Source organism: Enterocloster bolteae (genome assembly GCF_002234575.2).
Taxonomy (GTDB): domain Bacteria; phylum Bacillota; class Clostridia; order Lachnospirales; family Lachnospiraceae; genus Enterocloster; species Enterocloster bolteae.
Genome location: NZ_CP022464.2, coordinates 2,133,846 through 2,191,516, shown reverse-complemented (window position 1 = coordinate 2,191,516; position 57,671 = coordinate 2,133,846). Strand labels below are relative to the sequence as shown.

At 51.6% G+C, this 57,671-nt stretch carries 51 protein-coding genes, 1 pseudogene and 3 riboswitches (2 of these 55 cut by a window edge); of the genes and pseudogenes, 9 read left to right on the top strand and 43 right to left on the bottom strand.

What is annotated here, in order from left to right; all coding sequences use genetic code 11:
• Together CGC65_RS10285 and CGC65_RS10280 are read right to left on the bottom strand one after the other, a co-directional pair.
• Positions 1 to 587: the 5' portion of a M55 family metallopeptidase gene (locus CGC65_RS10285; RefSeq protein ID WP_002569472.1), read on the bottom strand. The gene continues 217 nt to the left of window position 1, outside the view; the window shows 587 of its 804 coding nt (coding positions 1–587); its start codon is at positions 585 to 587; the stop codon falls past the left edge of the window.
• A gap of 44 nt (positions 588 to 631) precedes the next feature.
• Positions 632 to 1,858, bottom strand: a complete 1,227-nt coding sequence (locus CGC65_RS10280) for a hypothetical protein (protein ID WP_002569473.1) — start codon at positions 1,856 to 1,858, stop codon at positions 632 to 634.
• Between the two features lie 179 nt (positions 1,859 to 2,037).
• Between CGC65_RS10280 and CGC65_RS10275 the strand changes: the two genes are divergently transcribed.
• From CGC65_RS10275 to CGC65_RS10265, 3 genes are all read left to right on the top strand, one after another.
• Positions 2,038 to 2,826 (top strand): MerR family DNA-binding transcriptional regulator, encoded by a 789-nt coding sequence (locus CGC65_RS10275; RefSeq protein WP_002571232.1) that lies wholly within the window; start codon positions 2,038 to 2,040, stop codon positions 2,824 to 2,826.
• Positions 2,823 to 4,187 carry an MATE family efflux transporter gene (locus CGC65_RS10270; RefSeq protein WP_002569475.1) on the top strand — a complete coding sequence of 455 codons (1,365 nt, stop codon included), beginning with the start codon at positions 2,823 to 2,825 and terminating at the stop codon, positions 4,185 to 4,187. Before CGC65_RS10275 ends, CGC65_RS10270 begins: the two co-directional genes overlap by 4 nt.
• 73 nt (positions 4,188 to 4,260) lie before the next feature.
• Positions 4,261 to 5,820, top strand: a complete 1,560-nt coding sequence (locus tag CGC65_RS10265) for a putative polysaccharide biosynthesis protein (protein ID WP_002569476.1) — start codon at positions 4,261 to 4,263, stop codon at positions 5,818 to 5,820.
• A gap of 52 nt (positions 5,821 to 5,872) precedes the next feature.
• Here the strand turns inward: CGC65_RS10265 and CGC65_RS10260 are convergent, their stop codons facing one another.
• From CGC65_RS10260 to CGC65_RS10245, 4 genes are all read right to left on the bottom strand, one after another.
• A complete protein-coding gene (locus tag CGC65_RS10260; RefSeq protein ID WP_002569477.1) occupies positions 5,873 to 6,598 on the bottom strand; it encodes a GntR family transcriptional regulator in 726 nt (241 codons plus the stop codon).
• 85 nt (positions 6,599 to 6,683) lie between these two features.
• Positions 6,684 to 7,370, bottom strand: coding sequence for a nicotinamide riboside transporter PnuC (gene pnuC, locus CGC65_RS10255; RefSeq protein WP_002569478.1), 687 nt, complete (start codon positions 7,368 to 7,370; stop codon positions 6,684 to 6,686).
• A gap of 5 nt (positions 7,371 to 7,375) precedes the next feature.
• Positions 7,376 to 8,329: a PfkB family carbohydrate kinase gene (locus tag CGC65_RS10250; protein ID WP_002569479.1), complete on the bottom strand. Its 954-nt coding sequence runs from the start codon at positions 8,327 to 8,329 to the stop codon at positions 7,376 to 7,378.
• Positions 8,326 to 9,321, bottom strand: a complete 996-nt coding sequence (locus tag CGC65_RS10245; protein ID WP_002569480.1) for an ADP-ribosylglycohydrolase family protein — start codon at positions 9,319 to 9,321, stop codon at positions 8,326 to 8,328. The genes CGC65_RS10250 and CGC65_RS10245 overlap by 4 nt, the downstream gene beginning before the upstream one ends.
• Positions 9,322 to 9,709: 388 nt before the next feature.
• On the opposite strand from CGC65_RS10245, the gene CGC65_RS10240 reads away from it, so the two are divergent.
• Entirely contained in the window at positions 9,710 to 11,089 is a 1,380-nt protein-coding gene (locus CGC65_RS10240) for an MATE family efflux transporter (protein ID WP_002569481.1), read from the top strand.
• An 87-nt stretch (positions 11,090 to 11,176) separates the two neighbouring features.
• Here CGC65_RS10240 and CGC65_RS10235 read toward each other — a convergent pair whose 3' ends face one another.
• The 5 genes from CGC65_RS10235 to CGC65_RS10215 all read right to left on the bottom strand — a co-directional run bounded on the left by CGC65_RS10235 (position 11,177) and on the right by CGC65_RS10215 (position 16,322).
• On the bottom strand, positions 11,177 to 12,028 hold the full coding sequence (locus CGC65_RS10235) for a sugar phosphate isomerase/epimerase family protein (RefSeq protein WP_002569482.1): 852 nt from the start codon (positions 12,026 to 12,028) through the stop codon (positions 11,177 to 11,179).
• A gap of 46 nt (positions 12,029 to 12,074) precedes the next feature.
• The gene (locus CGC65_RS10230; protein WP_002569483.1) at positions 12,075 to 13,343 is read right to left on the bottom strand and encodes an NAD(P)-dependent oxidoreductase; all 1,269 of its coding nucleotides are present in this window, start codon (positions 13,341 to 13,343) and stop codon (positions 12,075 to 12,077) included.
• 346 nt (positions 13,344 to 13,689) lie between these two features.
• Positions 13,690 to 14,262: a folate family ECF transporter S component gene (locus CGC65_RS10225; RefSeq protein ID WP_002569484.1), complete on the bottom strand. Its 573-nt coding sequence runs from the start codon at positions 14,260 to 14,262 to the stop codon at positions 13,690 to 13,692.
• Positions 14,263 to 14,496: 234 nt separating this feature from the next.
• Positions 14,497 to 14,609, bottom strand: a riboswitch (THF riboswitch).
• An 80-nt stretch (positions 14,610 to 14,689) separates the two neighbouring features.
• Positions 14,690 to 15,715, bottom strand: a complete 1,026-nt coding sequence (locus CGC65_RS10220) for an MBL fold metallo-hydrolase (protein WP_002569485.1) — start codon at positions 15,713 to 15,715, stop codon at positions 14,690 to 14,692.
• Positions 15,716 to 15,779: 64 nt separating this feature from the next.
• Positions 15,780 to 16,322, bottom strand: a complete 543-nt coding sequence (locus CGC65_RS10215) for a phosphatase PAP2 family protein (RefSeq protein WP_002569486.1) — start codon at positions 16,320 to 16,322, stop codon at positions 15,780 to 15,782.
• A 207-nt stretch (positions 16,323 to 16,529) separates the two neighbouring features.
• On the opposite strand from CGC65_RS10215, the gene CGC65_RS10210 reads away from it, so the two are divergent.
• Positions 16,530 to 17,552, top strand: a complete 1,023-nt coding sequence (locus CGC65_RS10210; protein WP_002569487.1) for a PTS sugar transporter subunit IIC — start codon at positions 16,530 to 16,532, stop codon at positions 17,550 to 17,552.
• Between the two features lie 241 nt (positions 17,553 to 17,793).
• Here CGC65_RS10210 and CGC65_RS10205 read toward each other — a convergent pair whose 3' ends face one another.
• The 22 genes and pseudogenes from CGC65_RS10205 to CGC65_RS10095 all read right to left on the bottom strand — a co-directional run bounded on the left by CGC65_RS10205 (position 17,794) and on the right by CGC65_RS10095 (position 42,718).
• Positions 17,794 to 18,546, bottom strand: a complete 753-nt coding sequence (locus CGC65_RS10205) for an EFR1 family ferrodoxin (protein ID WP_002569488.1) — start codon at positions 18,544 to 18,546, stop codon at positions 17,794 to 17,796.
• A gap of 258 nt (positions 18,547 to 18,804) precedes the next feature.
• Positions 18,805 to 22,158 (bottom strand): annotated as a pseudogene (locus tag CGC65_RS32485) (EAL domain-containing protein).
• Between the two features lie 145 nt (positions 22,159 to 22,303).
• Positions 22,304 to 23,050, bottom strand: coding sequence for an ABC transporter ATP-binding protein (locus CGC65_RS10195; RefSeq protein ID WP_002569492.1), 747 nt, complete (start codon positions 23,048 to 23,050; stop codon positions 22,304 to 22,306).
• Positions 23,051 to 23,085: 35 nt separating this feature from the next.
• Positions 23,086 to 24,111, bottom strand: coding sequence for an ABC transporter substrate-binding protein (locus CGC65_RS10190; RefSeq protein ID WP_002569493.1), 1,026 nt, complete (start codon positions 24,109 to 24,111; stop codon positions 23,086 to 23,088).
• 46 nt (positions 24,112 to 24,157) lie between these two features.
• Positions 24,158 to 24,931 carry an ABC transporter permease gene (locus tag CGC65_RS10185; protein ID WP_002569494.1) on the bottom strand — a complete coding sequence of 258 codons (774 nt, stop codon included), beginning with the start codon at positions 24,929 to 24,931 and terminating at the stop codon, positions 24,158 to 24,160.
• The gene (locus CGC65_RS10180; RefSeq protein ID WP_002569495.1) at positions 24,900 to 25,196 is read right to left on the bottom strand and encodes a thiamine-binding protein; all 297 of its coding nucleotides are present in this window, start codon (positions 25,194 to 25,196) and stop codon (positions 24,900 to 24,902) included. Before CGC65_RS10180 ends, CGC65_RS10185 begins: the two co-directional genes overlap by 32 nt.
• Positions 25,197 to 25,276: 80 nt before the next feature.
• A riboswitch (TPP riboswitch) is annotated at positions 25,277 to 25,386 on the bottom strand.
• Positions 25,387 to 25,452: 66 nt separating this feature from the next.
• Positions 25,453 to 26,268: a TIGR02452 family protein gene (locus CGC65_RS10175; RefSeq protein ID WP_002569496.1), complete on the bottom strand. Its 816-nt coding sequence runs from the start codon at positions 26,266 to 26,268 to the stop codon at positions 25,453 to 25,455.
• Between the two features lie 3 nt (positions 26,269 to 26,271).
• Positions 26,272 to 27,207 (bottom strand): NUDIX hydrolase, encoded by a 936-nt coding sequence (locus tag CGC65_RS10170; protein WP_002569497.1) that lies wholly within the window; start codon positions 27,205 to 27,207, stop codon positions 26,272 to 26,274.
• Position 27,208: 1 nt separating this feature from the next.
• Positions 27,209 to 27,775: an NADAR family protein gene (locus tag CGC65_RS10165; protein WP_002569498.1), complete on the bottom strand. Its 567-nt coding sequence runs from the start codon at positions 27,773 to 27,775 to the stop codon at positions 27,209 to 27,211.
• A gap of 508 nt (positions 27,776 to 28,283) precedes the next feature.
• Entirely contained in the window at positions 28,284 to 28,700 is a 417-nt protein-coding gene (locus CGC65_RS10155) for a pyridoxamine 5'-phosphate oxidase family protein (RefSeq protein WP_002569499.1), read from the bottom strand.
• A gap of 163 nt (positions 28,701 to 28,863) precedes the next feature.
• The gene (locus CGC65_RS10150) at positions 28,864 to 29,223 is read right to left on the bottom strand and encodes a winged helix-turn-helix transcriptional regulator (protein WP_002569500.1); all 360 of its coding nucleotides are present in this window, start codon (positions 29,221 to 29,223) and stop codon (positions 28,864 to 28,866) included.
• Positions 29,220 to 30,353: a radical SAM/SPASM domain-containing protein gene (locus CGC65_RS10145; RefSeq protein ID WP_002569501.1), complete on the bottom strand. Its 1,134-nt coding sequence runs from the start codon at positions 30,351 to 30,353 to the stop codon at positions 29,220 to 29,222. Before CGC65_RS10145 ends, CGC65_RS10150 begins: the two co-directional genes overlap by 4 nt.
• The gene (locus tag CGC65_RS10140; protein ID WP_002569502.1) at positions 30,353 to 31,279 is read right to left on the bottom strand and encodes a hypothetical protein; all 927 of its coding nucleotides are present in this window, start codon (positions 31,277 to 31,279) and stop codon (positions 30,353 to 30,355) included. The genes CGC65_RS10145 and CGC65_RS10140 overlap by 1 nt, the downstream gene beginning before the upstream one ends.
• Positions 31,276 to 31,914, bottom strand: a complete 639-nt coding sequence (locus CGC65_RS10135; RefSeq protein WP_002569503.1) for a hypothetical protein — start codon at positions 31,912 to 31,914, stop codon at positions 31,276 to 31,278. Before CGC65_RS10135 ends, CGC65_RS10140 begins: the two co-directional genes overlap by 4 nt.
• 278 nt (positions 31,915 to 32,192) lie before the next feature.
• Complete coding sequence (locus CGC65_RS10130; protein WP_002569504.1) at positions 32,193 to 32,789, bottom strand: DNA-3-methyladenine glycosylase I; 597 nt, start codon at positions 32,787 to 32,789, stop codon at positions 32,193 to 32,195.
• A 68-nt stretch (positions 32,790 to 32,857) separates the two neighbouring features.
• Positions 32,858 to 33,871, bottom strand: a complete 1,014-nt coding sequence (locus CGC65_RS10125; protein ID WP_002569505.1) for an SDR family oxidoreductase — start codon at positions 33,869 to 33,871, stop codon at positions 32,858 to 32,860.
• Positions 33,872 to 33,921: 50 nt separating this feature from the next.
• Complete coding sequence (gene rsmH, locus CGC65_RS10120) at positions 33,922 to 34,986, bottom strand: 16S rRNA (cytosine(1402)-N(4))-methyltransferase RsmH (RefSeq protein WP_002569506.1); 1,065 nt, start codon at positions 34,984 to 34,986, stop codon at positions 33,922 to 33,924.
• A gap of 4 nt (positions 34,987 to 34,990) precedes the next feature.
• Positions 34,991 to 35,617, bottom strand: coding sequence for a sugar O-acetyltransferase (locus CGC65_RS32480; protein WP_002569507.1), 627 nt, complete (start codon positions 35,615 to 35,617; stop codon positions 34,991 to 34,993).
• Positions 35,618 to 35,727: 110 nt separating this feature from the next.
• Positions 35,728 to 36,846, bottom strand: a complete 1,119-nt coding sequence (ytvI, locus tag CGC65_RS10110) for a sporulation integral membrane protein YtvI (protein WP_002569508.1) — start codon at positions 36,844 to 36,846, stop codon at positions 35,728 to 35,730.
• A gap of 296 nt (positions 36,847 to 37,142) precedes the next feature.
• On the bottom strand, positions 37,143 to 40,499 hold the full coding sequence (locus CGC65_RS10105) for an ATP-binding protein (RefSeq protein WP_002569509.1): 3,357 nt from the start codon (positions 40,497 to 40,499) through the stop codon (positions 37,143 to 37,145).
• Between the two features lie 20 nt (positions 40,500 to 40,519).
• On the bottom strand, positions 40,520 to 41,443 hold the full coding sequence (locus tag CGC65_RS10100; RefSeq protein ID WP_002569510.1) for a carbon-nitrogen hydrolase family protein: 924 nt from the start codon (positions 41,441 to 41,443) through the stop codon (positions 40,520 to 40,522).
• Positions 41,444 to 41,536: 93 nt separating this feature from the next.
• Entirely contained in the window at positions 41,537 to 42,718 is a 1,182-nt protein-coding gene (locus tag CGC65_RS10095) for a cation:proton antiporter (RefSeq protein WP_002569511.1), read from the bottom strand.
• A gap of 52 nt (positions 42,719 to 42,770) precedes the next feature.
• Positions 42,771 to 42,843: riboswitch (Fluoride riboswitch) on the bottom strand.
• A 177-nt stretch (positions 42,844 to 43,020) separates the two neighbouring features.
• Between CGC65_RS10095 and CGC65_RS10090 the strand changes: the two genes are divergently transcribed.
• The 3 genes from CGC65_RS10090 to CGC65_RS10080 all read left to right on the top strand — a co-directional run bounded on the left by CGC65_RS10090 (position 43,021) and on the right by CGC65_RS10080 (position 46,968).
• Positions 43,021 to 45,072 carry a VIT and vWA domain-containing protein gene (locus CGC65_RS10090; protein ID WP_002569512.1) on the top strand — a complete coding sequence of 684 codons (2,052 nt, stop codon included), beginning with the start codon at positions 43,021 to 43,023 and terminating at the stop codon, positions 45,070 to 45,072.
• Between the two features lie 3 nt (positions 45,073 to 45,075).
• A complete protein-coding gene (xrtK, locus tag CGC65_RS10085; RefSeq protein WP_002569513.1) occupies positions 45,076 to 45,990 on the top strand; it encodes an exosortase K in 915 nt (304 codons plus the stop codon).
• A 69-nt stretch (positions 45,991 to 46,059) separates the two neighbouring features.
• The gene (locus tag CGC65_RS10080; protein ID WP_002569514.1) at positions 46,060 to 46,968 is read left to right on the top strand and encodes a LysR family transcriptional regulator; all 909 of its coding nucleotides are present in this window, start codon (positions 46,060 to 46,062) and stop codon (positions 46,966 to 46,968) included.
• A 13-nt stretch (positions 46,969 to 46,981) separates the two neighbouring features.
• Here CGC65_RS10080 and metF read toward each other — a convergent pair whose 3' ends face one another.
• From metF to CGC65_RS10050, 6 genes are all read right to left on the bottom strand, one after another.
• On the bottom strand, positions 46,982 to 47,845 hold the full coding sequence (metF, locus tag CGC65_RS10075) for a methylenetetrahydrofolate reductase [NAD(P)H] (protein WP_002569515.1): 864 nt from the start codon (positions 47,843 to 47,845) through the stop codon (positions 46,982 to 46,984).
• Between the two features lie 141 nt (positions 47,846 to 47,986).
• Positions 47,987 to 49,405, bottom strand: a complete 1,419-nt coding sequence (locus CGC65_RS10070) for a DUF512 domain-containing protein (RefSeq protein WP_002569516.1) — start codon at positions 49,403 to 49,405, stop codon at positions 47,987 to 47,989.
• 43 nt (positions 49,406 to 49,448) lie between these two features.
• Positions 49,449 to 50,186, bottom strand: coding sequence for an ABC transporter permease (locus CGC65_RS10065; RefSeq protein ID WP_002569517.1), 738 nt, complete (start codon positions 50,184 to 50,186; stop codon positions 49,449 to 49,451).
• The gene (locus tag CGC65_RS10060) at positions 50,177 to 51,022 is read right to left on the bottom strand and encodes an ABC transporter ATP-binding protein (RefSeq protein ID WP_002569518.1); all 846 of its coding nucleotides are present in this window, start codon (positions 51,020 to 51,022) and stop codon (positions 50,177 to 50,179) included. Before CGC65_RS10060 ends, CGC65_RS10065 begins: the two co-directional genes overlap by 10 nt.
• The gene (gene cobI, locus CGC65_RS10055; RefSeq protein ID WP_002569519.1) at positions 51,022 to 51,732 is read right to left on the bottom strand and encodes a precorrin-2 C(20)-methyltransferase; all 711 of its coding nucleotides are present in this window, start codon (positions 51,730 to 51,732) and stop codon (positions 51,022 to 51,024) included. Before cobI ends, CGC65_RS10060 begins: the two co-directional genes overlap by 1 nt.
• Before the next feature lie 126 nt (positions 51,733 to 51,858).
• The gene (locus CGC65_RS10050) at positions 51,859 to 53,193 is read right to left on the bottom strand and encodes an MATE family efflux transporter (RefSeq protein ID WP_002569520.1); all 1,335 of its coding nucleotides are present in this window, start codon (positions 53,191 to 53,193) and stop codon (positions 51,859 to 51,861) included.
• A 108-nt stretch (positions 53,194 to 53,301) separates the two neighbouring features.
• Between CGC65_RS10050 and CGC65_RS10045 the strand changes: the two genes are divergently transcribed.
• Positions 53,302 to 54,093 (top strand): MerR family transcriptional regulator, encoded by a 792-nt coding sequence (locus tag CGC65_RS10045; protein ID WP_002569521.1) that lies wholly within the window; start codon positions 53,302 to 53,304, stop codon positions 54,091 to 54,093.
• Between the two features lies 1 nt (position 54,094).
• Here CGC65_RS10045 and CGC65_RS10040 read toward each other — a convergent pair whose 3' ends face one another.
• The 4 genes from CGC65_RS10040 to CGC65_RS10025 form a co-directional block, all read right to left on the bottom strand.
• On the bottom strand, positions 54,095 to 55,198 hold the full coding sequence (locus CGC65_RS10040; protein ID WP_038282721.1) for an ABC transporter ATP-binding protein: 1,104 nt from the start codon (positions 55,196 to 55,198) through the stop codon (positions 54,095 to 54,097).
• 161 nt (positions 55,199 to 55,359) lie between these two features.
• The gene (locus CGC65_RS10035) at positions 55,360 to 56,379 is read right to left on the bottom strand and encodes a FecCD family ABC transporter permease (RefSeq protein ID WP_002569523.1); all 1,020 of its coding nucleotides are present in this window, start codon (positions 56,377 to 56,379) and stop codon (positions 55,360 to 55,362) included.
• Positions 56,380 to 56,395: 16 nt separating this feature from the next.
• Entirely contained in the window at positions 56,396 to 57,595 is a 1,200-nt protein-coding gene (locus CGC65_RS10030) for an ABC transporter substrate-binding protein (RefSeq protein WP_002569524.1), read from the bottom strand.
• A protein-coding gene (locus CGC65_RS10025; RefSeq protein ID WP_002569525.1) for a hypothetical protein crosses the window boundary here: on the bottom strand, positions 57,592 to 57,671 show its final stretch. Its footprint extends 934 nt past the window's final position; 80 of the gene's 1,014 nt are visible here — the last part of the coding sequence; its start codon lies beyond the right edge, outside the window — the gene reads right to left on this strand; it ends in the stop codon at positions 57,592 to 57,594. Before CGC65_RS10025 ends, CGC65_RS10030 begins: the two co-directional genes overlap by 4 nt.

Genomic DNA, 57,671 nt, shown 5'->3' with positions numbered 1-57,671 from the left:
ATCTGTTTACATGCCAATTCCCCGCTGATTCCTCTATTCCTGCCTCCGATGTCGTCCTTTACCGGTACTGTCACAAGGCATGGGTGATACTTCTTCCCTGTCTGGCACAGGCTTCTGTCACCGGTCAATAGTACACTGGGGACATTGCGGTAGGCTGCCATATAGCTGTAAATCATAAACTCAGAGGCTATCTCCCCATTTACTTTGATGGAATGTACCTTTGAATGCGAAATGGTATGGGCGAGATTATTGCCCTCACACCCTGCCGCGCTGTGATAGCCCACATAAAAAGCAGCGTCAAAGCTCTCGTCGATGCCCTCTACCATTACATCCGGGGCATATGTATAGCTTCTGATCAGCTCCACATACTCCGGCATGTATTCCGGGAGAATGTTATTTCCGTGGCCATGGGCATCCTTAATTACGATTTCATCAGCCCCGGCAGCGTGTGCTCCCCTGGCGGCGGCAACCGCTTCTTTTGTCATCTCCAGACGGTTGCGCTCATAGTCCAATCCGCCCGGCGCTGTTGAGTCCCAGCCAACCGCATTGGCGGTTCCCTCGATATCAACACTGATATACACCTTCATTTTATTACCTCCTGTGATTCTTACTCATACATTGCCGCATCACATTACCGGATGATAAGCGGCATCAATAGAACTCCTGCCAACAAACAAAATTTACTGCCCATGGAGGCCGCTATTATACAGGACGGAGAAATTTTTTCTACAAGGTAAAGCCTCTCTTCTTCATTCCTGGATAAACTTCTGGCAACCTCATTGATTACATTCCTCACACCGGGAAATAGGTAAAACAAACCAATGGTGGCCGAGGCGCCTAACCACGGATCAAAACCAAATACTTTCGCTCCCAGCATTCCGCCCAGAACCAGTCCCACTCCGCTTAACAGGATAACCAGCAGCAGCGGAACGATTTTAGCCATGATTTCCTGGAGCGTCATATCGTTGAGCATTTGAAACAGCAGGGCGTAGATAGCAGCCATTACAAATCCTCCGGTCTGCGTACGGTCCAGCATGTTCATCCGGAACAGTCCGATGAATGTACCGCCAAAGCCAAGTAAAATCAGCACGATTGACCAGCCAAGGCCGGTAATGCCTCCCAGCCACATGGCTAGTGCCGTAACGACAATCAACTGTAAGAAGGCAACTGCCTCTGTCTCATACTTTGGAGGAATCCAGGCACAAAACCGCGGACTTGGATTTTCAGAAGAATTAAAAGGCGCCCCCCATTTGTTGAGCTTTCCCCCATCGGAATGATCCACAATTTTGTCTGTCAGATAAGCGTCCGAGGCAATAAGCTTCCCAGCATATTTTCTTGTAATCAGCGAACCCACCGGCTGTCCGATTGCGTCAATGGTACACGCCAGCAAGAGCGGTATGGTGACCATCTCTGTCAGGCCGGTTCCCTTCAAACGGTCTAATACAATCAGCCCTCCGGTCAGGCCGGAGCCGCAGGTCGTCATTGCCGCCGCAAACATCTCTCTCGGGTCATAAAAAAGGCCTCCGACTACTACGGTACATAAAAAATCTGCCAGTACTGCAATACAGCCTATGATGACAAATTTCCAGTTCTTTACAATTGATATTGGGAGGATACTTGTTGCAAGCCCTGCAACAAACACAGGAAACAATATATCCCCCAATGCCGCCAGTCCGGATACATCAGGATAGGTCTTAGGCATTCCACACCATATGGCGATAAGATACGCGACAATAGCAACTGCCAGGGACGGAAATTTTGCTTTCGTTTTCAACGATACAATATCCCCTAATGAAACAAAGGCAAAGCAAATTACGATTGCAATAACAGGTGCCACTTTTACATCACTTCCCTTCATATTTTATGGTACTATTCCTATTGTTATATTTTTTCCCTTTTGTTATAATGGAAAAAAATATGCAATAGTACTCAATTCCTGCAGGAAATCAAGCTATACATATAAAAAATGTATGATTGTACTATAAACCATAAAGTAGCTTTAGAGTCAACATGTTTATCAATACAAAGGATGGTGTTATGCCGAAAAAAAATTATATAGGGAAAATAGCCGATTTATTCAGCGTTTCAATTGCAACACTGAGATACTGGGGAAAGGAAGGCCTGGTCAAATTCGACCACAGCGAAGAAAATGGCTACCGCACCTGGTCCATGCACACACTGCGCACCTTGTGCGACATCACCTTATACCGGCAGCTTTCCATACCCATCCAGGATTTAAAGCATATACATGAATTAAATGCAGAAGAAATCTATTCCCTTCTCCAGTGCCGCCGTGAATACATATGTGATATGATTGAGGATCTACAGGATAAGTTGAAACACATTGACATTAAATCAGACCAGGTCAATACCGTAAGAACAATGTTGTATTCTGAACCCAGCTTTTTATCCCTCTCCCTTCCGGCCATCTGCGCTTATGAGCTTTTGAATAAAGAAAACCTGTCCCACCTGTATGACCACGAAAAGGAATTAGTCATCCTGATACAGCCGCAAACCCCATCCAGATATGACTATGGCCGGTTTACTGCCGTCCCGGCAAATCCGGGTACGCTCCTTCGTCCCAAGGATGATGCGCCGCGTGTTTATCTGCATGTACTTCTAAAAAGCTCATATGAGGATCCGGCTGATAATGACTTGGCCATCTATTATGATTATCTTAAAATGCATAATTACCGCCCCGGTCCTGCTATCGGGAGGGTGCTGGTTTCTGCCTGTGAAGGAAGGCTGATGAACTATTATGATACGTACATAGAGGCCATACCTTTCAAAACTTCAACAATATTCCAAAAGGACGGTATATCATGAGCTCTAATGAATCAGAAAACGAACGGTACGAAATGCTGGTGAACGGGGACATACACAAGGTTATCCCGCGGCTTGCCGTCCCCACCATCATCAGCATGATGGTCAGCGCCATCTACAACATGGCAGATACATTTTTTGTGAGCCAGCTTGGCACCAGCGCCTCCGGCGCTGTGGGCATCATATTCTCAGCCATGGCCATCATCCAGGCCCTGTCCTTTACCATCGGCATGGGCAGCGGCAACTACATGGCCCGGTGTCTGGGCGCCGGACGCCATGAGGACGGGGAACGCGCTGTCTCGGTCGCGTTTTTTACCGGCTTCCTCCTGGGTACCTGTCTGGGCGTTTTCTGCCTGTTCCACATTGACCAGGTTGTGATGCTTCTGGGCGCCACGGAAACCATCAAGCCCTATGCAGTGGAATATGCCCGCTATATTTTCCTGGCCACGCCTTTTATGATGTGTTCCTTTATCATGAACAACCTGCTGCGGCTCCAGGGCCTGGCTGCCTTTGCCATGGTGGGAATCACCGCCGGCGGCATCCTTAACATTGCCCTGGACCCCATCTTCATCTTCGGCCTTGGTCTGGGCACATCCGGGGCTGCCATTGCCACCGGCCTGTCCCAGTTTATCAGTTTCTGCATTCTCCTCGCCCAGTGCAACCTGCGCAGGGAGTGTATCCATATCCGCATTGGCAATTTCCGTCCCTCCCTTTTCCTTTACGGCAAGATCTTAAGCGGAGGCCTTCCCTCCCTGACCCGCCAGGGTATGGCCAGCATAGCGACTATTGTGTTAAATACCACGGCCCACCCATTTGGCGACGCGGCCATCGCTGCCATGGCCATTGTGAACCGCCTGATTTACTTTGTCAACTCAGCCGTCATCGGCTTCGGCCAGGGGTTCCAGCCCGTGTGCGGATTTTCCTACGGCGCCAGAAAATACAGCCGGGTCCGCCAGGCCTACTGGTTCTGCGTGAAATTTACCACCTGCATACTGGTTGTGGTGTGCGCAGGCGGCTTCCTGGTCTCCGGTCATGTAATCAGCCTGTTCCGGAAAAACGATCCTGAAGTCATTGCCATCGGCACGCTGGCCCTGCGCCTGCAGATAGCCACCATGTGGATGAACGGATTTCTGACCATGAGCAACATGATGTCCCAGTCCATCGGCTACGGATTCCGCGCCACCCTTCTGGCTATCTCACGCCAGGGTCTGTTCCTCATTCCGGTGCTTCTCATCGCCGCCCATTTCCTGGGCCTTTTGGGCATCCAGCTGGCCCAGCCCGTTGCCGACATCGCAACCCTGGTTCTCACCTTAGTCATAATCCGGGGCATCTTCAGGGAATTTAACAAGTTAGAGGGCCTCTAAATCGCCGTCCAATGTGTTCTACATCCTGGAATTTATCATATATTTTTAATAATTCCCATCTCCAGGAGCGTTTATGAATCACTCATTGACCGCATCCTCCCCTGTCTCCAAGCGCTTGTCACCCAGGAAAATGGCCTTCATCACCGGGACCCTACTCCTGACCTCCACCGGGTTCATATGCAGGATACTGGGATTCTTCTACCGAATCTTCATGTCCAGGACCATCGGCGCCGAGGGACTGGGGATTTACAATATGGTGCACCCCATATTCAGTATCTGTTTCGCTGTCTGCGCAGGCTCCATCCAGACCGCCCTGTCGCAGTACGTGGCTGCCAACCAGACCAGGGGCAGGGCCGTATTCAGGACGGGTCTGGTCATTGCCATGGGCATGTCCTTTCTCCTGGCCTGGGTCATCTATGGAAATGCCGGTTTCCTGGCAGAAAAGCTTCTGCTGGAACCAAGATGCGCCCCCTATCTGCCGGTGATGGCAGTGTCTGTTCCCTTTGCAGCCCTCCACGCCTGTATCAACGGTTACTACTACGGCATGCAGAAAGCCCGTGTCCCCGCCTTTTCCCAGGTGGCGGAGCAGGTCATACGCATGGGCGCCGTGTTCCTCATCGCCAGCATCTGGCTGGAATCCGGACGCCAGATTACGGTAAGCCTGGCTGTATACGGGCACCTGATTGGTGAGATGGCATCTGCCGTGTTCACTGTGTTCTGCCTTGGCTTCTTCCCGCCCTGCAAAGACGGGGATTCCCGCCGAGCTCCGGCCATCCCCCTTTCCTTTGGCGCCACTGCGGCCCCCCTTATGGCTCTGGCCCTTCCCCTTATGGGAAACCGTCTGATATTAAATGTCCTGGGAAGCGCGGAAGCCATATGGATCCCCAACAGGCTGATGAGCTCCGGCCTCACAAACTCAGAGGCCCTGTCCGTATACGGCGTGCTGACCAGCATGGCCCTGCCCTTCATCCTGTTTCCCTCTGCCATCACCAACTCCATGGCCGTGCTCCTGCTGCCCACGGTGGCCGAAGCCCAGGCCGACGGCAACGAGGCCCGTATTTCCTCCATGATATCCATGTCCCTGCGCTACAGCTGCTATATGGGTGTGCTGTGCATCGGCATATTTACCATCTTTGGGAACCAGCTGGGCGTCAGCGTATTCCACGATCAGAATGCAGGTACATATATCACCATCCTGTCATGGCTGTGCCCCTTTATGTACCTGGCCACTACCATGGGAAGCATCTTAAACGGTCTTGGCAGGACTTCATCCACCTTTTTCCAGAATGTGTTTGCCATGGTCATACGGCTGGCGTTTGTACTCTTTGCCATTCCCAGATACGGTATCCTGGGATACCTGTGGGGCATGCTGGTCAGTGAACTGGCCCTGGCCCTCATGAGCTTCCTGGCGGTAAAGCGACTGGTACCCTTTTGCTGGGATACCGTCAACATGATAGTTAAGCCCGTGCTCCTTTTACTGATTTCCATCGGCATGTATCTGGCATTTTCCCAGTCCTGCTTCTGGCTTAAGGAGCTTCCCCTCTTTATCATGACAGCCGTGCAGATTCTGTTCCTGAGCTTCAGCTACATGGGACTTCTGCTCCTGTTCCACAAAAAGCGGCCCCTGCCTTAAACAGGGACCGCTCTTTTCTTGCTTTGCCGCCCATATATTAACGGAAGCGTACTTACGTGTTATATTTTTCCACATAATAGCTGAGGATGTCCGTCAATATATAGGATTCATATATCTCGAATACAGTTTCATTATCATGGTACAGGCAAAATGAGGCAGCGTTGATTCTGAGCAAGGGCTGGTTCTGCTCAGTCTCCAGATATCCGTAGATCTCACTGCTTCCCACTGTGGCGTTTAAAATCTGGCGCGCCTTTGTGAAGGAGAGCTGGTAAAAGGATTTAAGCACTTCATACAGGGAGTTGTGGTTGAAATCAAATAACTCCAGCTTGGGAAACAGCTTCCTGGGGAGGATAGAGGTATTGATACAGTAAGGCCTGCCGTCCGCATAATAAATGCTCTTGATGACATAGACCTCCTCCCCTTCCTCCAGCCCCATCCTTCGCCTTATATCCGCGTCTGCTTCCTCCACCTTCAGTGACAGCAGCTTTTTGGACGGCGTCTTTCCCTGATGGAGAATGGCCTCGGTAAAGCTGTAGATACGCGACAGCCCCTCCGAGCCATGGTCCCTGACAAAGCTTCCTTTTCCCTTGATTCGGTAGAGCAGCCCCTCATGAACCAGCTCGTCTATGGCCTTCCTGACTGTAATCCTGCTTACCCCATAGGATGCGCACAGTTCATTTTCCGACGGAATGACCTGGTTGGGCCTGTATTCCATGCTCTCGATTTTATGTATGATATCCTGCCTGATCTGCTCATATTTGGCTAATTTCTCTCTCATAATAACCTCAATCCGCTCTCTTTTTGTTTTTATCATTATATACTGAGAGCGACATTCTTTCAACTTATTGGAGAGAGAAAAGGGTTCATTCCGCTGTTTTCTGCGATATTTTCCTCCAGTTCATGTATCCGTAGAGGGAATTCAGCAGATTCACTGTTTTCATTACAATGATAAGCAGGGCCGTGGTGTCCCCTGATACAAACACCATAATCCACATGATAATAGACAGAGCGTTGACAATAACCCACATAAGCCACTGCTCGGAATAACGCAGCAGATAGAGCATACTGGCTATAACGGATACCACTGTGGTCAGTGAATCCATGAACGCAAAGGAACCGCCCATGTATTTTAACAATTCTGAATATCCCCAGACTCCCACGGCTGTGGCTATGGCTACCCCTGCCACAAGCTTAAGCGTCATGGTACGGAATCTGACCTCGCCGTCGCTGGTTGCGTTCTTCTTCCACAGATAGATGGCCGTGGCGCTGACCGGAATGCTGTAGAGCACATTGTACATGACCTCGCCGTACAGCGGGATTCCCAGACACTGGTACGCGTACATGGCGCTGTTGATGATGGCAAAATAAAGTCCTGCCACCTTGCCCTTTGCTCCCAGCACCAGGTTCAGGCTGCCTGTAAGGCTTAAGACAAGCATGAACGGCGTATCCCCGTTGATAAACCATATGACAGTCATCAGGGAACACACGAAAATCAGCCAGACTTTCTCAAATATACTCCAATCACGAAAGAACTCTTTTATCTTATTCATTTAAACTACCCCTCCACATTCGTATGTTTACTGCACCCGTTCAGGATATACGGCGCAAAATCCTGCTGTTCAAACATTTCCCCGGTCATCACCGGCCCCTGGATGCTAACGATTGCCGAGGCCACCCGGTTGGCAAGCCTCACGCATTGTTCCGTATCCAGCCCTTTGGAGTACCCGGCAATCATGGCAGCCACATGGCTGTCGCCTGCACCTATGGTATCCTTTACCTGTGTTTTATAGGCAGGGACCTGCCTCATCACGCTGCCGTCATAATACATGGTGCCGGAAGCTCCCATGGTGACCACCACAAGGTTATGATTCAGGCCGTACAGGTACTTCAGGCAGTCCTCCACAGACGGCTGCTTTGCGTAATCAAAGGCTTCCTTTTCATTGAGATGGAGAATGGGACCCACTGAAAGGATGCGCTCCATCACAGCCTGGTCAATGTCGGTTATGACCGGTCCCGGGGCAAAGAAAACGCGTTTTTCCTTCATCCTGCCCTTCGCGCCCGCCATCCAATCGGAAATGACCCCGCCGCTGGTACCGCACACCTGGTATCCGGCCACATAGATGCTGTCGTAGGCATCCTGGGACAGCTGTTCAAACCAGGAAGGCCTGAAGCGCCCTTCCGCGCCCTTGACCGTGATAAATGTGCGCTCTCCATCCTCCTCCACCAGGCACAGGCAGTAACCGTTGTCCGACTCCTCTTCCCTGATAAGGATTTGGTATCCCAGCTTTTCCAAATCGCCTGCGATCATATCCCCGTACATGCCCCTTCCCACAGGCACGAAAAGGTCGTGGTCCACGCCAAAGCCCCGCAGCGTACCTGCCACGTTGTAAGCACATCCTCCCACCGCGGACACGGTTTCGCTGCACAGGATATCCTCTCCGCTTTTAGGCAGACGCTTTATTTTCATGATAATATCAATGATGGCCGCACCTATTACAAGGGTTTTCATGCAAATCTCTCCCTTCCCTTTTCCAGTATACGGATGTAATGGTCAAAGTCCGCATCATTCTGCTGCCTCAGGGTCCGGATGTATTCCGGTTTTATCCTTCCCATCCCTGTAAATGCCCCGCAGACAGCAGTGGCCATGGCTCCGATGGTGTCTGTGTCACCTGCCATGTTGGCACAGAGCAGGCAGGACAGGTTTGGATCCTGGGCATAGTATGCCACGGAAAGGGCGGCAGGGACAGACTCAATAATACCTACCCCGGTACCCACCACATCGTAGAGCTTATGGATAAATCCCTCATCATCCCCCTTATAGGATCCGGCGATGTCCAGACCAATCCTTAAGCGCTCTCCCAGCCTTGGACTGAAGGTCTCGCAGCCCATGCCGTAACCAATCTCCTCAATCCCAAACACATCCTCCATTACTTTCTCAAAGTCATCCTTCACAATAGCCGAACTCACAGCCTCGGCAATCATGGCAGCCCCGGCTATGGTCACATCACTGGTGTGTGTGGCTCTTGACACCAGGTAGACATATCTGGCAATGTCCTCCTTTTGTTCCGGCCGGAACAGGCAGCCGATGGGTGCTATCCTCATAGCGCTTCCGTTGGACAGCGCCTTATCCGTAATCCTGGAATCCTGGATGTTATCCCTGAAATTTGCCAGGGCCACCTTGGAGGTGGGACCCAGAATATTGTTTTCAAAGGCATTTTCCTTCTCAGCCCAGGCCAGCATCCTCAGAGCAATGTCTCTGGTGTCCGGTTCATAGTCAGTGGACTCAATGGAGTCCAGAAGAACAAGGGCCTGGCCCGTATCGTCGGTGAACTGGCCCTTCTTATAGTTGAACGCCACATCATTCTCAGCCGGTCCGTCCAAGAATCCCTCAATCCGTCCAAAAAAGGCCTTTACTCTCTTTCTTCCCCACAACTCGGCAGGCATCCCCATGGCATCGCCCAGGGCCATCCCGTAAAGGGCTCCGGCAATTTTGTCTCTCATACTGTTACCTCCTGGCAATTTATTATTACATATTGTTATTACAACTTGTATTGTTATTTGCATTATAATATTATCTGACATTCCTGTCAATATAAAATTACATTTTTATGCATATAGCTGTAAAATAATACTGTTTTTTTCGCTATTATTCTATTTTTTTGTATGATATGTATAATTAAGGTGAGTTCTGTTCTCTCCTCTCTTTCCGGCTGCCGCATAAAAAAGCAGGCCATACAGGTTAGATCCGGTATCCCCGCAGAGTAAATTTAGTCCGGCAGGGCCTGTTTTTTCGGCTTTTTGCCAGCCGGCCCTCTGGTTGACTTTCCCTTGGTTTCGAGATATAGTATTTAAATGGCTATTTTTGAAATACGAAAGGATTGAGATTTATATGGAGAAAAACAAAGAAGCAAAAGAGGTGGACCTGGGCACGGGCAGCGTGGGGAAGCTTCTTTTTCAGTTGGCCCTGCCGGCCATTACAGCCCAAATCATCAACGTTCTGTATAATATGGTGGACCGTATGTATATCGGCCACCTGCCCGGCGAAGGCGCCAACGCGCTTACAGGGGTAGGCGTCACCTTCCCGGTTATCATGGCGATTTCCGCCTTTGCCGCCCTGGTAAGCATGGGCGGCGCTCCCAGGGCATCTATCATGCTGGGCAAGGGCAGGAAGGACGAAGCAGAAAACATCCTGGGCAACTGTACCACTGCCCTTATAACCGTGGCCGTTGTGCTGACTGCCTTCTTCCTTATCTTCGGCCGCCGCATCCTGCTGATGTTCGGAGCCAGCGGCAATACCATAGAGTACGGGTGGGCTTACATGCAGATTTATTCCCTGGGAACCATTTTTGTACAGCTGGCCCTTGGACTCAACGCCTTTATCAATGCCCAGGGATATGCCAAGACAGGTATGTACACCGTGCTCATCGGGGCCATATGCAACATCATCCTGGACCCCATTCTCATGTTTGTGTTTCACATGGGCGTTCGGGGCGCTGCCCTGGCCACCATCATATCCCAGGGAATCTCCGCTGCCTGGGTTGTCCTGTTCCTGATATCGAATAAGAGCTACCTTAAAATACGCACCTGCTTCATGCGGCCCAAAAGGGAAATTCTCATGCCGGCCATTGCGCTGGGCGCAGCCCCTTTTGTCATGCAGTTCACGGAAAGCATCCTGAATATCTGCTTTAATACCTCCCTCTTAAAGTACGGGGGAGATGTGGCAGTAGGGGCCATGACCATCATGGGAAGCGTGATGCAGTTCTCCCTACTGCCCCTTCAGGGACTGACCCAGGGCGCCCAGCCCATTATCAGCTTTAACTACGGCGCCAAAAAGCTTGACCGCGTAAGCAGGACCTTCCGGCTGCTTCTGACCTCATGTATGACCTACTCAACCGTACTTTGGGCTGTGGCCATGTTTGTGCCCATGGTGTATATCCGCATCTTTACCCAGGATGCAGCCCTGACAGCCTTCAGCGAGTGGTCCATCCGCATCTATATGGCCGCGTCCCTGCTCTTTGGAGCCCAGCTGGCATGCCAGCAGACCTTTATCGCCATCGGAGACAGCAAAACCTCCCTGTTCCTGGCTCTGCTGCGGAAGGTCATCCTGCTGATACCGCTGATTTACGTTCTGCCCAACCTCTTTGAAAACAAAGTGTTTGCGGTATTCGTGGCAGAACCCATTGCCGATACCATAGCCGTATGCACCACGGTAACACTGTTCCTTCTTTCCTTCCGGAAAATGAAACGGGAGCTGGGAGCCAATGCCTGATTGTATCCGCATCTGACGGACAGAGCCGGATATCCTATATCAAAAGACACCCCAAAGCCTTTTTATCAGCTTTGGGGTGTTCCATATCTACACCTGATCGTAAATCGTCTGTAAGAACTTCACATCTTCATGATACCGCTCCCTGCTGGAATTCTCCAACAGCATGGCAATATGGGGCTTCCTCTCCTTTACATGCCTCATAAGGGGTTCATACTGGAAAAGGCCGTCACCCACATGGCGGAACAGCTGTTCCTGGCCGTCAAAGACAAAATCCTTTACATGAAGGGCGCCTATGCGGTCGCCGTAATATGCAAAAGCCCTGTCAATAACCTCTTTCTGTGCCTCCGGCTCCGCCTGTTCGGGGTGGATCAGATTCACGGCGTCCAGTATCACCTCCACATTGGGGGAATCAATGTCCTCCAGGAACCGCTTCATCCGGGCAGGGCTGTACAGCGTGTGGTTAAATACGCCCTCCACACCTACAATAACTCCCAGCTTCTCAGCCGCAGCCACGATCTCCCTCATGCTCCTTAAAAGCAGCTGGTAGGCGTCCTCTGTATAGGATTCCTCTGTGACCCTGAAATCCGGATCCAGGCGTCCTGTCTCGGTTCCCACCATATCAGCCCCTATGATTCTGGCATATTTCATATGTTCGATGAAACGCGCCACCTCTGCCTGGCGTATGGATTCAATGGGATTGACAGGATTGATATAGCAGCCCAGCACAGCCACATGGATTTGGTTCTTCTCCAGCTCCCGGGCAATGGTCCGGGCAAAACCGGAGCTGTAATGGCCTGCGGTAAAATCATAATCGCTGATGGACTTTCCGAATGCCAGCTGGATTTGACGGATATCATGTTCCCTTACCTGGGCAAACAGCTTCTCCATTTCCATCTTCGGACATAAATCATGGCATCTCATGCCTGTATTCAGTTTCATGGACCCTTCTCCTTTGCAAACGTTTTCAAGTCCTATTTTACCACGGTTATTCCCGGCCTGCCAGTCCTTTCCCGTCTTTTTCATTTTTTTCTTTACCGGCTTTTTCCTTCATATAGGCATCCATGGCATCCGCCACGGTCTTGGAATAGGCCACTGCCTCCACCACGGTCTTGGCTCCCAGAACCACATCGCCGGAGGCAAAGATTCCCTCCACTGTTGTCTCCCCCTGTTCGTCCGTCTGCAGAAGGCCGTTTCTGGTGGCCTTCAGCCCCTCTGTGGTATTGACCAGCTTGCTCTTTGGCCCCTGGCTGATGGAAATAATAACAGAGTCAGCGTAAACCTGCTCTTTTTCCCCGGAATACCCCGTCACATTGCCTTCCTCATCATACAGTATCTGCTGAAATACAGGCCCGTTGTCATTGATTTCCACAATATTCCTGCTGAACTCAAATTTAGCTCCGTCCAGCATGGCATACTGCGTCTCATGAAGGCTGGCGTCCGAATGGCTTCCCCTGGCATAGAGGGTCACATGGTGGGACCCTTTTCGGATGACGGTCCTGGCCACGTCCATGGCGGAATTGCCCACTCCGATGACAGCCACCCTGTCCCCTAAGTCGTAGGCATCCGGATTAGCCAGGTAATCAATGGCAAAATGCACATTTCCCAGGGATTCTCCCTTGATTCCCAGCTTCTTGGGACGCCATACGCCGGTGCCGATGAAGATGCTCTCATATCCGTCCCGGAACAGGTCCTTGATTTCCAGAGCCCCTCCTATGGTGGTATTGGGACGAATCCTGATTCCCATGGACAGAAGCTTTTTCTTATAGCGCTCCAGTATCGCCTTGGGCAGACGGAATTCCGGTATGCCATACTGCAGTACGCCGCCAATCTTGTCCCTGGAGTCAAAGATGGTTACACTGTACCCCTTCTTTGTCAGAAGGATGGCGATTGTGATACCCGCAGGCCCCGCCCCGATAACAGCCACCTTTTTCCCATTCTTTGGCTGGCACTGGACGTCAATACGCTCCAGGCATGTGTCCGATATATAATTCTCTATGCTGCTCACATGAACCGGCTGCCCCTTCCTTCCCAGGACACAGTGGCCCTCGCATTGCCGCTCATGATTGCATACAAGGGAACACACCAGTGACATGGGGTTGTTGGAAAACAGCATGGCCCCTGCCTCCTCCAGTCCCCCCTCTTTCAGGGCCTTAATCATGGCTGGTATGGGGGTGTGGATTGGGCATCCCTGCTGACACATGGGTTTCTTACACTGAAGACAACGGTTGGCTTCGTCGATTACATGAACTGCCATGGCATGATTCCTCCTCTAAACTGCTCTCATCTCATTTTTGCAGCCCCAATCATAGCACAGCCATACAGGGGAATCAACAGAGCCGGTGTACTTTTTGCAAAACAGCCCGTCGCAAAATTAACAGGACAAACCGGCAATTCTCAGGGACTGTTCTGACCTGCCCGGACCACCTGACAGCAAAATGCCCCCGGGACAGGTTCATACCTGAATCCCGAGGGCATTTTGCTGTAAACAGAGAGGGACAACCGGTATCTGTCCCTCTCTGCTCTCGTTAAATGCTTCACCCGTTAAATAAATAACTTTTAATCTTCTCCTGGCGGCTGCCGGTTTCTGCTGCCTCTTCCTGCTACCGCTGTACGGCTGCCCTGCTTCCTCTGACCACCCGGAACACGCCGGACATCTCCAGCATCTTGGCCACATTGAAAAAAATAAAGGAATCAATGGGCCATTTCACTATGTTCTGTATGACCCTGGGAGGCAGGAGTATCATGAATGCCTGCCCGTACAGGATGCTGAGACACAGGGTATTGAGAATCACATTGCACACCAGGCAGACCAGAAAATGGGCCGCCAGCACCCTGGTCAGCTTTAATGGTTTCTTATAAAAGAAAAACCCGTAAATCAGGCCAGCCAGCATGGTCACCAGGGTCAGGCCGGGAAAGAAGGCCCCCACCGGCTTGATGAGATACTTGATGATATCCAGCGCCCCCGCAAACAGACAGCTGACTGCGGGGCCAAACAGATAGGCCACTAATTGGTTGGGTATGCCGGAAAAACCGATTCTCTGGGTGTTCGTCAGTTCGATGCGGAAATTTACCAGGATGATTGCCGCTGCCGCCAGCATGGCGCACACAGTGATGGTCCTGACACTCTTAAGCTCCCGGGACGAGCTGCCGAACAGTTCTGCTAATTTCTTCATGATTCATTACCTCCTTTGCAGATTTCACGGACTACAAACGGAGATATACAATGGCAGGTGCAGGAACCTTTCTTCCTGGCATACAAAAAACGGCCCCGAAAACCCATCCGGTGCATCATTATGCCCGGACATGGCTTCCCTGTGCGAGAACGTGCTGTATCATTGATTTTCACACACGCTTTTGGCCGGCGTAAACCGGCTGCACATAAAACAGGCCGCTCCATCTATCTCTGTTGCAGCGGGATGCGGCATATGTACCGCAGACAGTTTCCCTTTGGGAATCCTCTTTCGTCCAGCTGACAACTCCCTGTCCAGCCGGCACTTAACGCACATATACCTACTCTGCTTCTGTTTTTATTGTACCTTCTACTATACACTATATATGAAGATATGCAAGCACTTTTTTGACATCTTCCTCCGCGGCTTATTACGGCGCTTCCCAGTAATAGGTACCGTTCTCCAGGGTACGGATGGCAAAATCCTCATCATACAGGTATTCCAGACAGGAAAAGGTCTTGCTTATGACCATCTTAAGCTTGATGAACTCAGACTGGTCCCTGGGCACATGGTCTATACCGTAAGCCAGACACGCCACCTCCTTGGTGGTCATCCTGTGGTGGCCGTGGTCCAGGATATGCTTGATCAAATCCGTCTTATCCAGATAGGCAAAGACAATCCGGTCCACCACCCGCTTCACATCCCGGATGGGCTCCTTGTGAGCCGGAAGAATCAGGCAGTCCACATACTGGTGCTTCAGCTTTTCCAGAGAGTCAAAATACCCCTTAAGCAGATGCTCGTCGGGATAGGTGGTGCCCACAATGGGCACAATGCCGTCAATGACCTGGTCCGCGCAAAAAAGTATCTTATGGTTCCGGTCGTACAGCCCCATCTGCCCGTAGGTATGTCCCTTAAGCCCCACTGTCTCCAGGTCATAATCCCCATAGCTCAGAATCCGTCCCTCACTGACCGGCGTATAGGGATATCCCGGAATCTCGAATTCCCATCCCCTGTTCTCCCGGATCCTTTGGTTTACTTCCATAAACATGTTCCATATCTCCGGCGTCCCATCCTCTGTCACCCCGACGCTTTGCAGCACCTGGGGCTGGTCCTCCGTGGATCCATGGCTGTGGTTATAGTACAGACAGTCATAGCAATGCCTGTCTTCCTGGGGATTCATGAACAGCCTCGCGCCTCTGGCCGCATACTCGCTGGCCAGACCGCAGTGGTCATGATGCTTGTGGGTCAGGAATATATCCAGCCTGTCATAGGTGATTCCCAGTTTTCCCAGCGCCTCTTCCATGACGTGCAGACACGTCCTGCTGCGAAAGCCCGCGTCCACCATCAGGCTTCTCTCCCCATCCTTTCCCGGAATAAGGAATATCTTAATCTCATCAATGCTTTTCTGATTGCTGTGAAGCTCCACTTCAAAAATTCCCGGAGCGCGTTCCAACATAACTTCCACCTGTCTTTCATTCTGTCATTCTATAGCCATATCCGTTGTCCGGCCTGCCGCCATGTCATGGTTTCCCTGACATCCGGTCCGTTTTTTTCATCCGCCTTTTCGCTGTTCTCACCACGGACCACGCGATTACGGTTCCCATGACAATTCCCGCCAGCACATCCGTTGGAAAATGTACAAAGAGATACAGCCTGGAAAACGCGGTAAGCACCGCCAGCATCAGGGCCGGAATCCCCCATTTCCTGTTAAAAAGGAAGATGCAGACCGCTCCCTCAAAGCTCACCAGGGAATGCCCCGATGGAAAGGAGAAATCCTTTGGAACAGCGACCAGCAGTTCCACGGAAGGATCCAGCCAGCAGGGACGCTGCCTGGCCGCTATATTTTTAAGCATTACATTGCCCAGGAGAAATCCGGCTGCTATGGATATAAGCATACATCCGCCTAATATCCTGGTCCTGGGAAATGAAAAAAGCAGGACACCCATAAGGATCCAGAACCATCCGTGGTCGCCCAGAGAGGTAATGAACACCATAAGCCCGTCTACCAAAGGCGTGCGAAGTTCCTGCAGTGTATATAAAATCTGGAATTCGATAACGTCCACCTCATTTCCAGGTTAATATCCCCTGTTCATACCATTATATCCCACACAGTATTATTTTGCAATCTGTTAATATTTTAACAAAAAATGCGATTTTAGTCAAAAACCTTGCATTTTTATAAATATGTGATAAAATCCCTAACAAAATAAAGGCTCCGGAGCGTATAAATTCCGATACATTCCTCAGCCCCATAAAGGGAGAATATGAGTATGGCAAAATCAAGTGTGAAAGAATTCCTGAAACGGAAAAATGTAAACATCACGGTGCAGACCTATCTGATTGACGCCCTGGGAGCCATGGCCTTCGGCCTGTTTGCTTCCCTTCTCATCGGCACCATCTTCGGTACCCTGGGCCAGCAGTTCCAGATAGAAATTTTCAATGTCATTGCCGACTATGCCAAAAGCGCTACCGGCGCAGCCCTGGGCATCGCCATTGCCCACGCCTTAAAGGCACCTCAGCTGGTGCTGTTTTCCGCTGCCACGGTAGGCATCGCGGGCAATGCCCTGGGAGGTCCTGTGGGCGCCCTGGTCGCCACCATTGTGGCGGCTGAACTGGGCAAGATTGTATCCAAGGAAACACGTCTTGATATCATCGTAACGCCCGGCATCACCATTATCTCCGGTGTGCTGGTGGCCCAGTTCGTGGGACCAGGCGTGGCCGGGTTCATGAACTGGTTCGGAAATCTGGTAAAGACAGCCACGGAAATGCAGCCCTTCATTATGGGGATCCTGGTGTCAGCTCTTATCGGCATTGCCCTGACCCTTCCCATCAGCAGCGCTGCCATCTGCATTGCCCTGTCCCTGGACGGACTGGCCGGAGGTGCTGCCACAGCCGGCTGCTGCGCCCAGATGATTGGATTTGCCGTTATGAGCTACCGCGAAAATAAAATCGGCGGACTGATGGCCCAGGGCCTGGGCACCAGTATGCTGCAGATGGGCAATATTGTACTCAATCCCCGTATCTGGATACCTCCCACACTGGCATCCATGATTACCGGCCCCATAGCCACCATGGTATTCCGCCTGGAAAACATCCCGGCCGGGTCCGGCATGGGTACCTGCGGGCTGGTAGGCCCCATCGGCGTATATACGGCCATGGGCGGCGGAACCAGTATGTGGGTGGGCATCCTTCTGGTGTGCTTCCTGCTTCCTGCTGTGCTGACCTTTGTGTTTGGGGAGGTACTGCGCAGGATGGGGTGGATAAAGGATGGGGATTTGAAGTTGGATTTGTAAGGTGGAAGGTACGCGGACGGGGGATTTGAGTCGGGAAAAGGCGTGGGGGACGGGCGGGGAGGTTTGGCTCATGGTTCCCTCGGGAACAGTCTCTAAGCCAGGAGAGGGGGCTGTAATCCCTTGGTAAAATTCCCCAAAACTCCCCGCCCGTCCCCCACACCTTTTCCAGCTTATTCTTTCTCATGTCCGCTGGCGCTTCCACGCTTGCGGGTGGGATTAAATAGGGCTTGGTTTATTTTCATTATATGCTTTTGGGGCAGGTGTAGCGGGGGAGGGTTTGGGTGTGTTTTCCGTATTCGATGGCTTGGCTTGGACAGCGGTTTATGCAGGCCATGCAGTGGGTGCAGTTTTTTCCCCAGACCGGGGTTCCGTTTGTCAGACGGATGTTGTTTAAGGGGCAGATAACGGCGCATTTGCCGCAGGATGTGCAGGCGCTGGTTGCCTGGAACTTTTTGGCGTGGACGAACATTGGGTAAAAGAGGATGTTTACTATGCTGCTGTTGATTTTGTCTTTTCGTGTTATGGGAAGCTGGGGGAATGGCCTGCTGTCCTTGATTTGCCGGGCGGCTTCGTCTATTGCCCTCAGGGAACCGCGGATTATTCCGGCTGCTTCTTCCTGGGTGGGAGTGGCGAACATGGCAATGTAATTTTCAGGCATGATTATCTGGGCGCAGCCCGCATAGTTGAGGCCTTTTGCGTCGGTTAGCTTTTTTAGGTATCTGCCTGCGTTTCCAATGTTTCCGCCGCAGGTCATTACGAAGTATATGGTCCTGTTTCCGGTTAGTTCTGTTTTTTCCAGCCATTCCTGCAGAATGCGGGGAATTCTCCACGCATAGGTGGGGGCGGCCACAACCCACGGGGTGTCTGAGTGTATGCTTGAAAAGTCGCGGCTGCGTATTTTCTCTCCCAGATTCATGATATTGTCGTCTGTCTCTTCTCTGATTCTTTTCGCGGTATATTCACTGTTTCCTGTTCCTGAAAAATATAGAATCATGGCTGTTGTCTCCTTCTGCCTTTATGGCTGTGGGCTGATATGCTGTACGCTTGTGCGGATAAGGCTGGTTAAACGGGCTGTCTCTTTCTGTTGGGTTTCGTCTGCGCTTACATCGTGGTTGTTAGTTCATTAACCATTATAGCGGACAGAGGGCATGAATACAACATTGGTAAAAAAATTCATTACCAGCCATGTTCTTTTGGGGAGAGTATGGAAAAGACGGACTATCGGCATACAGCTGATGGTCCGTCTTTTGCGTCACGGCAGTTTGATTGATTTGGTTGAATCCATGATTCTCTGAAGCTCGGAAAGATCGGTGACCACTCCCTGAAGGTATTCCCTGTCTTCGTAAATCAGGTAGTTGGTCTGGTCCATAATCCAGATGTAGCCCCGTGAGCTTTGCATGCGGTAAACCATGATGCCGCAGCTTACCTGGCAGGCCAGGCAGTCTACCTCTCCGGTGACTCTCCGGCGGTCCTCCGGATGTATCATGTTGATAAATTTGTTGTCAAACAGATCCTTTATCTGCTGCCGGCTGTAACCAAATATCTCAAGGAAACGGCTGCTGATATAAGTGAAGTCAAAGTCCTTTGTCCTGGCGCAGCGGTGGTATCCGCCGGGCATGTCGTTGTTGAGAATGTTTAACTCTGCATTTTCCCTGGCCAGAGCGCTGTTGCGCTCCCTTAACAGGCGCTGGGCTTCCATGCTCTCAGAGATGTCCGTGCATGCGCTGATGATGGCCAGGCGGCCGTCCTCCGCCTCGATGACACGGCCCTTGTCCAGGGTCCAGAACCAGGTGCCGTCCTTCTTGGGCATGCGGTAGGTGGTGGTGTATTCCAGGCCGGTGTAATATCGCGGGCCTATGTCTGCCGCCACCCGCTGCCGGTCATCAGGATGGATGGTATTGACCACCTTTCCCCGGATTGCCTCTGACAGCTCCTCAAAGGTTTCATAGCCCAGCAGCTTTACCATCTCATGATTGGCAAAATACAGCGGAAATCCTTCCTCGCAGTAGCCTCCTATCATGCCTCCGGGCGTCATCTGGGCAAAGATGGCGGCTGCGGCCCTGCGGTTCTCTTCGGTCAGCGTCATGAAGGACTCGTCCTTTTCTGATATATGTACCGCGGATGACAGGGCGCGCTGGGAGGCCTCCAGCTGCTGCTCCCTTTGCTTTTGCTGGGATATGTCGCTTATGGCCCCGTAGTAAAGCCAGTGGCCGTCCTGCTCCCTGAGGAAGAATACCCTCAGATGCATCCACATGGAGGTGCCGTCCCCCCGCCTGCTGCGCAGTTCCCCCTCCGCCCCCTTTATAGGATTCTGCCTGGCCCGGCTGAATATTTCCATCACCTGGTCCCGGTCATCTTCAAATACGGTGCCCAGAATGGTTTTGCGCACCTCCTCCAGGTCCATGCCTGTGGTCCGGGTGACGGAACAGTACTGCTCATTGACCCGAAGCAGCTCCAGCCTTCCATCGTATAGGTCGTAAAATGCAACAGCGCCCAATATGTTGTTCATCATGGCATCGCTCACCATGTCCCCGTTCATCAGCTCCTGAAGGCGGATTCGCTCAATCTGTCGCGCCTTGATTCCCCTGAAGTCAATGTTGGCCTCATCTGACAGGATCTGCTCAAAAACCTCAATGGGCATGGGATGGTAGAAATAATATCCCTGTCCATAGGTGCAGCCCATATCCTGAAGCAGCTCCATCTGCTCTTTGCTCTCAACCCCCTCTGCAATCATACGGATGCCCACAATATTGGCCATGCGGGTGATTGCCTCCAGGATTCCCATGCCCTTACCCCACGCTTTCGTGGTCCATGTCCAGAAATTTCATATCAATTTTCAGGACATCTACATTCACATCTTTAAGCATGTTAAGGGAGGAGTAACCGCTGCCAAAATCATCCATCAGCACGGTAAAGCCCGCGGACCGCAGTTCCTCCACCACGGCTGTTATAACCTTGTACTCCTCCACATAGGCGCTCTCCGTAATTTCGATCTCTATAAGCCTTGGATCCAGGCAGTAACGGCTGATGAGTTCCTGGAATACACGGGTCACGTTCAGGGTATATATGTCTATCCTGGATACGTTGACCGATATGGGGACCGGTTTGCGGCCGCTGTCTATCCATTTCTTTACATTTCTACAGACTTCCTCCCAGACATACAGATCCAGCTTTGTCACCAGACCATTATTCTCCAAAAGCGGGATGAACACCCCCGGAGCTATGAGGCCCCGCTCCGGGTGATTCCAGCGCACCAGAGATTCAAGCCCCACAATCTTTCCTGTCCTCATGTTGCACTTGGGCTGGGCATAGAAGGTAATCTCGCCGTTTTCCAGGGCCCGCTGTATCTCAGAGAGAAGCCTGTGGTCCTCCTCCAGCTTCTGCTTCATGCGGCTGTCATACCGGCTGACCCTCTGGGCGTAATTGCCCTTCACAGACGACAGGGCTATAACAGCCAGGTCGTACATATTGCTGACAGCAAGGCCCCCGCCGTCAATACCATAGATGCCAAAGGCCGGAAGGAATCCGGCTGTACCGCCTCCTTCATATACCTGGTTATCTCCTCCTGCAGCCTGCGCAGGACAGCAGGCGAATCAGGTAGAAGTATAACGAAATCGTCTCCGCCCATATATCCGGCAAGGCCGCCCTCCTCCGACTGCGTCTTGTTCAGAAGTTCTCCTATCATGGCCAGAAGGCGGTCCCCCGCCTCCTGTCCGTACCAGTCATTAAAAAGCTTGAAATGCTCAATATCAATAGCCATAAGGCAGTAATCTTCAGGATTTTTCACATGTTTAAGAAAGGCAGCCGACTGCCTGAAAAACACCGGCCTCCTGCAAAGTCCGGTAATGGGATCTAAGCCCTCCTCTGTCAACTGATTTCCCAGGGCCAAGGATTCTTCCCTGCGTTTCTGTTCGTCGATGTCCTGGATAAAGCACATGACGATGTCCTCGTCCTCAGCGCCGCTTAAAATAGGCACCACAATCTGCGCCACCCAGCACCAGGTTCCATCCACCTTCCGTTTGCGGAACTCACCTTTAAGGATACGGCTTGCGTGCTGGTCCGACAGGCACGATGCAATGCGCCCCGGCTCCCAGAATTCCAAAAAACGCCGGGCGTCCTCCGGGTGAATCATATGTTCCGATACCTCCTGCACCATGGAGCTTAAGGTTCCCTCCGGCGCAGGAATCACATACTTTCCTTCCTGATGGTACAGTATCTTATAATAGTCCCTGGTAAAATTCAACTCAAACAATTCGTCATAGGCAGAAATACTGGTAAGATTGTAAAAGAGATTCTTGTTGCCCTCATTGATTTCCCGCACCAGAATCACCCGGCAGGGCCCCAGGCCCGGCCAGTCCATGTTCCCGGAACTCACCTCCACCCACTGCTGGATCGCTTTATTATAAAACATGACAGCCCCGTCCGAATCCCGATTCAGCGGACAGCCCTGGCAGGGCCGGTCCTCTCCGCACAGCTTCTCATAACAGACGTCACCGCAGCGCACATCCTTAAACCGCCGCTTCAGGGCATCGTTGAAATGCACCAGCCTGTAATCCCTGTCTATGATATAGATGCTTGTCTTCTCACTGCTTCCTTTCGTACTCATGCAAGTACCTCTTTTCCGCACGCAGCTTTTCATTGAAATATATTAATTATAATCTTCTTTACCTGTCCCCGTCAACCTTATCGTAAAATGCCGGATTAAAAATACCGCAATAAAATAAGGAACCATTATCATGGCTCCTCATTTTTCAGGCGGTGGTTTCAAGATGTCTCAGTATATGCCTCTTATATTCCAGAAATTCTTCCGTAAGGCCGAAATCCCTGTCCCTGGGCTTTGTCTCTTTTATGATAAGTTCCTCCGTTATCCTTCCGGGCCTGCCTGTCAGCAGGTAAATCCGGTCGGACAGCAATATGGCCTCGTCAATGTCGTGGGTAATAAACAGGGTGGACAGATGGATTTCGTCCATCACCTTCAGATACCAGTTATGGACGGATTTTTTGGTCAGCATATCCAGTGCGGAAAATGGCTCATCCAACAGGGCCACGCTGCCGGAAAACAGATACGTCCGAAGCAGAGCCGCCCTCTGGCGCATGCCCCCGGACAACTGGGCCGGATACTTTTTCTGGGTGCCCTCCAGGCCGAACTGCCGGAAATAGGGAAAGGCAGCCTCCCGTGCCTTCCTCTTCTTCATTCCTTTTACAATCAGAGGAAGGGCCACATTGTCCTCTATGGTCCGGTAGGGAAGGAGCAGGTCCTTCTGCAGCATATAACTCACCCGCCCGGGGCATCCGGTTACGTCCTCTCCGTCCAGAAGGACATGCCCTGTGTCCGGCCTTGACAGACCAGCAATAATGTTAAAAAGGGTGGTCTTTCCGCCTCCGCTGATTCCCAGCAGAGACACCAGCTCCCCCTTATTCAGGGTGATGGATATATCCGCCAGCACCGGCTCCCCGTCAAAGGATTTTGAGATTCCCTCTACCTTTAGTTGCTCCATGTTCTCCTCCTGGCACAGCACTGCCGTCCCCGGCCTTACGGAAGGTATTCATTGGAACATCCTGTTCCCGCCTCAATGGGCGTTTCCGTAAGCCCTTTTTCATTCAGCCATGCGTAATATGCATCCCAGCGCTCCTGGTCAATATATCCCCATTGGGGCGCATCCGCCTGGTACTTGTCCGCCAGGTATTCCTGACTGGCTTTTACCAGATCCGGGTCCAGCTCCGGAGCTGCCTTGCACAGGATCTCCCCTGCCTCACGGGGATGTTCTATCGCAAACTCGTATCCCCTGCTGACAGCGTCCAGAAACGCCCTGGCTGTCTCCGGCTCCTCTGCGAGGAATGTATTGTTGGCTATGATAACCGGCGTATAAAAATCAAATACAGGATCCAAGTCCGCAAACGCAAAGTAGTCAGTTTCCAGACCTTCCAGCTCTGTCTTGACTCCTGCCCATGCATAAAAAATCCATATGGCATCCACGGATTTTGTCTTCAGCGCCGTCACCTCGTCCGTCACGGTGCTGGGAATGAGTTCCACCTTATCAAAATCCCCTCCGTCTGCTTCCATCACATCCTTAATGGTCGCCTTTTCCACAGGAAGGTCCCAGGTGGCATACTTTTTCCCCTCCAGTCCCTTTGGGCGGTCCATACCCTCGCCCCTTCTGGATATAATGCCCGATGTATTGTGCTGTATGACGCCTGCCACAGCTGTCACCGGAAGGGGATTATCCCCTGAAAACGCCGGCGCCAGGCTGTCCTGGAAGGACATCGCAAACTGAGCCTTTCCGGAGGCAGCCAGCACCTCTGCCCCGTTTTCCGGCGGCTGCACAATCTCCACCTCCAGGCCGGCATCCTTAAAATAGCCCTTTTCCCGGGCAACATAGATGCCTGTGTGGTTGGTGTTAGGCGTCCAGTCCAGGACAAATGTCAGCTTTCTTACATCCTGTTTCGCCGCCTGGACAGGGGTGGTATTCTCTCCTGAATCCGGAGCCTTGCCGCACCCGGTGAGAAGTACGCCCAGGCACAGGGAGGCCAGCAGCATACTTGCGCACTTATTTTTCATTTTCAATCTCTCCTCTTAATGAAACGCCGGATATCTGTTCCATGTTCTATTTCTGTTTTTGACTGGTTTCCCATGGCATACATTTTTTCTGAAGTAGTTCCACGGCCCACATCAGAATTAAACTGATGGCCGATATCAGGAAAATCACCGCGAACATCTTGTCAAAGGAAAATGCCTTCTTAACCCTTGTCATGTATACGCCCAGTCCGCCAAATCCGCCCAGCCACTCAGAAATCACGGCTCCCACCACTGCATAGGAGGCTGATATCTTGAGACTGGAAAAGAACTGGCCCATGGCACCCGGCAGCTTGATATAGCAAAATATCTGGAACCGGCCCGCTCCCATGGCCTTTAGCAGGTTCACAGCATCCGGGTCCGCTGCCCTGAATCCGGTGAGCAGCCCCACCGTTATGGGGAAAAAAGTGGTAATCACAATGAGTATGACCTTGGGAGTCATTTCATAGCCAAACCACAGTACCAGAAGAGGCGCAATGGCCACAGCCGGCACTGTCTGGGTCAGTACAATGATGGGATAAAATGCCTTGTATGCCTTGTCAAACCGGTCCATCAGCACGGCCGCCCCAAAGCCCGTGGCAATTCCCAAAACAAGTCCCATCCCTGCCTCGGTCAGTGTAATCCTGGCATTCTCCATAAGGGCCGGGAATTCCTTTATAAACGCCTCTGCTACCTGGACCGGTGAAGGCAGCATAAATCCCTCCACCAGACCAAGGGATACAGAAAGCTGCCACAGGATAAGGATGGCGAGAATGGCTGAAACAGACCACAGTTTACTGGTGATGCTTGGTGACTTTCTTTTCAATGGTAAGCACATCTCCTTCGGGGTGGTAAGAAACCTTAATGTATGCAGCCACTGAGGGCGCCCCTGCCCTGACCGCAATATGCTGGCACTCTTTTACAATATCCATCAGCTGGTCATAATCCCCTTCAATGGTTGTCTCAAAGGGACCTACATAATAGTTTAACCCCGTACTCTTGATGTAGTCGATGACCTGGTCCACGATACGGATTAATTCTTCGTCATTTGCTGCCTTGGGAAGTGACTGGATTGCTACGCTTGCGTTCATATTATTTCTCCTTTTCTCTTCAAATCATACGGAATAAAAAATCCCGTCCGGATAGTCCGGGCGGGATAAAACTTACAAAAATTCACATCTTCTGCAGGCTTCCTACGCTGGCATTATCCAGATCAGGTATCAGGGTTCAGAACATATTCCATCTCAGCCGGATTCCACTCCAGCACCCCTTTTCATTGTTGGGACAAGTATACTACGGCTCATTTTAAAAGTCAATAGGTACTGCTGCAGCTGTCATGCACACATTTCAGATATCCCGGAATGCCCTGTAACACGCCTGGGTGGCGGAGCGGTCCAAAACCGCGTATACAATGGTGTCAAAGTCACCGGGAAAATACTGCTCCAAAAGCTCCTTCCACCAGCCCGCCACCTTAACCGGATCATTGCGGAACACGCCGCATCCGTAGGCGCCCAGTATCAGGTTTCGGCAGCCCCGGGAGGCAAAGATGGCAAGGGCCAGCTTCATGCGGCGCTTCATGGACTGCTCTGCTAAAGCCCTGTCTTCCCCCTTCAGGATCACCTGCCCCATATTGACAGCCGGAAGGGTGAGCACAGACGCTTCCACAGGTTCCTTAAGCAGGCCAAACCTTCCGTCCCGGAAAAACACCACATCCGGCGAAAATATGGCGTGATCTGTATAAATCATGGTACTGCATGCCCGGTTCATCCTATAATACGTTTCGTGGGCCGTAAGTGTTTTATAGAGGCAGCTGCTGGCAGCCAGGCTTTCCTCCTGGGCCATGGCTCCGTTTATAAATCCGCCGCCCGGATTCTTGGCGCTGGCAAAATTAAGGACAGCGCATCTGCACTGATTCTCTCCTGCCAGCTTAAGAATGGCATCCACTGTGGAACAATTCCATGTACAGCACTTATATTTTGCTGTCTTTTTAGTAACCGTCTCATATTGCTCCAGCAGCCGCTCCCCCTGTTCCGGCGTAAAAAGCACGCTTTTCTTCACTGACTCCTGCTGGCGGGCTCTGATTTCCACCACCGTTCCCTCTGTCTCATACCAGCCCTTTTCCATAATGTCCAATGTCTGTCTTGCAATTGCTTTTCTGTCCATATCTTAAAATTCCTCCCATTTCCTCCTGTAAAGGCGCGAGGGGCGGTGGCCTTCCCGTTCCGTAAAGGAATCGGTTTCCTCCACCAGAGAAGCTATCTTGCGGCGGAACGCAGGCTTCAGAAGGCATTTGTCCAGAATCACTTCATATACCTGCTGCAGCTGTGTCAGGGTAAATTCCTGCGGCATCAGATGCAGGGCCAATCCCGTGTATTCCACCTTTCCGCGAAGCCTTTCCAGGGCGCAGGATATGATTCTGGCGTGGTCAAATGCCAGCCCCCGGTTATCCGTTATCTTATATTCCACGGTCTCTGCCTGTCTGTTTTTCCTGGTTATCTTCTCAATTCCGGAACAAAGTACCGTATCATCCGTCCATAATTTAAGTTCATAGTGCTGTATATGTTCCACTGACTCCACCAGCCCGGTATCCTGGCTGCGCCTGTAATCCCGGTGTTCATCGGTCAGCCTGTAGGAAATGCGGAACCATCTGGCATTGTCGGCGTCATCACCGGCCTGTATCGTAAGCCGGCTGCAGTCCACCAATGCCATATAGGAACAGCTCATGACCCAGGTTCTGGGATCCCTTCCCGGTTCACTGAACGTGTACAGCTGTTCCATATACCCATAATCCAGTCCGGTTTCTTCTCTCAGCTCTCTTCTGGCTGCCTGCTCCGTTGTCTCCTCCGGCCTCACAAAACCGCCCGGCAGGGCCCAGCATCCCAGATAGGGATGACCTCCCCTCTGAATCAGGAGAATGCTTAGGTTCTTTTCCGGAAGCTTCCTGTAATTGGATTCCTCCTGGTCCGTCACCGTGAAAATGGCCATATCCGCCGCCACTGACGGGCGGGCATAATGACCGGGATTGTAGCTTTTCAGAAACTCTTCTTCTGTCAGACCGTTCCTGTCCCGCAGACAGGGAGTGTTTTCTTTCTTTTCTCCCATATCAGTCCATCCCCTCCTCTTTTTCAAGCAGCAAATCCCTGGCCTCTGTCAGGGCAAACCCCAGCAGGTTGCTGCCCTTCCATTTCAGCGGACACTCTGCGTCCGGGTTGTTCTTTCCCATACCGATTCCCCAGATACGGTCCCTTGGACTGGCCTCCACCAGAATCCGTTTCCTGGTGGATTTTAAAAACTCCCACAGCTCCGGATTCTGGGAAAATTTTGCCATATTCCCTTCGCGCACCAGTTCATAGCAGGCGGCATCCCAGGTTTCCTTGTCAAAATTCTTCACTGCCCTCCCATAGGCTTTCATGGCTTTTGGCTCCCTGGCCTCCATAATGTTCCCCAGCATGTCCCTGTCACCGAACATTCTGGCCTTTTCCGCCATCATAAACTGCTCTGCGCAGGAATAAACTGTGCCGTCTGCCGTGAAGCTGCATTTCCACCACTGGCTCAGACATGCTTCCGTGATAAGCCCGTCTGCTGATGGGGTGTGTCCCCAGAAAAATAAAAATTTAAAATGCTGGCCTGCAATGTATGCTTTTTTAAGTGCTTCCCATGTATATACCATTGTGTTTTACCTCCCTGTGAAAACTGTGAAATCCGTGTAATCCGCCATTGTGCTGCATTGCAGTAAATCCCTGGGGCTGACATTGTCTGTTGTCCTCAGGCAGTTATTACCGGATAGATATTATTTTACAGTTATTATCTTTTAATTATTATCTTTTTGATAATATCATAATAACCAGATATTCCAGTTTTGTCAAGAAGAACATTACCCGGAAATCACCTGTGAATCACCTGCAAACATTTCCTGGGAATCATCTGCAAACATTACGCAAAAATCACATGGTAATCCCATATCGGATAAAATACCGGATAAAATAGGGGATAAAAGCAGCCTTTGCATATTGGCATATCTGCATTCACCGGCCGGCCCGCTGCGTCTGGCTCCGGTCCTTTTGATCAAAAAAGGGCCTCTGCCCTGCAAAAGCTGACAGAGACCAGGCCTTTCTTAAGTCACGGACACCGCCCCAGAGATGACGGATGACGTATCGGCGGCACAACGTATTTTCTGCCTACACCTCAAAATCCTCTGAGTGAAAATTGCTGTAAAACCTTCCTGAGACAGCCGTAAAACGCATCACACAGTAATCCGGGTCCGTGACTCCTCCCGGATAATACATGGTATCTCCTTCACGCCATATCATTTCCTTGCTTTCGCTGTCCTCCAGTATCTCCATGGTTCCCTTTAACATGGCCCCCCGGAAGAAGCGCCTGTCGCAGAAATAGATACAGGCCTTCGGATTCTCACGGTACTGCGCTGTATGTCTGGATGAGGTATTGGTGGTAAAATAGAACACCTTTATCCCCTCCCGTTTCCGCGGCGCCAGCATGGCCTTGACAACGGGAAATCCCTCCTCATCCGCCGCTCCTATAAAGGCCACGGTCTGTTTATCCGCCAGATTCCCTATGGTTGTTTCTGCATCCCTCATGAAAATTCCTCCTCTCATATTCCCTTCATATTTCTTCCTGTTACCTCTGGAAATGCGCATACTGCCGGTCCCCATTCCCTCAGCCACACTCTAACATGAAAGATGCTCTCTGTAAATTACACACTTTTTTGTAACCATGGGGTAAGGCGTGTCTGATACCCCCTTAATCCAGCAATCCCTTTTTGCGCAGGAATTCTTCTTTTCCGTCCTCCATCATCATCTCGATTCCGATTCCCTGCATGATAACCACTGCTTCCAGCATCTTAGTCCCCCTGCTGGTCAGCGCGTATTCCACCTTTAAAGGATATCCCTCATAGGATGTCTTTGACACCATTCCGTAATCACAGAGCTCCCTTAACTGTTCTATGAGCATTTTCTGGCTGATTCCCTTTATCTCCCGTTTTAAACCGGCCAGGGAATGGGGCCCCTGGCCTAACTGCCACAGGATGATGGGTTTCCATTTTCCCTTGGTAATGTCATGGGTCAGTTCCAAAGGACATGTGTACTCTGTCCTCGTCTTCATTTTTCTTTTCCTCCTTTTCCCGTCTTGTCCTCCACCAGGGAAATCAAGGGAAACATATCGTTATAATGTTTCTGGATGAACATTCCGTTTCTCTGCCTGTACAGCCGGGCAGCCAGCTTATCCGCAATGGGAAGGATTAACCGCTCATGGGTGCACAGCATAGGCGCCACCTGTCGGACGCTTCCTGTCACCTGATAATTCAGGCACCCGCAGGTGCAATTGCAGCGCTGTTTTACCGCGCAGCCGCTACATTCAGGTTTATCTCCCCGGCTCTGCGCATACAGACGCTGCCTTTTAGCCTGGTCTATGCCCTCATCCACAGTGCCGATGGCATAGCCTCTGTGGCCCGCAAACTGCGTACAGGGATAGAGAACGCCGTCCGGAGCCACGGAAATCTGCTTTAAGCCCAGCTCGCAGCGCTCATGGCAGTAGGCATCCCCCTTAATCCAGCTGGCTATCTTGACCTCAAAAGGGCTGAAATAGAATTTTTCCTCCCTGCAGGTCATTTCATAGTAAAATTCCGCAAGTTCGCTGTACTGGGATTTCAGCTGGCTGACGGATCCATTGTCCCATGCCCCTGCATAGTTCAGGCTGCATATAAAATACCGGAAACCTTTATTCCACAATTCCTTTATCCCTCTGGCATACTCGCCAACTGTCTCCGGGCATACCGTCATCATAACCGGCGCGTAAGGGTGGGCGGCCAGCAGTTCTTCGGTCACGGACTCCAGTTCGTCATAGCTGCCCCTTCCGTCCTTATGCCTTCGGAAAAAGTCATGGGCCCTTTTCGTTCCATCATGGGACAGCGCGATTAATATGCGGTTTTTTCTGGAATAGTCCAGAAATTCACGGTCTAAAAGTGTTCCGTTTGTAGTTATCTTAAAATGGAATCTGGTATTCAGGGCGTTTTCCATGTCCCGGCAGGCAGCAGCTGTGCGGTAAATCACATCCCTGCACAGCAGGGGCTCCCCGCCGAAGAATACGATGCCGCAGGAGGACTGCCCTTTCCCGGCTGCCAGAAGAGCCGCCTTTTTGGCAGTCTCCACCGTCATATAGTCCTTCTGGTGACACTCATAACAGTATCCGCAGGCCAGGTTGCAGGCATTGGTCAGGTGAAGCGTCACATGCATCAGATTACCCCCTGTCCTTTCAGCCAATCCAGAAAATCGCGCACCTGGGCGCGCAGCTCCTCCTCTGATTTTGCCCTTGCCCTGGCCTCCTGTTCCAGCTTGGCTCCTTCCCAGTCAAAGGTCATCCCCTGTTCCTCTGCCTTTGCCATGGCGTCATACGCGCCTTCCATATCCACATCATTACACGGGTCATAAAAGATTCCCAGAGCTATGTCAGGTCCATAGGAAACCAGTTCCTCCCTCAGCTGTTCTGCGGTGCCCTTTGTATCATAGAGTGTAAAGGTGGCCGCGGCTTCCTCATTCTCCTTTCTCCATTCATACACATCGTCTTGGGAGATGAATTCAAATGCTATCTTATTATCTGCGTCCGCTCCGTCCAGACATAAATCACCGTCCCTGAGGGACTGCTTTTTCTCTGTTTTGCCGCTGAACAGACGGCTCTCCGGCAGTTTTACATCCTCAAGCACAGGCGGGGTGTTCCGGGAAAATGTAATCCCTTTGTAGCTTTCCGCCTCGGACTTTATAATTTCCCAGGCCTCCTCCTCTGACAGGAAAAATGGCGCGGTCACCGCTATACAGCCATAGGCGCCTGTCCCCTCCCCGTGGATGAATACAGGAGCCACCAACCCCTTATGAGCTTCTCCGTCCTCTGTTTTGCCCCGGTAGTCCTGACCTGCACCTCCTGCCCCTGTATCTTCCGGCTCCCCAACTCCCGGTTCCGTATTCCCAGGTTTCACACCTCCCGGCTCCATATCTCCCCGGGCTGCGCATGCGCACAATGCCAGGGACATTCCCAGAGCCGTCAGCACCACACCGTTCCCAGACCATCTGTGCGGCACTTTTTTTAGCAGTTCGGGACGGGATTTCATGTCAGCCCCGGTGGGATATCCGGGTTTCTTATAGTAAACAACAGGTGTTACTTTCATTCTGCCAAAATCTCCTTTCCTCCCCACTCCACCACGGTGAAGCCCCTGCGCTCAAAGGGGGCCAGCTCCGGTTCCTCCGCCTGGACAGGCTGCTCCAGCGGCATGTATACCATGAATACCCTCAGTATGCTGTCCGGCTTTGGCGATATAAGAAGCCCGGCCGTCTCCTCATAGGCTTCCTTCTGGAATGTAATCAGGTTATAAGGATTGCCCTCCATCCTGGGCAGCCAGTATTCGATGAATGCTTCATACTCCTTTTCCTTCAGCCCCAAATGCTCCAGCTTCTCCCTGAGAAACGCCTCTGTCCCGCTTCCCAAAACCACAAACCCTTTCGTCATGTCATACGCTGTGCGGTCTTCTCCTTCCCAGAACAAATAGGGATATTCCTTCCCGTCGTTATGATCCACCAGTCTTCCATCCGGCCAGGCCGTCACCTTCCATCCATCCCCGTAGGCCGGAATCGTGTCCGTAAGCCTCCCATCATAGTCCAGCCTGACACTGACCTCCTGGGCCTGTTCCGGGTACAGGTAAATCACCGGTTTCTCAGCCAGCGTCAGGTCGGGCCTGTTGTCCGCACAGTAAGACAACGCCGCCACACATACTATGACCGCTGCCACACGCCATCTCATTTTCATAATAGTCTCCTCCTTGCATCAGGTGCTTCCGGTTCCCCAACCGCCCTGATATCTCTGATGATTCTATGGTAGCACACATGGGGCCTTTGTTCTTTTAGTAATTCTTAATTTCAGTTAAAGCTTTTCTGTCGTATGGAGAAAGCAGAGGAATTCCGGGCGGAGACCGCAGAAAACAGCCCATACGGACAAAAGGGATTCCCAGCCCTGGACAGCCTGGAACCCCTTTCATCTCCATGTTGCAGACAAATATTATAGATACATCCTACTTCTTAGCCCGCCTACTTCTTATCCCGCTTCTTCACAGTGGGGTAATGCTCTATCAAATCATGATACCGGAAACATCCTTCCACATGGTCATTAATCACCCCGCAGGCCTGGAGATGGGAGTAAACCGTGACCGGACCCAGGTACTTGAAACCGCGTTTCCTCAAATCCTGGCTGAGCTGCTGGGACAGGGCGTTCTGGGCCGGGATTTTTCCCTTTTGATGGCCTGCGTAGAGAATGGTCTTTCCCCCGGAAAAGCCCCATATGTACGAGCTGAATGAGCCGTATTCCTGCCTGACCTTCTGGAAACACCTGGCATTATGGATAACAGCCTCTACCTTTCTGCGGGATTTAATCATTCCTTCACAGGACAGAATCCGTTCAATATCCTCCTCTTCATATGACGCAATCTTGTCGTAATCAAACCCGTCAAAGCACTGTCTGAAGATTTCCCGTTTCTGTATCATCATATTCCAGTTCAGCCCGCACTGCATAACTTCCATCATGAGAAACTCAAACTGCCTGTGGTCATCATGAAGAGGGACGCCCCATTCTTCATCGTGGTATTTCTTCATCTTTTCATTGCACAGACACCATGTACATCCATCCATATGCCCCGGACCTCCTGCCGTATATCCGCTTTCACTGCTGATGCATCCAACCGTTTCCCAACCAATCCCTATTTTCCAAATGCCTCATCCGCAGCCTTCCATGCCCCGGCAATCCGGTCGCACCACGCATCAAACTGCGGGTCCGGTGTCTGGCTCTCCGGATGGTCCATCATATAGCGGACCGAGCTTCTAATCCCCTCTGCCATGGATACGGTGCATACAAAATCAGGCACAGCCCTCTTGATTTTTGTGTTGTCAAACAGGACTGTACACGCCTTATCCCCCAGAAGCTGGCCTGCAAAATCATATTCCTTTCCGTGCTCTGCCAGAAAATCAGATGCCACATGAAGGGCGTTAAGAGGTCTGTCCAATGCCTCTGCCAGCGTTTCATAAATCTGGTTCCATGTCATGGACTCATCGCTGGTAATATGGTAGGCATTGCCTATGGCATGGGGATTGCCCATCAGGCCCACATACCCCCTGGCAAAATCAGCGGAATGGGTCAGTGTCCACAGGGAGGTGCCGTCCCCCGGTATGATAACCGGCTTTCCCTCCAGTATCCGCTTTAATATCTGCCAGTTTCCCTTATGGCCATGTATGGCTACCGGCGGCTTTTTACCATCATATGTATGGCTGGGGCGCACAATCGTTACCGGGAATCCATTCTTGCGGTATGCTGCCGTAAGCACCTCCTCCGCATCAATCTTTTTACGTGAATATTCCCAGTAAGGGTTGATTAAAGGCGTGCTCTCCGTTATGGGACAGCCTGCCGCTGGTTTCTGGTACGCGGACGCGCTGCTGATAAAGATATACTGCCTTGTCTTTTCCTGGAAGAGCCGTATGTCGCGTTGCACGTCCTCCGCCCCATATGCAATGAACTGGGCCACCACATCATATGTCCTGCCCTCCATTATACGGGCCACTGCTGCCTCGTCGTGAATGTCCGCAACCATGGACTCCATCCCCTCCGGCACAGGTTTGGAACCCCTGTTGAGAAGGGTAACCTCCCATCCTTTATCCATGGCCAGCGCTGCCACCGCTGTGCTGATGGTTCCTGTTCCCCCTATAAATAAAGCTTTCATTATGATACCTCCCTGCCTCTGACTAACTGTTACTGCCTAACTGTTTCTGCCTAACTGTTACTGTCTTCTGCTTTTATGGCCCACCGCATTTTCGTGGAATGGGCACGGCTGTTCATCCTGCACTCCTCTGCCGAAGGACGTATCACATCCCCGGCAACCTGGCTGTAAAGGCCTGCCCTGTACATTTCCTTAAATGATTTCTTCACAATCCTGTCCTCGCCGGAGTGAAAGGTCAGGATGGCTGCCCTTCCTCCCGGCTTTAATACGCCGGGAAGCTTGTCCAGAAATTCATACAACACCTCGAATTCGCTGTTCACATCAATGCGCAGGGCCTGAAATGTCCTCTGGCAGGACTTCTTCACTGCCTCCTTCCGTTCCTCCTCCGGAATGAACGCCAGCGCCCTGTCTACCATCTCATATAGCCTGGTGGTGGTGGCAACCTCCCTTCCCCGCTTGATTTCACCCATAACCGTACGGGCAATCTCCTCTGCGTAGGGTTCGTCGGAATTCTCCATGAGCATGCCTGTTAATTCCTCCTGGGTAAGACCCTTCAGCCGCTCTGATGCAGGCTCTCCCTTAAGAGGGTCCAGACGCAGGTCCAGGGGGCCTTCTTTCTTAAAAGAAAAGCCTCTGGACGGATTATCAATCTGCATGGATGACACGCCTAAATCTGCCAGCACAAAATCCAGCGGCCCGAATTCTCCGGCTATCTGGTCTATATTGGCAAAGTTCAGTTTCCGGATGGTGAGTATCTCCGGCCCATAGCCCATATGTTCAAGCCGCTGCCTGGTCTTTTCCATCTCGATGGAATCCACATCCAGGGCATAGATATGGCCCTTTGACTCCAGGCGCTCCAGCATCCTGCTGGTATGGCCCCCGTATCCCAGGGTGGCGTCCAGGCCAGTCTGGCCAGGCTGTATCTGAAGGAACTCCAGTATCTCATTTACCATGATAGGGATATGCATACCCACAGGGGTGCTTCCCTTCTGGATGACCTTTGCCACGGTTTCCGGGTACTTTTCCGGCTGGAGCTCCTTATATTTTTCCTCGTAACGTTTGGGATGCGTTCCCTTGTAGCGCACACGGCGCTGATGCTTCTGGCCTTCCTGTTCCATGTCTTTACTCTCCTCTGTCCCTTCGATATTCTCTTTCAAGCTCCTCCCAGTACCTGGTATCCTCCTCTGTAACAGGCCGGAGGACACGGCAGGGGTTCCCGGCCGCAATGACGCCGGATGGAATGTCCTTCGTAACCACGGAACCTGAACCAATGACCACATTGTCCCCAATGGTGACTCCGGGATTGATGACGGTATTTCCTCCCACCCACACATCATTCCCAATCACTACCTTCTTTCCGTATTCCAGCTGTCTGCGGCGTACTCCGGCGTCGATGGGATGCCCTGCGGTATAGATACAAACCCTGGGGGCGAGGAATACATTATCTCCGATGGTCACATCACATACATCCAGAATGATACAGTCAAAATTGGCATAGAAATTTTCACCCACAGAAATATGGCAGCCGTAGTCGCAGTGAAAAGGCGGCTCCACCCATAGATTTTCCCCTGTCCTGCCAAACAGTTCCTTAAAAAGCTGCACCCTGTACTCCGCCTGTTCTTCCGTGGTCCCATTAATCAGACGGACCAGCCGCCTGGACCTGGCACAGTCTGCTGCAAGCGCCTCATCCATTGGTATATAAAGCTTTTCCGACAACATCCGTTCTTTTTCAGTCATAATCTTCTGCATTCCCTCCTCTCCCGCTTATCCCTACCATTATACCAAGCATACCGGCAGGGATGCAATACGTGATGGAAGGAAATCTGGTTCCTGAAATCTGGTTCTTTCAATCTGTTCCTTTAAATCTGTTCCTTATGGAATAACTGCTGCGATTCTTCCCCTGCCGTCTTAAACAGCCGGATGGACCCTGTCTCATTCAGATAGCGCAGCAGGGACAGGCCAATGGGAAATCCGAATAATCCCAGTACCCCCAAAAGCTGCGCTCCCACAAACATGCTCACCAGCGTCACCACCGGGTGAAGGCCAATCTGGCTCCCTACAATTTTAGGCTCTATGATATTGCGCACAACCGTTATGACCAGATACACCACCAGAAGCCCCAGTGCCAGGCCGTGGCTGCCCATAAGGGCAGTGATGACCGTCCACGGGATCATGATTCCCCCTGTCCCCAGCACGGGAAGAATGTCAAATACAGCGATAAGAAACGCAATAACCAGTGAATTCTCCACCCCAATAAGCGTCAGTCCAATGGACAGTTCCACAAAGGTAATGGTCATAATCAGGGCATAGGAGCGGATACACACAAAAAGGGTGCCCACCACATAGGACTGTATCTCCATAAATACCTCCTTGGGCCGTTCCCCCAGCTGCCGCAGACAGAATCCGGTCAGCAGTTCATAATCAGCCGCAATGAAAAAGGTGGTAATGACCATGAGCAGCAGATTGATAAACATACCAGGAAGGGATGAGGCGAAGCCGGAAAGCCATCCCATGACTGACATGGAGATTCCTGATACCATCTGTCCCGCGGACTGCACAAAATGTCCCTCCAGCTCCTCTAAGGCCCCAAGGAGAGACGGGTCCATCCGCAGAAGATATTGTTCGATGCCTCCGAAAATCCCGGTAAACACAGGTTCCGCATAATTGGCATAAACCGACGGCAGGCTTGCCACCAACGATTTCCCGTTGGAAAACATCTTGACGCAGAGAAGGGTAAACAGCAGCCCAGCCACACTGTAGAACAGGAGCACCATAAGAATAGCTGTAATCTTCCTGTTCATGTGCAGACGGACTGACGCAAAGCAGATTGGCCTCCTTAACAGATACGCGATCACAAACGCAGTGACAAAGGGGGCCACCATGGGCAGCCCGTATTTCAGCAGTACAAAGGCTGCCAGCAGCAGGATTGTAAAGTACATGCAGTTAATGATAAATATTTTTCTCGCTTCGGTCTTCATTATTCTTCCTTTCTGTCCGGACAGGAATAACATCCATGGACGGCGCACCTTTTATGGGCAAGCCGGTAAAAAACAAAAAGACACGGCCTGCGCCCAATTGTGCGCAAGCCATGCCTTATCCCACTTATGTGGTAAATTGTATCGAAATATCTATGCTTCGGGGCAGTGCCGCCGAATTCGTCATCCATGGAATCCGTCTTCTCCTCATGTAATTCTGTTTACGGCCTATTATATTGGATAAACCGGGATTACACAAGGGGATGGCCCATTCTTTAACAAACTTTTAATCCGGACTTTTATTCTGTACGGTTCCGGGCTGGAACGTCCAGGTACCGGTGCATGATTTCCAGCAGACGGCTGATTTCCAGCGGCTTGGTTACATGCTCATCCATTCCCGCCTGTTTGGCCCGGTACACGTCGTCGGCAAATGCGTTTGCCGTAAGGGCGATAATGGGAATCCCAGTCCCGTCCGGCCGCCTGCCGGTCTTTCCCAGGCTGCGGATAGCACTGGCAGCCGTGTAACCGTCCATAACCGGCATCTGTATATCCATGAGGATAAGGGCGTAGGTCCCAGGCGGGTCTGTCTCAAACCGTTCCACGGCCTCCCGGCCGTTGACAGCGCATACAGCCGTGATGTTGAACATAGACAACAGCTCCACCACGATTTCACGGTTCAGCTCATTGTCCTCTGCAAGCAGCACACATGTTCCGGGCGGAAATGAAGCCGGGGTCCTGGGGGTATTTCCGTTCTGGGACCGTTCTCCGGTATCTTCCTCCCCGGCAAGTTTCAGATATATGGTGGCAATGAACCGGGTTCCCCTGTTCAGCTGGCTTTCCACCCGTATGGTGCCGTTCATCATCTGCACCAGATTCCTGGTTATGGCCAGCCCCAGTCCCGTTCCCTGGACCTGGCTGACCCGGGAATCCTCAGCCCGTTCAAAGGGCATGAACAGCTTTTCCAGGAATTCCGGGGCCATGCCGATTCCGTCGTCCTCCACCACAAACTCAAAGCATCCCACCCCGCTTTCACTGGAAAGCTTCTCTTCCAGGGATACGGCTATATGCCCCCTGTCAGAGGTGTACTTCACGGCGTTGGACAGCAGATTAATGAGAATCTGTTTGACCCGGACCGCGTCCCCATATACGGCATGGTGGTCTATCTCTTTTAAGCTGATGGACAGTTCCTGTCCTTTGCTGTCCATATCCGGTTTTACGATAAGGGATACCTCCTCCACCAATTCCTCCAGGCAGAAGGCATCTTCGCTCAGTCCCACATTGCCGGACTCTATTTTCGACATGTCCAGCACCTTATTGATTAAATCCAGAAGGTGGCTGCCCGAGAGACTGATTTTAGACAGACAGTCCTCTATCTTATCACGGTTGTTAAGATTGCTCTGGGCTATGGCAGTCATGCCCATGATTGCATTCATGGGCGTGCGGATGTCGTGGCTCATCCTGGAAAGAAAATCCGACTTTGCCTGGTTGGCCCGGTTCAGTGAATCATACGCCTCCTCCAGGGCGTGCTTTGCCTTCTTCTCCTCATCATAATACTCCAATTCCCGCTGTTTCTCGGCGCTGATGTTGCGCAGGGCTATAATGGCCGTCCTGGGCCTGCCCTCCTTGGAGGCAACCATGTGGACCTCCAGACGCAGCCACAGAGGAGAGAAGCCGTGCCTGAACTCCACCTCAATGTGTTCGTTTCCTCCGGCCAGTTCCCCCAGAAGCCATTCACGCTCACAGATGGACATCACCCGTTTTCTGTCCGCCTGGTCCACATCGGACAGGATATAACTGCAAAGCTCTGTGGAGTAGCACCCGTTCCTCGGCAGCACCGCCCCACCGCGCACCTCCGGCAGCCTTACCGCATAATAGCTGTCCTCCGGCAGGTTCACATAGAAAATACTCATATACACGCCATTGATGGCCTGAAGCGCTGACTGGCTCATATACAGCCGCTCGCTGTTCTCTGACAGTTTTGATTTCATGGAATGGATATTGTGGAGCGCGCCCACCACCCGGCTGGGCTTCCCATTCTCCATCATCAGCCTGCTGTTGACCCTGTGCCATATATAGGTTCCGGGCTCACCGCCGGGAACGGACACGCGGACTTCAAATACCTCAGATCGGCCGTTGCATATATTGTCAATGACTGTGGGCACATCATCCGGGTGCACCACCTGCCGTTTTAGCAGCGTCCTGGAGTAATCCCTCAGTTCGTTACGTAGCACACCCTGTCCTGTCTTTGGCTCATAGCTGATAAATACATCCTCGTCCATCCGGTACTCAAACATGACGGCTGAACTGACCTCCATGGAAACCCGGTACATCTCCTGCTCCCGCTCCAGCTGTTCCTGAAGAATCTTGCGCTGGGTGATATCCACAGCCGTGCGCTGTAAAATATCCTCACCCTGGGGAGTTACCCCCACCACCATGCTGGTCCCCTCCAGCCAGTGGATACTTCCGTCCTTCCACCTGACCCTGTATTCCTGGTCCTGCCGGTCACCAATCTCCCTCAGTTTGCGGTACGCCTCCTGCAGAATCAGGCGGTCCTCCTCCAGCACAGCTCCCAGGACGCCGTCGTGCCAGTCGTTTAAACCCTCCTCCATATCCTTGTAGCCCATCAGATTCAGGACGGCCCTGTTGATGGAAACAAGACGGTATCCGCCCTCTATGTCCCTGACAAAACGGATGATGCCGCATGGAACCGTATCGTAAATACTGGTCAGCAGCTGGGTCTGCTCCCTCAGGCGCTGGGCGTCCTCCTCTGACCGGGTCACATCCAGGTACAGGCTGTTGACCATCCAGTTCCCGTCTGCGTCCTGGGCTTTTTTTCCGCTGTCAATGATCCATTTCAGGCTTCCGTCCTTACAGCGCACCCTGTAACGGGTGGAATATGTAAGATTTCCGTCCCTGAACGCCTCGGCACAGTCAGCCAGGGCGCCGGGAAGGTCCGGAGGATATACGTTGCCCACAGCTGTCCCCCCGGTTACCTCCATGAATTCCTCCACGGTATAGCCGAACAGGGCTGCCGCCTCCTTGCTGACAAATGCAAAGGAGTAGGTTTCATCGTCATTGCTTATCTTTAATCCGCCCGCAATGGAGGACATGATGACCTCCAGCTGGCGGTTCTGCTGTTTTGTCTCCTCCTCCAGAGCATTTAAACGCTCCTGGACATACTCATAGGACTGCCTGCCGATTTTCTCCGGAAAGCTTTCCCCATCCAGCATTTCCTGATAAGGATTGGAGCAGTGGATATGGGAGCATGTAAGCCCGTCCTCCGTATCCCGAAATACAAAGGTCACCCTCTGATGTACTTTCAGGTACATCCGGGTGCCGGGATCCGTGGCTATCCACATCCTTCCCATAACAACATACACGTTTTCCATGGGACAGACCACATCGTACTCCTCATCCCATATATTACAGTCAGGTATGCTCTCCCTGAATTTGCGGAAGTGGTCCGCGCAGGCCTTCCGGCCTGACAAATACTCCTGCTCCCCAGCCCCCATCCAGGAAAACTGTTCTGAAAAGCAGGAGGTGATTCCCTCTATATCATGCTCGCAATAGTGCATGTGCATAATACGGCTGGCCAGTTTCTTCACATCCTCCAGCCGCTGATGCTGCCCTGTATCTGATTCTGTCTTCACGCCCATAAAACCTGCTTTCCTCTGGATTATCTGTCGTCAATCTGAAGCCTCAGCACATCCGGACGGGAATAGTGGCCGCAGACATCAAATTCCATCCGGCTGGCGCTTACCCTGTCCATCTCCAGATCCGCATAGATAACGGCTTCCTTATCCCACACCGGCTCTGTCACGTAGTGCCCGTATGGGTCCACAATGCAGCTGCCTCCCCGGCACACCGTATCCGGCAGCCCGTCAATCTCATCCCGGCAGCACAGGTTTTCAGGATACATGTCTCTTGTAATATACATGTTACAGTTGATGAAATAGCACCTTCCCTCCAGAGCAATGTGCTGTACCGTGGACTGCCATTCCGGATTGTCATTTGTATTAGGGGAAATATACAGGGCCACTCCCTTTTCATACAAGGCCGCCCTGGCCAGGGGCATATAGCTTTCCCAGCAGATCAGGCTTCCCATCACCCCCCAGGGCGTATCCTCAACCGGAAAATATCCCCGGTCGGCGTCCCCCCATACCACCCGCTCAGCCCCTGTGGGCTTTAACTTCCTGTGTACACAAACCAGGCTTCCCCGGGGTGAGAAAAACAGATTTGTATTGTAAAGCGTTCCTGTCACCCCATCCCGTTCGGAAACACCGATGCTGACGTAAGCCCCTGCTTCCCGCGCAGCCATGCCTATTTTTTCTGTCTCTTTCCCGGGAACCAGAATGGAGTTATCCAGATACAGCTTCCAGTCCTGCCTTCCCTCCCCGCTGCGGCTGCCCACCCGGAACCCGAATGTCATGCCGTAAGGGTAGCCCGGTATGAACAGTTCCGGAAACACCATAAGCTGGGCTCCCCTCCGGGATGCCTCCTGAATCAAATCCACGGCCTTCTGTGTGCAGGCATCCTTGTCAAACATGACAGGCGCGGCCTGGATGACAGCTATTTTGCATATTTTCTTTACATCCTTCATTTGGCCTCTCCTTTGTGCAAACCAGTCTTTTCTCATTTTACCATGCGGTTCTGATCTCCACAATGGCAGGATTCATCTTTCTTCTGATCTTTCTTATAATCTTTCTTGCAAAAAACGCTTATAGGTCAGGTCAATCAAAAAAGCTCCCAAAGGTGCGGTAATCAATATGGCCAGCACAGCCACCGTCAGCACGATATCTCCGCAGGCCAGACCCATGGCCAGAGGCACCCCGCCTATGGCGGCCTGTACCGTAGCTTTTGGCATATAACCTATCATGCAGAATACCCGCTCCTTCATATTAAGCCTGGTCCCGGCCAGGCAGCAGAACACGCCTGCCATCCTGAAAACCAGCACGCCGAATATCAGTATAACCGCCCACACGCCTGCGCTCAATGCATAATGGATGTTTACAGTTGCCCCTACCAGGACAAAGAGCATGATTTCGGCACAGACCCACACCTTATTGAACTTAACGGAAAGACGGCGGGCTGCCTCCTCCCGTTTCTTCTGAAGGGCGATTCCGATTCCCATGACTGAAATCAGGGAGGAAAAGGGCACAATATCCGAATATCTGTCCTCTAACGTCACCAGGATAAAAGAGACACACAGCAGAATGATGACCTTGACCGTATCCCGAATATGGACTCTCTTAAAATATACGGCCAGCCCCCAGCCGGCCGCCAGTCCGATAAAACTTCCAATCAGAATGGAAACAGGTATCTTAACAAAGCTTATGGGTGATACGCTCCCGCCCTGGGCCAGGCCCGTAAACGCCGTGAACATCACAATCACAAACACATCGTCCACGGATGCCCCTGCCAAAAGCAGCTGCGGAATCCCCTTATCCGTGCCGTACCCGTCTTCAATCAGCTTTAACATCTTGGGAACTATGACAGCCGGGGACACCGCTCCCACCACAGCTCCCATGATGGCGGCGTCGAGAACCGAAATCCCCAGTAGCCGGGGCGCCAGAAGGACCATTCCCAATATCTCAAAGCAGGCCGGAAGAAAGCACATGAGCACGGCCGGGCGCCCCACCTTTTTAAGGTCATTTAAATCCAGGGAAAGCCCTGCCCTCATCAATATGATAATAAGGGCAATCCGTCTCAGCTCTGAAGAAATATTCAATATAGACCCATCAATCAGATTCAGGGCGTAGGGACCCAGAAGAACCCCGGTAAAAATCATCCCCATAAGGCCGGGCAGGCGCAGCTTCCTGCACACCCACCCCAGAAACATTCCCAGCATCAACATAAAAGCAATACTAATCAGCATATCCTTTTCCTCCTTATAAACGCAGAAAAAGCCGATCATTTCTGCGTTAATACATAATGCAGAAGTCATCAGCTTTATAAGCGGTTCTAGTCAGACTAAGGGAGAACTTCATTCCCGGTACTTATTTTATAACTAAAATTACAGGATGTCAATGATTTCCTTTTTCATTTGGTTTTCATTTGGTTTTCACTTGTTTTTTCATATGATGCAAATATGATGCATCTTTGATGCCATTTTGATGCCTGGCCATTGTAATCTGGATTATAAGAAAACCCCAAACAAAAACAAACGAGGTGCAAACAATGAAACGGAAGAAAACCTGGCTTTATGTATGTCTGACACTACTTATGCTGGCCCTGACCCCTGCTGCGGTCTACGGTGAGGAACCGGACGGGGATACGGCGGACAAGACCCTTGCCCCCTATTTCTTTGTACAGGACGCTGCACAGGCGGCAGACCAGTTCCCCCTGAAGGACACAAGTGTGTCCTCCACAATAAACGGTGTCATTGCCGAAACATATGTCACCCAGACCTATGCCAACGAAGGGACAATACCCATCAATGCCAGCTACGTGTTCCCGGCATCTGCCAGGGTTACGGTACATGGAATGAAAATGGAAATCGGGAACGAGGTAATCACGGCAAAAATAAAGGAAAGGGAAGAGGCCAAAACAGAATTCGAGGAAGCTAAAAGCGAGGGAAAAAGCGCCTCTCTGCTGGAGCAGCAGCGTCCCAATGTATTTACCATGAATGTGGCCAATGTAATGCCCGGGGATACGGTGCGAATTGAACTGCACTACACCGAACTGATATCCCCCAGGGACGGGGTTTACCAGTTTGTGTTCCCCACCGTGACCGGCCCACGGTATGCCGGCTCTGCCCCGGAAACAGGCGGGGGAGATGAGTGGACGGCAAGTCCTTACCTGGAGGAAGGGACCGCCCCGCAGGGTACCTATGAAATTGCCGTCAGCCTCTCCGCAGGCGTCCCCATTTCCAGCCTGACCAGCAGTTCCCATAAAATCAAGGTGGAAAAGGAAAGCGAATCCATTGCCCATGTAACCCTCTCTGATTCCGGGGAGTTTGCAGGGGACCGGGACTTCATCCTGGATTACAGACTTACCGGGCAGGAGATAAACTGCGGACTCATGCTGAACACCGGGGAAAAAGAAAATTTCTTCATGCTGATGGTACAGCCCCCGGAGCGTGTCAGGGCGGAAGAGATTCCGCCCCGTGAATACATATTTGTGCTGGATGTGTCAGGCTCCATGTTCGGGTATCCCCTTGACACCGCAAAGGAGCTCATAGGGAACCTGGTTGGCAATCTCAGGGATTCTGACCAGTTTAACCTGATCCTGTTCTCAGATACAGCCGTTTCCATGGCGCCAAAATCCGTACCTGCCACCGCAGAAAACATCCGGCAGGCCATTGACCTGATTGAGCGCCAGGACGGAGGCGGCGGCACGGAGCTGGCCCCGGCCCTTGAACAGGCAGTCTCCCTTCCAAGGGACCCGCGGATGGCCAGAAGCATTGTCACTATCACAGACGGCTATATGTCCGATGAATCGTCCATATTCAGCCTCATAAACAGGAATCTTAAGACAGCAGATTTCTTCTCCTTTGGAATCGGCACCTCCGTCAACCGCTATTTAATCGACGGAATCGCAAAAGCCGGTTCCGGCGAAGCCTTTGTTGTAACAGAACCGTCACAGGCATCAGACACAGCCTGTGATTTCAGCACTTATATCCAGTCCCCTGTCATGACCGGCATAAATGTTTCCTTTGACGGTTTTGATGTTTACGATGTAGAGCCGGACATCCTTCCCACCCTGTTTGCCCAAAGACCCATTGTCCTGTTTGGAAAATGGCGGGGCCAGCCTTCCGGCACCATTCGTATAACCGGAAAAACCGGAAACCAGGATTATATGCAGGAAATACCGGTAGGCCGGGCAGAGGCCCCGGCAGACAATACAGCCATCCCCTATCTGTGGGCCAGGACAAAGGTGGAACGTCTGACAGATTACGGCACACGGGAGGATGTCCAGGATGCAGTCAGACAGGCCATGATCAAAAAAACAGTCACACAGCTTGGACTGGACTACAGCATGATGACGCCCTACACGTCATTTATTGCCGTGACTGAAACAGTCCGCAGCCAGGATGGTTCTGCCGCGGATGTGAAACAGCCCCTTCCGCTGCCGCAGCACGTATCTAATTTTGCCGTGGGAGCCGGATATACCATTGGCTCAGAACCAGGAACCCTGATACTGATGTGTGCCGCAGGAGTCATAATGGCAGCAGGCTGTATCCGCCGAAGCCGGGCTGACAGAAAAAAGAGAAAAACAGAGGAGGCTTAATCAATGGACATTCCTAGCGCTAAATCTTTAATCCGCCGCAACATCCCCTTCTATCTGGCAGGAGCCTTCCTGCTGCTGGGAATGAAATATTATTACAGCCGCGGGGGCCCGGACAGCCTCTCATGGATTCTGGCCCCCACTGCCCGGTGGGTCAGCGCCCTTAGCGGAATTCCCTTCATAAAGGTCCCTCAGACAGGTTATGTCAGCCACTCCTGCCGCTTCATCATAGCTGCCTCCTGCTCCGGTCTCCAGTTCCTGATGATTTCCATGACAGCCCTGGTCTTTTCCTATATTCACCGGATGAGAACCATAAAGGGAAAAATAGGATGGATGGCCCTAAGCGCCCTGGCTTCCTATCTGCTGACCATCTTTGTCAACGGCTTTCGTATCCTGTTCTCCATTTTCATTCCCATATATCTGGGAATGTCAGGCACGGCATGGACAGACGTATCCGGCTCTGCATGGGCAGAAACGGCCGGATCATCCGGCCCAGCACCGGCCCGGGCCTGGAGCATATGGCTCACGCCAAAACAGCTTCATACCATCATCGGAACGGCTGTTTACTTTACCGCCCTGTTTGCCGTCTGCCAGCTGGGAGAATACGTCTCCCGGAAATGCTCTGCTGCTCCCGGAACATCCCACCGGGGAAACAGCCGGGCCCGGGCCGGATTTTACCCCATAAGGGCCCTGGGAAGATGGGCTGCCCCTGCTTTCTGGTATTTCTCCATTGTTTTGGGGATACCATTTCTTAACAGGGCATACAGAAACCGTCCCCAATCCTTCACAGACTATGCCCTCCTGCTGACAGCCGTCTGCCTTACCGTCATAACCTTTTACTGTATCTGTTCCGAACTTCACAGACGCATCAGCCGGCTGACATCAGGACGGTACCGCAAAAATCATAAAAATATGGAATGACATAGTTTTAAACTATATCATTTCGTGCTAAAATACCTCCATGCATTAAATGCAATGGAGGTATTAGTCATGACCCTGCAGCAACTGCGCTATATTGTAACCATCGTAAACTGCGGCTCTATTTCCGAGGCAGCCAAACATCTTTTCATAACCCAGCCCAGTCTTTCCAATTCAGTAAGGGAGCTGGAAAAGGAAATGGGCATATCCATCTTCAACCGCAGCTCCAAGGGGATCGCCCTGTCTTCCCAGGGAATGGAGTTCCTGTCCTATGCCAGACAGGTGCTGGAGCAGGCCGAGCTGTTGGAGCAGCACTACACAAACAAAAAACCGGTGAAGCGTATCTGCTCCATATCCACCCAGCACTATGCCTTTGCCGTCAATGCGTTCGCCAACCTGGTATCCTGCCAGAACACGGACGAATATGAATTCACCCTGAGGGAGACCCGCACCTATGAGATTATCGACGATGTAAAGAATTACAGGAGTGAGCTGGGCATCCTCTACATCAATGATTTTAACCGGAAGGTGCTGGAAAAGCTGTTCAAGGAAAGCGGCCTTTTATTCCATCCGCTGTTTAAGGCCAGCCCCCATGTATTCATCAGCGTAACCCACCCCCTGTCCGCCAGAAACAGCGTTGCCATTGAGGATTTGGAGGATTACCCCTTCCTGGCCTTTGAGCAGGGCGAAAAAAATTCCTTTTACTTCTCAGAGGAAATCCTCAGCACCATTCCCAGAAAAAAAGTAATCTATGTCAGCGACAGGGCCACCCTGTTCAATCTTCTCATCGGACTAAACGGATATACCATATGCAGCGGCATTTTAAACCGCAACCTGAACGGCGACTCCATCATGGCAGTTCCCCTGGAAACAGAGGAAAACATGGTCATCGGATGGATTGGGGACCCCAGAATCCATCTCAGCGAATTTGCCGGGAAATATCTGGAGGAATTACACCGGCTGATCAGCAGTCAGTCTTAGGGCAGAACCTACCCTAAGACGCCATCAGCCGGAATACGGATTCGTAAATCCGGTTGGCAATATAAGGATTATTCATGGTATACAGGTGGATGCCGTCCACGCCGCCGGCTGCCAGGTCCACAATCTGGTCTACCGCGTAGGCGATTCCCGCGTCCCGCATGGCAATGGGGTTATCCCCGTACCGCTCCATCATGGAGATGAATTTTTTCGGCAGCTTTACGCCGCACAGGGATACCATGCGCTCAATCTGCTTTTTGTTGACCACCGGCATGATTCCGGCCTCCACCGGAACATGGATTCCAACCAAATCCATCCGTTCCCTGAAGCGGTAAAAATACTCGTTGTCAAAGAAAAGCTGGGTGATAAGCTGGCTGACACCGGCGTCCACCTTATCTTTTAAGTGTTTCATATCCCTTACCAGGCCGCCGGATTCCTGATGGCCTTCCGGGTAACAGGCGCCTATTATATTAAAATCCCCATGGTTCTTTATAAACTCCACCAAATCCGCCGCGTACCGGAAATCCCCAGCCGGCTCCCTGTCCGCGGTGCGGTCCCCCCGCAGGGCCAGTATATTCTCTATTTTCTGTTCCTTCAGCTGTTCCAGAATCAGCAGGACATCGTCCCTTGTCAGGTTCAGGCACGGAATATGGGCCACGCTCTCTATGCCGTATTTATGCTTAATAGCAGACGCAATCTTAAGCGTTGTCTGACTGTTCTCGCTGCCACCCGCTCCATATGTGACGCTGATAAAATCAGGGGTGATTCCCTTAAGCTCATCCAGCGTGTTATAAATCGTGTCAACGGGCGCTGTCCTTTTGGGAGGAAAAACCTCCAGGGACAGTACTGTTTTATGGTTGAACAATGATGATGTCTTCATGTATGTTTGTTCCCTTCCTTCAATAAGTCTTGGCCATGATTTCCGGCTGCTCATGTTTTCTGATTGCAGTAATCATAGCACAAAACAAAAGGAAGGGATAATTTGTAAATTTTATGGGCAGCTATAGTTTAAAACTATATCTTACTTCCGGTCATAGGCCTGGATGTACACAAAATTATCATTCCTTCGTTCCATTCTGTATTCCGGATCCAATATGGCGTCAATGAACTCCCTGCCTCCTGATTCCACTGCCACCACCTTCATCCCCAGCTCCCGCTCCACATCCCGGACCGTCAGATCATCTAAAAATACCTGCTCACCCACCCGCAGCATATTGGAGGGAATCTGCAGTACTTCTCCCAAATCCTCCCCCGCTGCCTGCCGTTCCTTTAACTGTCCTATCAGGTCCTGTCCCGTTATAAGGCCGGATACCGTAATGGTCTCCCCAAAGAAATCATTCCTTATAGCGTACACATGAACCGTGAGATGGGGAAACGCATCCATCAGCTTTCCTGCGAAGCCGCAGATGGTGGGATACGTCAGCTTTCCCGTTGCAATGGTCAGGGTCCTTGAAACGGTTCCGGCCAGCTCTTCATACTCCTTTTTGCTGATCACATCCTCCAGGGCCTCGTTAAATTCATTGATGAACATACGCATCATACCCACGCCGTTCTCCAGCTGGATATAGCCGTCGTAACGCTCTTCCTCAGGGAAATCCCTGCCTGCAATAATGTACCACTCATCACTGGCATGAATGAAATGAAGGCCGTATTGCTCATAAAACTCCTGCTGGCGGCTTTCCACCATGTCGATGACAGCGCCTGCCTCTTCCTTGGTATATAACTCAATGGGAAACAATCCCTCCCTGAATTTTGTAATTCCGGCAGGCACCACGGAAACGCTTCTCAGGAAAGGCAGGTATCGGGATAAATCCCGGATGGTCCTCTCTAACTCTGCTCCGTCATTTACGTTCTTGCAGCAGACCACCTGGCCGTTCATCTCCACATGGCCGTCATAGAGCATCTGCAGATACTTAAGCTTATCTCCCGCAAAACGGTTGTTGAGCATCTTACAGCGCAGCTGCGGGTTGGTAGTCTGCACCGATATGTTGATGGGGGCCAGCTGCATACGGATGATTCTCTCTATGTCCCTCTCCTTCATATTGGTCAGAGTAATGTAATTTCCCTGCAGGAAAGAAAGCCTGGAATCGTCGTCCTTAAAATACAGGGTCTCCCGCATTCCCGGCGGCATCTGGTCAATAAAGCAGAATATGCATTTGTTGCTGCACGAACGGTAATCGCTCATCAGGCCGTTTTCAAACTCCACACCCAGGTCATCGTCATACTCCTTGTCGATTTCCAGCAGCCACTCTTCCCCGTCCGGTTTTCTTATGACCACCTCAATGTACTCATCCTTAATCAGATACCGATAGTCAAATACATCCTCAATCACTTCATGATTGATTGAAAGCAGTATATCGCCCGGTTCTATTTCCATCTCCTGCGCAATAGAGCCGGGATATACCTCTTTTATCACATGTTCATTCTTTTTTGTCTTCAATCTATTTTCCTCAATATTATAGTTTTTTCCATAATCCCTGTTTTTATGCTTTTGCTTCCCGGTAACACGTCCACACGCAGCCTCCGGTAAACGCTGCCGCAAACAAGACCGCGGATGCCATGGAGGGCCAGCTGACACTGCCGCCAAACGAAATTTCCCGTATAAGCCGGGTGGTATGGGTCAGCGGCATCATATTCACCACCCACTTAAGCGCTTCCGGTATGCCGTCCAGGGAAAAGAAGGTGCCGCACAGAAACGACATGGGCGTTATGACAATATTAGTAAAATTGTTCATGTCGTAATGGCTCTCCATCATCATGGCTGCCAGAAAGCCAAGGGCGGAAAAGATCAGCGAATTCAGGATAACCGCGGTCAAAAGCCACCCGTTCATGGCCAGCCTGGCCCCCGACACGATTCCCAACAGTACGATAAACACACCGGAATACATACCGCGGAGGGCTCCCGCAAGGATATGGCCCATAGCCAGCAGATGCATCCTGGTGGGTGAATACAGATAACACTCAAAGCTCTTTTCATGGAGGCGCATGACGCTGATGCGGGTGGAAACCGATGTGTAGCTGTTGCGCATGGTGGTCATGGCTAAGAGGCCCGGTATCAGGTAGTAGAGATAGGGCCTTCCATCCATCTCCATCACTCTTCCCAGGCCCATCCCAAAGGTAATAAAATACAAAAGCGGCGATACCATCTGTGAAAATGTAACTCTCCAGAACCTCCGTTTGAGGAACAGCCATTCCCGCCACAAAATCGTGGTTATTTCCATCCTCCCACCCCCTTGCTGGTGTAATGGAAAAATACGTCCTCCAGCGTGGAAGGAAGCACGCTGCACAGCGCGTCAATTCCGGCTGCCCTGGACTTTGCAGCAGGCAGGTCCTTAAAGAACTCAGCCTTTATCCTGTCCCCATCTTCGTACTCCACCTTAAATTGCCCGATTTCATCAATCAGTCCGGCGGGCGTGTCCTCCTTAAATATCTTCCCTCCGTCAATCAGCATCACATAATCGCACAGGTGCTGGGCCTCTTCGATATAATGTGTGGTCAGAAGTATGGTTTTCCCCTCCTTGTGCTGTATGTGCAGGAAATCCCATATATCCCGGCGGGCATTGGGGTCGATGCCTACCGTTGGTTCATCCAGAAATAGATATTTTGGATTGTGAATCAGGGACTTTGCAATCATCAACTTGCGCTTCATTCCTCCTGACAGGTTCTGGGCCGCCCTTTTTCGGACGCTGTCCAGTCCGAGAAAGGCCAGAAGGCGGTCCGTGGACACAGCAATATCCGCCTTTCCCATCCGGTAAAGGCGGCCTGCAAACTCCATATTTTCTTCCACCGTCAATTCCTTGTCCAGATTGACATGCTGGCTGGTTACGCCGATGGCCTGCTTGACAGCCACGGCATTCCGGTCCATCACCTGTCCGTCAAAGGCCACGGTGCCTGTATCCGGCGCCAGAAGTCCGGTCATTATCCGCATCAGCGTTGTCTTTCCAGCCCCATTTGGTCCCAGCAGGCCCAAAAACATCCCGTCGGGAATCTCCATGGAGACACCCTTCACTGCTTCCACATCACCGAACTGTTTATGCAGGTCATTACATAGAATCATTACTGCCTCCCCTGCTTCTTAATGATGACCGTGGAAAGATACGGTATATCATACCGCTCCAGCTCCTCAAAGTCAGTCACCAGACGCTCCTCCCCTGTGCCTGTCTTGGTAATCAGCACAAACCTGTCCTCCAGATGGTTCTCCTTAAGAGCCTTCAGCAGGGCCTGCGGGTCAGTGGACGGTTTCATCAGGACCACATTGTCATGTTCCCTGAGCACCCTCCCCAAATCCTCACTGCTGTTTTTACGCACAGGGGCTACCACCAGGTCCTCATTCCAGGCCACCAGGGGTATTTTCATGGAGTCAGCCACAGCGCAGAAGGAAGTGACGCCGGGCACTACCTCCACCTCCACGCCCGCTTCCTCTATGTAGGGAAGGGTATACATAAATGTGCTGTAAACCGCCGGATCCCCCAGCGTAATAAAGGCGCCGGTACGGTCCCCATTTAAATACTGCGCGATACAACCCGCGTTCTGCTTCCACATTTCGCGCAGCTGCGTGCCGTGATAATGCATCGGATAAACTAAATTTACGATTTCCGCCTTTGTGTCCTCCAAAAGTCCCTGTATAATATCAAAGGCAAAGCTGCCTGCCCCGGCCTCCTTTTCAGGACAAAAAATCACATCCGCCGCATTGAGAATGCGGTGCGCTTTTAAAGTAAGCAGTTCCGGGTCTCCCGGTCCTACGCCGATTCCATAGAGTTTTCCCATTTTTCAATCCTCTTTCTTTTCTCATACCTGGTGTTTTGTCCGAAACACTAAATATGGTACCATATATGGAGGCAAAGGGCAATTAATACCTCTGTTTTTCATTCTAGCACAGGATACTCTGCCTTTTCAAGATATGCATTTGAAAGTTTCCCTTCTTGTATACAAATACACCAGAATCAGGGTGACGCCCAGGCACATCAGCTCTGATACAGCAGGCGCCCACCAGATGCCTTCTCCTCCCCCCACGCCAATACAGACTGCCAATGAGGCCGCTATGATAACCATACCTCTGCCCAAAGAGATAATCAGAGACTCCTTCGGCCGCTCAATGGCTGTAAAATACCCTGCCCCTGTAATATTAAATCCCACCACCAGAAACGACAGGCTGAATATCCTGAATACAGACGCAGAATACTGTCTGAGCCCTTCCAGCTTTTCAGAGATGAAAATACCCACCAGCCAGTCAGCACCTGCCATGGAAGAGATAAAGGCTATTCCCGCCACGCCCACGGACGCTGTCAGCGAGTACTTCAAAAGCCTGCTGCATACATCCCGCTCCTGTCTGCCGTAATGAAAGCTGATTAAAGGCTGGATGCCCTGCGCGATTCCCGCCATGGACATGACCACGATGGTATTCACATATGCGATGATTGTGTAGCTCACCACTCCCTGTTCACCAATATACCGCAGAATGGCATGGTTGAACATAAATACTGTGAAGCCTGCTGACAGCTCCGTAAAACCGGAGGACAGGCCAATCTTCACCACCCGGATAAACTGTCCCAAGTCCCAAACCGGCCTGGCGAAGCGAATGGTTGCCTTTGGCCCCAGGAAATGTTTCAGATACAGGAATACCGGAACCATCTGGGAAAGTCCCGTGGCTGCCCCGGCTCCCCCAATGCCCCAGCGAAATACCATGACAAACAGATAATCCAGCACACAGTTTACCAGGGCGCCCGAAGCCACAGCCGCAGCCGCAAACCGGGGAAATCCGTCTGTCTTTACCAATGTCTCAAATGTATATGATATGATGAACCACCATGTAAAGGGCAGCAGGGATAAAATATAATGCTTTACATACTCCTGCGTGCTCTGTGTGGCTCCCAGAAAGCTTACAATAGGGTCCAGGCACAGCCACACCATGAGCATGATAAACAGGGATAAGACTCCTGTCACCACCATGTTCTGAGTGTTGGCCTGATTAGCCTCCCGCTGCCTGCCCTGCCCCAGGAAAATGGCTACCACGGTGGACGTACCCACGGCAAACAATATGGAAACAGAAAACAGGAAGTTTACAAAGGGAGAGGCAATATTCACAGCCGACAGGGCCACCTCAGACACGCCCCTGGCCACAAACATTCCATCCACCATGGTATATAACGCAAAGATCCACTGGGCCACCACGGAAGGCCATACAAACCTCCAGAACTTTTTCTTCAGTGACATTCCCTCTAAATTCATGATACAACTCCTTTATAATGACTTTGCTGCTCTGCTTGCATTCCCATCATAAACCTTGGTATAATACCAAGGTAAACAGTAAATATTGCCATATTTGGGAGAAGATTCATGTCAACATTCTATAAAATCGGGGAGATTGCCTCCCTTTATAACATAAGCACGGATATACTGCGCTACTATGAGGAGCTGGGCATACTGGTCCCCCGCCGGGCGCCTAACGGATACCGCATTTACCGCACCGAGGACCTGTGGTGTCTGAATGTTATCCGCGATTTGCGGGAACTGGGATTTTCCATGGAGCAGATAAAGGCATATATTGAGAACCGAAGCATTGATTCCTCCCTGGAACTGTTCCAGAAGGAGATGGATGTGATTGACCGGCACATTGAACGGCTTAAATCCCTCCGGGACAATATCATCACCCGCAGGGAAACCATTTCCCAGGCACGGGGACTCCCTCTCGGGACCATCACATTAAAAGAAATGCCGCCCCGTGCCTGCCACCGGATCATGCAGAGCTACGAGACGGACGAAGAAATGGATATTCTCATTAAACAGCTGGTCTCCTTTGGACCGGACAGGCAGTATATCATAGGCAACAACCAGATGGGCTCCTTTATCAGCCTGTCTGATGCCATGGACGGACGATGCCAGCAGTATGACGCGGTGTTCATCCTTCACCCTGACGGCGAGCACTGCATCGGGAAGGGTACCTATCTGTCGGTCTGCTACAGCGGCAACTTCCGCCAGACCAGGACCTATGTTCCCCGGCTCCTGGACTATGCCAGGGAACATTCCATGAATATCCGGGGACCCTTGCTGGAGCTTTTGTGGATAGACGTCCATACCACAAAACATGTGGAGGAACAGGTGACGGAGCTGCAGTTAAAGGTGGATTAGATTATACCAGCAAGTCAGCCCCCTGCTTATCCCTTCCCAGCTCAGCCAGTTTCCTGTTCTTATCGTTTAAAGTACCAAATTCCTTCAGACAGCAGATAACCTGACCGCAGGACGCCAAAACCTCTGCAGCGCGGTCATATGTCTCTTCCCGAATCGGTTCAAAAGGCATTTCCGATATCACCTGGGAGGCCAGCGCCCTGGCAATGGGGTAATCCACATCATTTTCGTGGAGAATGCCTGCCGCAAATGGGATTCCCATGCGCTGCAGTCTCCTGTAAACCGGAATCCCGCTTCCGTTTCCGCCTATGACAAATACCTGAGGCTTACCCTTCACCGGTTCCATCTCCAGGCAGCCAAATTCCGCATAATAGCTGCCTTTGGTGATTCCGTACAGCCCGGTAATATAGGAGGAGGTGAAAATCTCTTCCGGAGTTCCGCACCGCTCAATGTATTCCCCCTTTACGCAGACAATATAATCTGATAATTTCTGCGCTAAATCCAACTCATGAAGGGACATGAGCACCGCTACCTTCTTCCTGCGTACCAGGTCCTTTAAAATGGTCAGAAGCTCCAGCTTATGCCGGATATCCAGGAAGGAGGTGGGCTCGTCCAGGACAATGACACTGGGGTCCTGACAGATGGCCCGGGCCAGAAGAATGCGCTGCTTCTGCCCGTCGCTTATCTGCGAAAAATCCCGGGAAGCCAGATCCCATGCATGGACCAGCTCCATGGCCTCCCTGACCTTTCCTCTGTCCTCTGCCGTCAGTATGCCCATCCTTCCGGTATATGGGTAGCGGCCTGTGCCTACCACATCCTCACAGTTCATAAGCTCCGGGTGAATCCGCTCTGTCATCAGAATGGACATCCTCTTTGCAATCTCCCTCTCCCCCATCCCCTTCATGGGCATGCCATCCAGGTAAACGGTCCCTTCCAGCAGTCCCAGCCGCCGTATTACGCTTCGCAGAATGGTGGATTTACCAGCCCCGTTTGGCCCGATGAGCGTCACGATTTCTCCCGCCCTAACATGAATTCCGATTTGCCGTATCAGAGGCGTTTTGCCGTATCCGACGGTCATATTTTCTGTCCATATGTAATCTTCTGCCATGAAATCCGCCTCTCCATTTCGCTTGCATTTCTCCTGCTCTTTCCCTGCATCTTTCCTGCATTTCACCCGCAGTTCTCCTGCATCTTACCTGCATTTCTCCTGCATTTCACCCGCAGTTCTCCTGCATCTTTCCTGCATCTTTCCTGCATCTTTCCTTCATTTCACTGCATACCCTTCCGGTTATGCACCATCATGTAAATGACCACAGGCGCGCCGAATACAGCTGTCACGGAGCTGATGCTGAGTTCCGTGGGCGCAAAGACGGTTCTGGCCGCCAAATCGCAGAACAGACAAAACACTGCGCCGCCCAGGAAGCAGCCCGGAATCATGAGTATGGGCTTTGCCGTTTTAAACAGGCTCTTCACCAGATGCGGAACCGCAATTCCCACAAAGGATATAGGGCCTGCGAATGCAGTCACACAGGCAGAAAGAATACTGGACAGAAGAATCAGGGCCACCCTGAACCGCAGTATGTTCACCCCCATGTTCTGGGCATACACTTCCCCCATCTGGTAAGCTCCAATCGGCTTTGCCATGAGAAAAACAAGAATCAGCGACAGGAAAACCACTGCCGTCATGACACTTACATTCTCCCAGGAGGTGCCTGAAAAGCTGCCCATGGACCAGTTGTGGAGATTGACAATGTTGGCATCTTCTGCAAATGTCACCACAAAATCAGTTATGGCGGAACAGATATAGCTAATCATCACCCCGCAGATAACAAGCATGGACATCTTCTTCACCTTACCGGAAATCATCAGGACAAATCCCATGGAAATCATGGAGCCTGCAAAGGCAGCCAGAATCATCCCCGCCGATCCGATGGAGATTCCCCTTCCCAGCAAAACTATCATCACAAGGGAAACCACCAGCTTTGCGCCGGATGAAATCCCCAGCACAAAAGGGCCTGCTATGGGATTTGCAAAAAACGTCTGGAGCAGAAAACCCGATACGGACAGCGCGCCGCCCAGTATCACGGCCGAGAGAATCCGGGGGAGGCGTATGTCCCATACAATGCGGTATGAAGCGGCCTCCCCTGTCCTTCTGAACAGAATTTCACCTATTTCCTCCACTGACAGGTGCACACTGCCGGAATTGATGTTCCAGATAAATAAAAAGCACATCATGACCGCCAGAAGGGCAAATGAAATACTGTTTTTTATATAAGTACCTTTTATCATTCAGACTACTCCTTATTTAACGCAGCCGGTGCATATACCTGAGGCCTTCCGGCTCCTCCTCCGTCAGTATACGGTGGATATCCAAAATCATATCCCCCAGGCCCATGGTCTCCTGAAACAGGCTTTTCTCCGTACACCACACATTTCCCTCCTTCACAGCCTTAAAATCAGCCAGGAGGCTGCTTTTCTCCAAAAGCTGGCTCAGATTGTCCAGCTCACCGTCTATGGTGCTGTTATATATAATATAATCCGCATCCCTGGCGGAGGCATAAAAGCTTTCCATCTGCATATTCATGGTGGACAGCGCGTTTTCATTTTCCGTAAGTCCCTGGGGCACATAGGTTCCTCCGGCCAGGTCTATCATTTCAGCCACATAATCCCCCGACTTCCTGACATTTACATAGCCGTTGGAACTGATATAGAAAAATGATACTGTTTTTCCGGTACTCTCCTGAGCCATGACAGGTTCCAGCTGCTTCACCTGTCCGGCAAAACAGCTGTTTGCCTGTTCCTCCCGGTCCAGCAGCACCCCATATAATTTAAGCCATTCCATCCTTCCAAGAGGATGGCGCTCGTAGCTGGAGCGTTCCACCAGAACCGGTATCCCCAGTCTCTCCAGCTGCTCCTTTACTTCCGGGGAATGGTAAATCATCGTGGATTCTACCGCCAGGTCACAGGACCCGGACAAAATCCGCTCATAGTCCGGCGCGTTGTATTTGCCCGCATAGAGCATCCTGCCATCTTCCATGGCTGACCTTGCCTCTTCTATGTACCAGCCGGAAGCATCTGTCCCTGACAGTGTAATCCGGTCTGTTCCATCCAGGCTGCAAAACAGGTCCATGGCCGAGGTCGCCGCCAGATAAATATTCTCCAGAGGCTGCTTTATGACCGCCACGTCACCCGGAAGGCCGGAAGGCTGTAATTTTCCTTCCGGCACCACCAGATAACGGCCGCTGTCCTTAATCGTTATCATTGCGTAACCGCCATCGTAATAGTCCACTGAAAACTGGTCCGCATAGAGAAGCTCCATACTGCCGGTTCTCTTTATGCCGCTCCAGCCTTCCGGAACCGGGGCAGGGGAGGAACCCAGGGACCGGTTATTCGCGACAGCCGGATCTGCCCCGGTCCGCCCTGCCGAGGAACAGCCTGTACACACTGCTGTCATAAGGATTCCGGCGGCGGCAATTGCCATTAATTTCTTTATCCGTCTCATCATTCAGCCTTTTTAATTGTGGTTGAATCAAACACAAGGGTATATTCCACCTCATGAGGTTCGCTCATGGCAATGGTAT

What these genes read in the sequence shown, in the direction of transcription:
- CGC65_RS10280 (WP_002569473.1), bottom strand. Translation starts at nt 1,858, where the DNA reads ATGAAGGGAAGTGATGTAAAAGTGGCACCTGTTATTGCAATCGTAATT.
- CGC65_RS10275 (WP_002571232.1), top strand. Translation starts at nt 2,038, where the DNA reads ATGCCGAAAAAAAATTATATAGGGAAAATAGCCGATTTATTCAGCGTT.
- CGC65_RS10270 (WP_002569475.1), top strand. Translation starts at nt 2,823, where the DNA reads ATGAGCTCTAATGAATCAGAAAACGAACGGTACGAAATGCTGGTGAAC.
- CGC65_RS10265 (WP_002569476.1), top strand. Translation starts at nt 4,261, where the DNA reads ATGAATCACTCATTGACCGCATCCTCCCCTGTCTCCAAGCGCTTGTCA.
- CGC65_RS10260 (WP_002569477.1), bottom strand. Translation starts at nt 6,598, where the DNA reads ATGAGAGAGAAATTAGCCAAATATGAGCAGATCAGGCAGGATATCATA.
- pnuC (WP_002569478.1), bottom strand. Translation starts at nt 7,370, where the DNA reads ATGAATAAGATAAAAGAGTTCTTTCGTGATTGGAGTATATTTGAGAAA.
- CGC65_RS10250 (WP_002569479.1), bottom strand. Translation starts at nt 8,329, where the DNA reads ATGAAAACCCTTGTAATAGGTGCGGCCATCATTGATATTATCATGAAA.
- CGC65_RS10245 (WP_002569480.1), bottom strand. Translation starts at nt 9,321, where the DNA reads ATGAGAGACAAAATTGCCGGAGCCCTTTACGGGATGGCCCTGGGCGAT.
- CGC65_RS10240 (WP_002569481.1), top strand. Translation starts at nt 9,710, where the DNA reads ATGGAGAAAAACAAAGAAGCAAAAGAGGTGGACCTGGGCACGGGCAGC.
- CGC65_RS10235 (WP_002569482.1), bottom strand. Translation starts at nt 12,028, where the DNA reads ATGAAACTGAATACAGGCATGAGATGCCATGATTTATGTCCGAAGATG.
- CGC65_RS10230 (WP_002569483.1), bottom strand. Translation starts at nt 13,343, where the DNA reads ATGGCAGTTCATGTAATCGACGAAGCCAACCGTTGTCTTCAGTGTAAG.
- CGC65_RS10225 (WP_002569484.1), bottom strand. Translation starts at nt 14,262, where the DNA reads ATGAAGAAATTAGCAGAACTGTTCGGCAGCTCGTCCCGGGAGCTTAAG.
- CGC65_RS10220 (WP_002569485.1), bottom strand. Translation starts at nt 15,715, where the DNA reads ATGTTGGAACGCGCTCCGGGAATTTTTGAAGTGGAGCTTCACAGCAAT.
- CGC65_RS10210 (WP_002569487.1), top strand. Translation starts at nt 16,530, where the DNA reads ATGGCAAAATCAAGTGTGAAAGAATTCCTGAAACGGAAAAATGTAAAC.
- CGC65_RS10205 (WP_002569488.1), bottom strand. Translation starts at nt 18,546, where the DNA reads ATGATTCTATATTTTTCAGGAACAGGAAACAGTGAATATACCGCGAAA.
- CGC65_RS10195 (WP_002569492.1), bottom strand. Translation starts at nt 23,050, where the DNA reads ATGGAGCAACTAAAGGTAGAGGGAATCTCAAAATCCTTTGACGGGGAG.
- CGC65_RS10190 (WP_002569493.1), bottom strand. Translation starts at nt 24,111, where the DNA reads ATGAAAAATAAGTGCGCAAGTATGCTGCTGGCCTCCCTGTGCCTGGGC.
- CGC65_RS10180 (WP_002569495.1), bottom strand. Translation starts at nt 25,196, where the DNA reads ATGAACGCAAGCGTAGCAATCCAGTCACTTCCCAAGGCAGCAAATGAC.
- CGC65_RS10175 (WP_002569496.1), bottom strand. Translation starts at nt 26,268, where the DNA reads ATGGACAGAAAAGCAATTGCAAGACAGACATTGGACATTATGGAAAAG.
- CGC65_RS10170 (WP_002569497.1), bottom strand. Translation starts at nt 27,207, where the DNA reads ATGGGAGAAAAGAAAGAAAACACTCCCTGTCTGCGGGACAGGAACGGT.
- CGC65_RS10165 (WP_002569498.1), bottom strand. Translation starts at nt 27,775, where the DNA reads ATGGTATATACATGGGAAGCACTTAAAAAAGCATACATTGCAGGCCAG.
- CGC65_RS10155 (WP_002569499.1), bottom strand. Translation starts at nt 28,700, where the DNA reads ATGAGGGATGCAGAAACAACCATAGGGAATCTGGCGGATAAACAGACC.
- CGC65_RS10150 (WP_002569500.1), bottom strand. Translation starts at nt 29,223, where the DNA reads ATGAAGACGAGGACAGAGTACACATGTCCTTTGGAACTGACCCATGAC.
- CGC65_RS10145 (WP_002569501.1), bottom strand. Translation starts at nt 30,353, where the DNA reads ATGCATGTGACGCTTCACCTGACCAATGCCTGCAACCTGGCCTGCGGA.
- CGC65_RS10140 (WP_002569502.1), bottom strand. Translation starts at nt 31,279, where the DNA reads ATGAAAGTAACACCTGTTGTTTACTATAAGAAACCCGGATATCCCACC.
- CGC65_RS10135 (WP_002569503.1), bottom strand. Translation starts at nt 31,914, where the DNA reads ATGAAAATGAGATGGCGTGTGGCAGCGGTCATAGTATGTGTGGCGGCG.
- CGC65_RS10130 (WP_002569504.1), bottom strand. Translation starts at nt 32,789, where the DNA reads ATGGATGGATGTACATGGTGTCTGTGCAATGAAAAGATGAAGAAATAC.
- CGC65_RS10125 (WP_002569505.1), bottom strand. Translation starts at nt 33,871, where the DNA reads ATGAAAGCTTTATTTATAGGGGGAACAGGAACCATCAGCACAGCGGTG.
- rsmH (WP_002569506.1), bottom strand. Translation starts at nt 34,986, where the DNA reads ATGGAACAGGAAGGCCAGAAGCATCAGCGCCGTGTGCGCTACAAGGGA.
- CGC65_RS32480 (WP_002569507.1), bottom strand. Translation starts at nt 35,617, where the DNA reads ATGCAGAAGATTATGACTGAAAAAGAACGGATGTTGTCGGAAAAGCTT.
- ytvI (WP_002569508.1), bottom strand. Translation starts at nt 36,846, where the DNA reads ATGAAGACCGAAGCGAGAAAAATATTTATCATTAACTGCATGTACTTT.
- CGC65_RS10105 (WP_002569509.1), bottom strand. Translation starts at nt 40,499, where the DNA reads ATGGGCGTGAAGACAGAATCAGATACAGGGCAGCATCAGCGGCTGGAG.
- CGC65_RS10100 (WP_002569510.1), bottom strand. Translation starts at nt 41,443, where the DNA reads ATGAAGGATGTAAAGAAAATATGCAAAATAGCTGTCATCCAGGCCGCG.
- CGC65_RS10095 (WP_002569511.1), bottom strand. Translation starts at nt 42,718, where the DNA reads ATGCTGATTAGTATTGCTTTTATGTTGATGCTGGGAATGTTTCTGGGG.
- CGC65_RS10090 (WP_002569512.1), top strand. Translation starts at nt 43,021, where the DNA reads ATGAAACGGAAGAAAACCTGGCTTTATGTATGTCTGACACTACTTATG.
- xrtK (WP_002569513.1), top strand. Translation starts at nt 45,076, where the DNA reads ATGGACATTCCTAGCGCTAAATCTTTAATCCGCCGCAACATCCCCTTC.
- CGC65_RS10080 (WP_002569514.1), top strand. Translation starts at nt 46,060, where the DNA reads ATGACCCTGCAGCAACTGCGCTATATTGTAACCATCGTAAACTGCGGC.
- metF (WP_002569515.1), bottom strand. Translation starts at nt 47,845, where the DNA reads ATGAAGACATCATCATTGTTCAACCATAAAACAGTACTGTCCCTGGAG.
- CGC65_RS10065 (WP_002569517.1), bottom strand. Translation starts at nt 50,186, where the DNA reads ATGGAAATAACCACGATTTTGTGGCGGGAATGGCTGTTCCTCAAACGG.
- CGC65_RS10060 (WP_002569518.1), bottom strand. Translation starts at nt 51,022, where the DNA reads ATGATTCTATGTAATGACCTGCATAAACAGTTCGGTGATGTGGAAGCA.
- cobI (WP_002569519.1), bottom strand. Translation starts at nt 51,732, where the DNA reads ATGGGAAAACTCTATGGAATCGGCGTAGGACCGGGAGACCCGGAACTG.
- CGC65_RS10050 (WP_002569520.1), bottom strand. Translation starts at nt 53,193, where the DNA reads ATGAATTTAGAGGGAATGTCACTGAAGAAAAAGTTCTGGAGGTTTGTA.
- CGC65_RS10045 (WP_002569521.1), top strand. Translation starts at nt 53,302, where the DNA reads ATGTCAACATTCTATAAAATCGGGGAGATTGCCTCCCTTTATAACATA.
- CGC65_RS10040 (WP_038282721.1), bottom strand. Translation starts at nt 55,198, where the DNA reads ATGGCAGAAGATTACATATGGACAGAAAATATGACCGTCGGATACGGC.
- CGC65_RS10035 (WP_002569523.1), bottom strand. Translation starts at nt 56,379, where the DNA reads ATGATAAAAGGTACTTATATAAAAAACAGTATTTCATTTGCCCTTCTG.
- CGC65_RS10030 (WP_002569524.1), bottom strand. Translation starts at nt 57,595, where the DNA reads ATGATGAGACGGATAAAGAAATTAATGGCAATTGCCGCCGCCGGAATC.